The sequence below is a fragment of the Psychroserpens luteus genome (assembly GCF_015319355.1).
Lineage (GTDB): Bacteria > Bacteroidota > Bacteroidia > Flavobacteriales > Flavobacteriaceae > Psychroserpens > Psychroserpens luteus.
In genome coordinates this window covers 57,672-115,342 of sequence record NZ_JADILU010000009.1, presented here as the reverse complement: position 1 = coordinate 115,342, position 57,671 = coordinate 57,672, and the positions used below count along the sequence as shown (strand labels likewise).

The following is a 57,671-nucleotide window of genomic DNA, read 5'->3' as shown; positions in this document are numbered from 1 at the left end:
TATTTGTATTAACAGGCGTTGTTGTACCTGGAATCACTGCAATATTTTCATAAGGATCTGTTGTTCCTGTTTGTTTTATTAAGAAAGCAAAACCATCAGAATAATTACAAGGAAAGTCTCCAAAATATTCTTCAGAGGCTAATATGTAGTTGAATTTTATTTGATTAGTTACAGATATAAAGTCAAACTCAATAGAGGTTGCGTTTACTGTTCCTGTAATACCTAATGCAGCTTCAAGATCTGGATCTGTTCCCCAATTGGGTTGACCTTCATTTAAAATAGCATTGTTTTGTGTATTACCTCCAGAGATAGCATTACCTGTAGATAGCATGATTCCGTTTTCAAAAGGAAAACTAGATCCTGCACGTTCAAAATAAGCAAAACTGTTAAAACCATTAATTTCACCGTTAAACTGTGATTGGATATTAGAAGTTTCTACGCAACCTTGAATAAGGTTATTTTCTATTAGTTCTTGTTCGTTAAACGAGTTATCAATACTAATTTGCTGAGCACTAACGATACAGCAGAATAAACATAATAAACTACTGAGGGATTTTTTGAAAAAGTTCATTTGAAAGCGGTTAAGTTTTGGGTATTATTATTTATCGATTTGGGTTGATAACATTTATAAATACTAATAAAGTGGAAAAATAGCAGTAATCAAGATGAAATACAAAAAAATACGATGAAATACGTTAAACTTTAACATTGTGAAATATTTTTCCTACAGTGATAAGTTTGTAAGCTTGTAATAATTCACATAAATCCATATAAAGTATTAGAATAGGTAGCTATATATGGATTTCCTTTTTTCCAAATGTGCTTCTTAATGTAAATAAATTTGAATTTGGCTAAGTACTCTGGAGATAATTTAATTGTGTAGTTTTCTTTTTGGTCTAAAATTTCTAATTCATAAACATTCTCTATTCTCATCATTTTTGTTAGCGATACAGCAGTACTACTTGTAATTTCTTCTTGACTGATTATAATTTTATTACTTTTTAAAGTAAGATTGTCTTTATCAAAAACGTCTGTAAAAATTAATAGAGAGTATTTTTCTTCTTTAGTATTATGATAATCAATTTTTTAGGACAAAAATCATCTAAAAATAAAGTTTGATGTGTGTTACAAAAGAGAAGTAAAAAAATGTTTTTTTAGTAAACTAATAACTCACATAAACCCAACCCATTAAAGGTTTATAACCTGCATCATTGGGATTTAAAATGTAATAGTAGGTCCCAACAGGAACAATTTTTCCGTGATTGTTTAGGCCTCTATTTACAAGTCCGTGCCATTTTTTATTATTGTGACCTTCAAAGATTAAGGTTCCGTAGCGATTAAATATTTTGAGTTCATGGTTTTCAAAAATATCGTACAAGCCTTGAATATTAAACCAATCGTTAGTGCCATCATCATTGGGAGAAAAACCTTCGGGAACATTAGGCGGACAATTTTCAACAGACACCTCAAATTCATAAATATCATAACAAGGTGCATTATCTACTTTAACATAAATGATTTGTGGATTATTAGAGTTAGAGTAGTTTTCTGGATTTATGATATCATTCTCATTGGCTTCTAAGTCTTCTAAAGATTCATAAAATGAGATTTCACTTAGTATATTTTCTGAAACCAAAAAAATGTCAACCAAATCAAAATTAGCGCTATTAAAACCTTCATTACATCCAATGTAATCAGGTAATATTTGAATAGGAGGTAAGACCAATAATTCTATAATACTTTCAGCAATATTGTTTATTTCAATAATTTCTGGAACGACTCCATTTCCTGTTCCATCATCATCTACAACTAATGTTAAAAGGAAAATATCACCTATTTCATCTGGTAAGGTTAATGTCATCGAGCCAATTTCCGAAGCACCAATAGTAATATCGTTTTGCGTTTGTGATTGTCCAATGAGTATCCCTTCAGCATAAAAAGCAATTGGAGTATTTGCTGGTAATATCTCTGTACTATTGCTATTAAAAACCGTGTAATCAACCACAATAGTTCTATCACCACAATTTATAATATAGTCATCTAGAACTATTGTAGCGTCTGGTAATTGACTATTTAAAACCGTAATAATATTATTGATAATGATTAAATCTGCTCTAAATTGTCCGTTAGCATCAAAGTCACCTGTTGTTAATTTTATAGTAGCACTCGTGTCGCCAATAGTGATGTTATTTTGGATATCATAAACGTCTAAATCACAATTATAATATGTGCTAGAATTTGTAAACGTGTTGGTGCCATTAAATGCATTATCGCCAAAATTTAATGGCGGATTTGAAATCACATTATCATTTATAGATAAGCTTTCTCCATAATTCAGGCTATTATCGCCTTCCCAAGCCAAAAAACCAATTTTTGCACCAACATTATCAATCACATTGAGGTTATCAATTTCAATAATTTTTTCTTGATTATTTCTATTTATGATTTCTAGACCTTGATATAAGTTCACTTGATTTAACGGTAGTGCTGCATCTTCATAAACAATATAAATGCTCCATCCTGCAAAATTTGTACGATTTGTACAGTAAGTGCTATTGTTTGTTAATGCTTCGGTGATATCTAAATCTGATAATTCGTAGGTTGTATTTCCTTCGGAAATTATAAAACTCGTAATATCAGCATAACAAGAAAAGTAGGTCAATGTATTTGAGTTCTCAATGTAATCTACAGTGTAAGTATCATCTGCTTCAACAGAGAGCCCGTTAAGTGTAACATTAGTATCACCACTTCCAGATCCAGCCCAATATAAATAAGCAGCTGTAATAGTCGTAGAAGCAGGTAGGTTTAAATCTGCACTAGACGATTCTAAAGGAAAGCAAAAGCTGAAATCTAAATTATTTTCAAAAGGATTAAGTGTATTACCAATGGCAGTATAATCATAGCGACCATTAAACTGTTGGAATAATTGAATGTCTTGCGCAAATGAGGATGTTGTATAAACAAATAAGAATATGAAAAGTACAAATTTGATAAACCTCATGAGAGCTGATTGATATTTTAAATTTACATAAAATATTTCACACTTGTATATCTAACGTACCAGTGCAAAGTGACTTTTAAAAACGCGACCATCTTGTAAAGTAACAACAAACCAATAATCACTTGCAGGCACTGTATATCCATCAAAAGTACCATCCCAACCAGGACCTAATGGATCAACCTCTGCTAATAATTTACCAAAACGATCAAAAATAAGAATTTGAGAATTAGGTTGAAAATTGCTGGAAATACCTTTGACTTGCCAAGTAGGATTAAAAGTATCTCCATTTGGTGTAAAAAACTTAGGGAAACCAATCACCGAAACTATCTCATCTACAGTACCACAATCATTTTCTATATCACGTACATAAACGGTATGAAATCCAAAGCTCACGTTTTCAAAAATATTACTTTCTTGGTAAGAGCCTTCTGGATCATCTAAAGCAAATTCATATACACCATCTCCTGTCACAAAGACTGAAATAGTATTGTTAGACGTCGCATCTGTTACTTCTATTTCTGTAAATGTTGCAATGTCTGATGCTAACACATTAATCGTTCTATCTTTAAAACAACCATCTGTTGAGGTGACTCGAACAGTATAAGTTCCAGGTTCGTTAACTTCAATCTCAAACACATCTTCACCCGTTGACCACTCGTAATAGTAATTATTTGGAGTATCATCAATTAATCCTCCTGTCAAAATTATGGTCTGCGGAAATGTGTTCAAGCAATAATACACATCTTCTTGAATCACAATATTTGGCAATTCAAAAACAGTAAGTTCAATCTCGCTGATACCAAAACAAGCATTCATGTTTTCTACACGAGCATATATGGTTTGGTTATAAGCGGTTGTGTTTGTAAAGTTATTTCCTAAAGCGTTATCTTCTAGTAAAGCATCGTCATAGGTTTCATAGAAAGTGACTTCTAAGTCAGGCGAAATCCCGAAGAGAATAGCATCTAAAGCACTGGTAAGATTAAAATTGTAGAATCCATCTTCTGTGCCATCATCATCACAAACTTCTATACTTGTATCGTTAGAAGACGTAGAGCTTGCTTGTAAGGTAAGTTCAGCAATATTGGTGCAACCAGTCTCTGTATTGGTCACTAAAGCATAAATAATATGCGGATCGAAATAGTTCTCAAAAGCATCTGCATTAAGCTCATCTTCATCATTTTCTAAATCTGCGAGCGATACATAAAATTGGATTGTTCTATTCGTAACGCCTCCAGTGATATCGTCTGCAATTTGATTGAGATCAAAGTTTGTGAATCCTTCTGGAATGCCATCTTCATCACATTGTATTAAAGTGATGTCAAAAGCGTCTGGAAGTGGAGTAGCTATTAAATTGATAGGTACGTATCCAAAACATTGTGTTGAGATCTCCGCAACACGAGCAAATATTTGTTGTACATCTGGTACAGTATTTTGGAACGTTGATGACAGAGGGTTTGAGTTCATTTCTGCATTTTCCTGACTTAAATGAAAGGTAAAGCTGTAGTCATCAGGATTCAGTCCGTTTAAAATTTCTGGAATTTTTGATGTCAAATCAAATTCGGTAATTCCTGTTGGTAACAATGGATTGTCACAAATTTCAAGATCAGATGGTGGTATGATGCCAATTTCAGTAACATTTAAATCTATTCTGGAAGTCACAAAACACAGAGAAACCGTATTTTGAATTCTTGTATATAGAGATTGCGGATTACTCGTGTTTGTATATGGACTCGTTAGAGGATTAATCCCTAAAACAGCATTTTCTTCTGATTCATGATACGTGATTTCAACATTCATTTGATCTCCAATAAGACCTGCAGTGTTATCTTCTAAATCAAATTGTGTTATGCCATCTCCAAAAGGTGCAATTCTATCACATTCATTAAGTTCTATGACTTCATTGGTTGTCATTTGATTTTCTGGTGGATTTGGAAATTCAGAAGTTCCTGTCCATTCCAAACTAAACGGACTATTACCAACAGGTCTATCAATTAATAAATAGTAAGTTTCTCCAGCTAGAACATTAACTTCACTCACAAAACTGTTTCCATCTACTCCAGGACCTTCAGATACATCTGTTTCAATATCATTCATTCCAGTAAGATTATTACCTTGATTGGCTGCTTGTGGATTCGTAGTCGAGCAACGAATAGCTGTACCCAAATTAGAACAAGAATCAACAGGTCCAAAAAGAGAAAAATCATAATCCTCAATAATTGAAGTGCTATTTGGTGTTAATACAAACCCAAAATTACCAGCTTGTTCAAACGTCAATCTAAACCAAATGGTGTTGTTTTCAATCATTCCGCAAGCATTAGAAAAAACGTCTTGAGTTCCAATACCAGCAACATCTAAGTCAATATTAGAATTTCCGCAGATTTGAATTGCATTTATACAATCGTTGGGTGTTTGTGAGAATGAAAGCGTTGTAGATATTAAAAATAAGAGTAGACTTGAAATTGTTTTATTCATAAAATATTTATCGTTTTAGGGCAAAATGACTTTTAAATATACGACCATCTTCTAAAGTGACAACAAACCAATAATCACTTGCAGGCATGTTAAAACCATTGAAAGTTCCATCCCAACCTCGACCTAATGGATCAACTTCGGCTAATAATTTACCAAAGCGGTCAAAAATAAGAATTTGAGAATTAGGTTGAAAGTTACTAGAGATGCCTTTGACTTGCCAAGTAGGATTATAAGTATCTCCATTTGGTGTAAAAAATTTAGGGAAACCAATCACCGAAACGATTTCGTCAACAGTACCACAATCGTTTTCTATATCACGTACATAAACAGTATGAAATCCAAAGCTCACGTTTTCAAAAATATTACTTTCTTGATAAGAGCCTTCTGGGTCATCTAAAGCATATTCGTAAACACCATCTCCTGTCACAAAGACCGAAATAGTATTGTTAGAAGTCGCATCTGTTACTTCTATTTCTGTGAATGTTGCAATGTCTGAGGCTAACACATTTATTGTTCTATCCTTAAAACAACCATCTGTTGAGGTCACACGAACAGTATAGGTTCCAGGTTCGTTAACTTCAATCTCAAACTCATCTTCTCCTGTTGACCAATCGTAGTAGTAATTATTTGGAGTATCATTTATTAATCCTCCTGTTAATATGATGGTCTGCGGGAATGTGTTCAAGCAATAATACACATCTTCTTGAATGACAATATTTGGCAATTCAAAAACAGTAAGCTCAATCTCACTTATACCAAAACAAGCATTCATGTTTTCCACACGAGCATAAATAGTCTGATTATAAGCGGTTGTGTTTGTAAAGTTATTTCCTAAAGCGTTATCTTCTAATAAAGCATCGTCATAGGTTTCATAGAAGGTGACATCTAGGTCTGGGGAAATTCCGAAGAGAATAGCATCCAAAGCATTAGTAAGATTAAAGTTGTAGAATCCATCTTCTGTGCCATCATCATCACAAGCTTCTATGCTAGTGTTGTTTGAAGACGTTGAACTAGCTTGTAACGTGAGCTCAGCAATGTTGGCGCAACCAGTGTCTGTATTAGTCACTAAAGCATAAATAATATGCGGATCAAAATAATTCTCAAAAGCATCTGCATTGAGTTCGTCTTCATCGTTTTCTAAATCTGAAAGTGATACATAAAATTGGATTGTTCTATTCGTAGCACCTCCAGTTATATCATCAAATGCTTGATTGAGATCAAAGTTTGTAAATCCTTCTGGAATTCCATCTTCATCACATTGTATTAAAGTGGTGTCAATAGCTTCTGGAGCATCATTTACATTCAGTGAAAAAGAGGAAGTTGAGAAACAATCTGTATTTGCATTATTTTCTAGTCGCACAAAAATCTCCTCAGTATACGCTGTTGTGTTTGTATAAGTGTTAGGAAAAGCATTTATATTATCCTCTGCATCTTGCTGTGATGGATGATAAGTTATTGTGTAAAGAGAAGAGTCTTGAGTGCCAAGAATTCCAGCATTTTGTATATCTAAATCTAAGGTTGTTATACCGTCCATACTGTTTTCAGTAAAATCTGTATCACAAACAGTTATATCATTTAGTGTATTTATTACAGGAGTTATAAAAACAGTAAGTGAAAAAGATGTTGTTGCATAGCAATTTGGATTATCATTATTATCTACACGAGCGTAAATAGTTTGAGGGTTTTCTTCGGAAGTAAAATCTCCAGTAATTTCGTTCATGTTATCATCTGCATCTTCTTGAGACGAGTAATAATGAACAGTGTATTGTAATGGGTCTTGTGTGTCAAGTATCTCTGTATCTTGAGTGGTGAAATCAAAAACTGAAATATCTGTCAAATCACAATTTACCATGTTTTGAGGTTGTGTTGCTGTTGGAATATCAAAAACACCAACAACAGCTTCTCCTTCAATAGGACATTCACCATTATTTGGTTCTATAAAAACTTCGTAAAATCCTGGTCCACTAATATCTAATTCAAATGTAGTTTCTGCTAGTACGACGTCATCTTTTGTCCAAGCATAAGTAGCACCTGCAACGTTCTCGGCAATTAAGGTATAACTATCACCTACACACAACTTAAGCTCAGTCGTACTAATACCATTTTGGATAATATCTATTTGCGAGTTAAAAAGTGATTGTATAAATGGAGGTAAGCCAATGCGACTTAAATTTTGAAATCCACCATTAACATCTAACAAAATCCCAGTTTCGTCATAATTAGCTGCAGGACCTGTTAATTCAGGGTTATTGATTATTCCAATAAAATTACCAGATGTATTAGCACTTGAAAAATTCATTTGTGCTCTATAAATACGTTTGTCTAATCCTAATTGAAGTGCTCCAGCACTTAATGTACCAGACTGATGAATTAATGCCATAGAACCTGGAATGTTTGTACTTTCCAAATCCCATTGTAATATGCTGCTGGCTCCGCTGCCTATTACTCCTGCGTTAATTGTGGCGTATACTTTTCTGTTTTCCGAAGAAAACTCAATACCATATGGACTGTCACCTTGATCTGGACTATATAACTCAACAGAGTTTGAAACAATACCAGTATCATTGTCAAAATCTAATAAATACACACCACCACCAGAATTACCACCTTCTGTAGTTGCAAATCCAAAATGAGCAACTGCTAGTTTTGTACCATCTGGAGAGGCTTTGAGATAACCAAGTGAATTTCTACGATATCCAGAAACAGGGACTTCTGGTCCAGCAGTAGAGATCACAGGCGTTGTTTGCACACCATTAATATCAACTTTGAAAGCGTAAAACTTATCTGTAAAATGTGTAATTACCCAAAATGAAGAACAATCATCGGCTTTTACTGCAGTGATTTTTTCTGAACATTTAAAACGTTCTTCCAAAGTATTTGTTGGATCGTAAGTAATTAACGGAACATTCTTTTCTGCATCAACAACATCTCCTAAACCACCATCTAAAGTAATGTCAACCAATGAGTACATCAAACCATTATTGAGACCATCATCTGTTGCTGTAGCTGGAGATGGATTATCGTGATGAGGTTCATCTACAGTAAAAATATAATAGGAGTCAGGATCTTGTGGTTTTGGTACGATTAATCCAGAAGAAGTACTAGATTCATCACCTTTAAGACCTGTGTTTAAGGCTTCACTGGCATTTGCCATGGCGATATGATTAGCGTTCCAAATGGTACGACCATCAGAATAAAAAAGTAGATTCCCACTCGTGTCTGATATCGATGTACAACCTTCTAACGTGCTTAATTGTCCGTCTGTAATTGCAGTAACCGTTCCATTACCAGCATTAAATCGTAATCCTGCGTTTTGTCCAAAATACCAATAAGACGCCTCTTGTTGTGCAAAAGTGAAGGCAACACAAAACACTGTAATTAGTAGTAAGAGGGAGTTCTTTTTCATGTAATAGATGCAATTAACTTAGAAAATCTATAAGTAGAACAATTAAATACGAAAAACTCCTAATTTTTTATTCAGAAATTTTAAGCATTCAAATCTGTTCTTTTTCACAGAAACTAAGATACTAAGATATTACAAATCTCGCTTTTTAAGCAATCTGTACGATAAAAAGATAAATAAAGCAGTCCAAGCCATAACGATTGCGATTTCATACCAATGCACACCAAAGTCATATAAAAAGTCTTGACCGTTTGGTGCTTTTGATATGGCTATACGTTGAAATGGTTGATCTATAAGTTTATACATGGATTTTAACGGAAAGAAATTCTGGATTTTTGTAGCAGTACTTTCGTCTAATTTCCATGCTAAAAGTCCGTAAATAATCCATTCTAATAGAAATAATACAAATAAGAAAGCTAGCGCAAAAGCAGATCGTTTTACCAATACACCTAAAAACAGACACAAACTAAAAAAACCAACTAGTTTTAAAAAATAGGCAAAGAGAAATTCTGTATCTCTAAATATAAGATGTACTTCATCGATACTAGAGTAGAATAAGCCAACGAGTAAACATATAATGAATATTAATAGTGTTGACATTGCAGAAAAGAAGACAATGGTATAAAATTTTGAGAGTATAAATTCCTTTTTGCTTAAGCCATCAATTAAGTTTTGCTTGATGGTTTTATTACTGTATTCATTACCAATCATACTCACCACAACGATAGCAAAGAAGAGTTTAAAATACGATGCAAAAAATGTTGTAATATGCCAAACGATTGGGAAATTGAAAACGCCATAATGTCCTACTTCTAATGTGAAATAATTAAATACATTAAATCGTATAGAAGAGAGCAGGATAATGAAAAACGGTAAAATAAACGATATGAATATGAGAACCTTACTCGCTCTATTGAGCAGTAATTTTTGAAGTTCTAGTTGTAGTAATCTTAACATGGTGGTTGATTTTTTTATTCCGAAGTAAAAAATCTTCAGAATGTTTTTTTGTTGATGATTATGCTTCTGTGTTATCTGTTAATTGCAAGAATTGTTCTTCTAAACTTTCCTTACGCATGACAAGATGTGAAAGGATAATTCCCTTTTCAAACATGAGTTTATTAAATGTTGGTGCATCCATTGGTTCGTTTAAAAATGCAGTGATTAGCTGATCTTCAACTTTTATATTTCCGAAGGAAGCATGATTTTCTAACAGTGTAATAAGCTCATCATGTTTGTCAGCTTTAAGCTCAAAAAAGCCATGACTTGAGATCATCTCGTCCACACGACCAGAATATAATTTCTCGCCTTTACGTAATACAACGACATGAGAACACACTTTTTCAACTTCATCGAGTAGGTGAGAAGCCAATAAAATGGTTGTGCCTTTGCTTGCAATATCTTTGATGATTTTTCTAATTTGATGAATCCCTTGAGGATCGAGACCATTTGTAGGTTCATCAAGAATTAAAATTTCTGGATCATTTAATAAAGCAGATGCTATTGCCAAACGTTGTTTCATACCTAATGAATAGGTCTTAAACTTATGGTCTTTGCGGTCTAAAAGGCCTACGACCTCTAGCTTTTCTTCAATTTTACTTTGAGCTACTCCTTTAATTCTACACACTAACTTTAAGTTTTGCGCAGCAGTCATGTAAGGATAGAAATTTGGTCGCTCAATAATAGCACCTACTTTTTTAAGTGCATCATGAGTTGTTGTGTTGCCATCAAACCAGTGGAAACTGCCTTCGGTTTTATTGACAACGTTTAAAACGATACCAAGTGTTGTTGATTTTCCACTTCCGTTTGGTCCTAGAATTCCGTAGACATTGCCTTTATTGATTGTGAATGATAAATTTTTGACAGCAGTGAGGTAGCCAAATTTTTTGGTAAGATTATTAATGGTTAAAATTGGTTCCAAAATTTGATTGATTTTTTCTACGGAAAAGGATTCCGCAGTGGTTGATTATAAATATGACGAACAAAACAAATTATTGTTACAAACTAATTTTGAAAATAGTAAATTAGAGCTCAATTAAAATTATGGACGATTTAAAAATATCAAAAAAGAAACCTGCTTACCCTATAAGCGATAAACTTTACAGTTATTTAAAGGAGTATAACCGAAACTTTAGACTTCCAATATTTTATGACGATTTGTTGCGATTTCAAGGTGCTATCGTGGTTTATGATGAAAATGATGAAGATACCCTTTGGGTTCGTGTATATTATAATGAGTTTGAACGCGAAGAAATAGATTTAAGTCTCAAACGTGTGTATTCTAACTTAATTTCAGATGGTAATGAAACCATATTTAAGTACTTAAATGTTGATGCTATAGATTTCTGTACATTTGGTAATACCAAACCTTTTAGAATTAAAGTTCGTAATATTCTCAATGATAATTATACGTATTTCTATGTTAAAAAAGCTGATGCTTCTCGTGTTTATGGATTAGAATTAGAGCACATGTTGTCTCCTTATAATCTTAATTTTTTAGTCTACAAAAACACTATTATTGAAGAACATATTGCAGGAATTCCTGGAGATGAGTTTATAAAAACGATGTTACCTGAGTGTAATTCTTCAGAAAAAGCGCAAATAGCAAAAGAGTTTGTAAAGTTTAACGAACGTTGTATGATTAGGCTTTTGGGTGATATGCGTTCATATAATTATGTGATTGTGCCAACTCACGATTTTGATCATGTGGTTTTTAAAATACGAGCGATTGATTTTGATCAACAATGTTACGAAGGAAAGTTGAACATTTACAGACCTCAATTTTTTAAGGAGAATTTTAAAATGGTGGAATTAGTTAGAGAGAAAATTCAAAAAGAATCTATAGATCAATATAAAATTGAAGAACGCTCTATAATTGTTCGTCGTATGATAAGTTTTCAAGACAGAATAGGAGAATTATTGAATTGTATGGAAGAAGATACACTTTCTAATGATGAAAACATTGCGTTACTAAAGGAGCAAATTTATGCATATACTTTAGATTTAGAATTTAGGAAAAGTAAAAATATGGGACATGTTTTAAGAAATGCTCTTGGTTTTGTCAAACGTAATTATGAAGATATTAATATGAATAATTTTTCTTGATGAGGTTTGAGTTATTCAAAAATCATCCTCAAGACCAACAAGAAAATAATGGCATTAACTCCAAATCTAACCCATTTAATATGAGATTTTACAATAATTTGAAGAGTTGAAATAAAAATCAATAATCCGGTAACGATAACTAATTGCGCTAATTCTATCCCAATATTAAATCCTAGAAGCGGTAGTACTATAGATTCTCCATCAAACATCATCATTTTGATGTAATTTGAGAATCCTAGTCCGTGGATTAATCCAAAGACTAACAAAATGATATAAGTGATAACTAATTGTTGTTTAGTTTGCTTATCCTTTAGTAGTACATAAAAGTTGTTTAAGCAACTTAATAGAATGGTAATTGGGATGAGCAATTCTACTGTATCTGCATTTATTCTTACTAATTCCAATCCTGAAAGAAATAAAGTAATGCAATGACCAAGTGTAAATGCAGTGACTAGTCCTACAATTTTTTTCCAGTCTTTAAGGGAGAAAAGAAGACAAAATGAAATAATAAAATAGAAATGATCTAGACCATCAAGGTCTAAAATATGATTGATACCTTCTTTTAAATAAAACCAAAAGTCAGTCATGGACTAAAAAAAACTTAATTCCAATTCTCATCAAAATCGAGATCGCTATAGTCATCGACATCTAGTTCATCATCGTCAAATTCGTCTAAATCATCATCAAAGTTTTCGGCTTCAAATGTTTTCTCAGGAGCTGAGTCTGGTATTTGTCCGTGAACAAACATAAGGTTTGGGTAGTCTGTGCCTTCTGTGACTTCAACAATCTCAGCAAGCTCAACGAGAAAAGTCCACATGTTCATGAAATCATACACATAGATGAGTTTGGTTTGTGTTTTATCAAGTACTGCGTTGAGTGCTGTTTCGCTCATCGTTCTTGTATCACTATGACCTTCACTTACATCAAACATTGAGATTTCTTCACCTTGTTCCCAATCTTCATTACTCACATAAAAGGAAGCCATTTCTAGTCCGTCAAACCCAAAAGATTGGGTAATAGCGTTGTGTAAATCTTCTAGAGAATCGGTTTCTCGAATTTCGATATCTCTAAAAATATCTTCTTTTTCGTCATGGTCAAGGATGACTCTAAATCTGTAAATCATAATGCAAAAATAAACTTTTTTTAGATTATTTACTAAAGCGATGCAAGGTAAATGTCATTGCAGATAGCAATAAAAAAGCACCAATTTGATGTGCCACTCCCAACCATACAGGAACCGCATAAATAATAGTAAGTACTCCAAGAATAAATTGAAGTGTAACACCTACAAGTAAACAATTAATACCTGTAATTTGATATTTGGTTAAGATCAATCGTCTTGCTTTCAGCCAAATCCCAATAATGAAAGCAACAACAATATAAGCTATTATTCTATGCGCAAATTGCACACCACTTCTGCCTTCAATGAAGTTTTTGTATACAGGTTGCTGTTCTATGTACACAGTTTCATGTATAAATTTCCCTTCACTCATCATTGGCCAATGATTATGAATAAAACCAGCATCTAAACCTGCGACAAACGCACCATAAATGATTTGAATAATTAAAACGAGTAAGCTGATTCTAATAAAATTTCTAATGCCTTTTTCTATCTCTTTTTTCTTCGGAAATATTAAATCTAACGCGACCCAAAACGTAGCCGCAAAAGTGATAAACGCTGTAGTTAAATGAGCTGCGAGACGATAATGACTCACATCTGGATTATCTACTAAACCACTTTTAACCATGTACCAACCTAGAAAACCTTGAAAACCACCAAGAATTAGTAGTACAATACTTTTTTTAATCGTTGCTTTTGTAAGTTGTTTTCTAATTAAAAAATATAAAAATGGAATGATAAAGACCATACCAATAAAACGACCAATAACACGATGTAACCATTCCCAAAAGTAAATATCCTTAAAATCTTGTAAATCGAAGTGATTATTGAGTTTTTGATACTCAGGATATTGTTTGTAGAGATCAAAAGCTTCATGCCATTCTACCTCATTCATTGGCGGAATTGTACCAGAAATAAGTTTGTAGCTAGAAATCGATAGTCCAGAATGTGTTAATCTGGTAATACCACCAACAACAACCATTATAAAAATTAAAACACAACCTGTGAGAAGCCAATAGATGATTTTTTTATTATCTTTTTTCATTTTAATTCTTTTTTAAAACACAAACTATTATCCATATTTACATATTGACCATAATTCGGAATGTTTTGATAATTATTCTTTTTATAAAATGCAACAGCTTCTTTTTGACGAATACCAGTTTCAAGAATGCAAGCTTTATAGTTTAATTCTGAAGCCCAAAGTTCTAAAGCCTTTAAAATTTCCGAAGCTAATCCGTTACCACGCATTTTGAGCATGGTGAACATTCGTTTTATTTCTACAGTAGAATCATCAAATTTCTTAAAGGCACCACAGCTAACTGCTTTATGATCCATATATATAATTATGACGTGGTTAAGAGTGTCTATATGGTTATATTGATTATAGAACTCATGTTCATCACCATCAGTCATCCTGAGATAGGCATCTAAATCTTTAACTAGGTTGCTAAAGTCTTTGTTTTTTGAATCTGTTCTAATGATTTTAATCATAACTTAGAATTTGTTTTCAATACTAATTGATAACTATTTGTTTTTTCTAGTTAATGGGATTTTAAATGTGTGATGTTGTTGCTCTCCATTATCGCTATATGTTACTCTAAGATCATAGAATTTATGCTCTTTATAGTAATCTGCTCTAGTTTTTAAAACCAAATACATGTATTCATCATTATTGTTTAAGTTTTTATTTGAAGTAATACTAATACCAACACCAATAACTATAAGGTCTTTAAGATTAATATTTGTGAGTTTTAGTTTTAAAGAAGTTGTAGAGGTACTATCTCCTAATACAATTTCATTATTTGGTATAATTAATTCTATTTTTTTTGTCCCATTTTTATGAATAAAATGTGAGCTTTTACATGAGGCTAAAGTCACTATTGATATAAATAAAATAAGGTTCTTTATATTCAAAATGTATTTTATTTTTTAACTGTTAAGCCTAAGCGTTCGCCTTGCTTTAACATTAATTGATAAGCAGCTTCATATTCATTTGGGATGTCTCCTTCTAAAATTGCTTCTTTAATGACTTCTTTAATTTGACCTATCTCACGAGACGGTTTTAAATCAAAAGTGGTCATGATTTCTTCACCAGAAATTGGTGGTTGAAAATTACGAACATGATCTCGTGCTTCAACTTCATCAATTTTTTGACGCACTACTTTGAAATTATTATGATACTTATTGAACTTTTTAGGATTCTTTGTTGTGATATCTGCTTCACACAATACCATTAAATCTTCTACATAGTCTCCTGCATCAAAAACGAGTCGTCTTACTGCGGAATCTGTCACTAAATCCTGAGCCAACACAATTGGTCGCGAACTCATAAATACCATCTTTTGAACGAATTTCATTTTGTCATTCAATGGCATTTTTAATCTTTTAAATAAATGGTACACCATTTTTGAGCCTTCAAACTCGTGCGCGTGAAACGTCCAACCTACTTTTTTGCTGAATTTCTTTGTTGGTGCTTTTCCAATATCATGTAAAAGAGCAGCCCAACGTAACCAAAGGTTATTTGTGTTTTTGGCAATATTATCAACGACTTCAAGTGTGTGATAAAAATTGTCTTTATGAGTTTGACCTTCAACTTCATCAATGCCTTTTAAAGCTGTAAGCTCAGGCATGATGTGTTTTAAAAGTCCGGTTTTTTCTAAATGTAAAAAACCGATAGATGGTTTGTCACTTTCTAGAATTTTGTTGAGTTCTACAACTATACGTTCTTTAGTGATAATTTTAATACGTTCGTTATTGCGAGAAATCGCTTTTAAAGATTCGTCTTCAATCGTGAAATTGAGTTGTGTTGCAAAACGAATGGCACGCATCATTCTTAAGGGATCATCGCTGTATGTAATGTCTGGATCTAAAGGTGTTCTAATAATCTTACGCTCTAAATCTTTTATGCCATTGAATGGGTCTAGCAAATTTCCGAAGTCATCTTCAGATAAATTTAAAGCCATAGCATTGATCGAAAAATCTCTACGGTTTTGATCGTCTTGCAAGGTCCCGTTTTCTACAACAGGATTTCTACTATTCTCGTTATAGGATTCTTTACGAGCACCAACAAACTCAATATCCATGTCATTGTAGACTAACATCGCTGTTCCGTAGGTTTTAAAAATCTGTACTTTTGGGCGATTTGGTAAGTTTTTTGCGACTTGTTTGGCGAGTGCTATTCCGCTACCAATTGCGACAACATCAATATCTTTGTGTTCTCCACGCTTTAATATCAAATCACGAACAAAACCACCAATAACGTAGCTGTCAACTCCTATGTCTTTTGCAGATTTAGAAATGATTTTGAAGATGTCGTTTTTTAAGGCTTCTTTGTAATTTGTGTTGGACATTTAAATATGTGTATTCGTGGCAATGAGATCTTATTCTCTTATAATCTTTACCATCCCAACATTACTTAATTTAATAATTGTTGATGGTTTAGATTGACTTTTTTCGTTTTGCAAATTTACGACATAGTCCACACCTTTTAAAATCTCGTCACTTATTTCTTTGAATGATTTTGGAGTGGGTTGACCAGAAATATTAGCTGAAGTAGAAACTATAGGGTTTTTTAAATACCTGATTAATTTCTCACAGAACTTGTTCTTAACAATACGTATTGCCAATGTATTATCTTCTGCAATTAAATTCTCGGCAACTCCTGCAGGATCATCATAAATAATAGTTGTAGGTTTTACAGCAATATCTAGAATTGTATATGCCATATTGGGAACATTATCCACATGTCGCTCCAGCATAGAATAATTATTAACTAAGCATATCAATGACTTAGAATCTTTACGTTGCTTTAGCTTATAAATTCTTTTAACAGCTTCGTAATTAGTTGCATCACAACCAATTCCCCAAACGGTATCTGTTGGGTAAAGTATGAGTCCGCCTTGTTTTAGGACCTGTATAGCATTATCAAATTCTTGTTGCATTACTTTTTGAAGTTTTTATAATATTAAGATGACCTTACATGTCATTAAAATAGGTGTGACCAAGGTTGATTTTTGTATTTACGTTATCTAAATTATCAATAGCGGTTGAAAATGCTGTGAATGCTTTTTCAAATTTTAAATTTGGGAGTAGATTTAATAATTCTGCAGGAAAAAGTTTTGGAAGCACAATAATTCGTTCATCATCTTTAAAAACGGTTTCATAATTAGTGAGTTCTCTAGGATGTGGTTTAATGTAAATTAAATCTGTATTTGCTTGATTAACAAAGTTTCTATAGAGATTTAATTTTATAGATTCATTATCAACAACACCATCTTCGTTTAAGGTTTGTGTGATGATGATGCTTTTTGACTTTTCTAACGGAAATAGTCCACCTTCACTGAGGCTGGTCGATGGTAAAAAAGCTAACGACAGTAGACTTAGTTTATCAGTTTCTAAATTTTTTAGTGTTTGTTTCCAATTAAGTTTTTCTGATTTTACTTTTAACTCTAACGGAAGTCCCTCAGGATTAGTTGCAAAAACTTTATTTATTTTTTTGTCAAAGCCATTAACTAATGGGCGATTTACTAAAGCACTAGTGATTTTTTTGAACGTTTTTGGAGCAGTAGTAACATAGGTTTTAAGTCCATCTTCAACCATAAACTTATTATGATTTTTATATTTATATATAAAATAATTTTTTGCCGAATCGGGCGAGCAAATGTAAATATCAAAGCTTGTATCACTTGCTTTAATATTGTTTAAGCTATTATTTTTTTTATCAATAAGCTGAACTATTTTTTTTCGATTTATGGTATAAGTTAGTTTTCCCGCAAGTTCTTTTTGTTTCTTTCTGCCAATCATTAAAATGACATCATCAAACCATGGTGTTCTTTTAAGTCCATCAATTAGTGTTTCGATATCTGGGGTAATTTCAACAATGACAAGCGTATTGTTTTTTAGTTTTCGTTCTTCAATTAATAAGATGGATAAAAGGATATGATAAACGGAAGTAATTACAAAAATTCCTTTAGATTTCATATATGATTGCAGTTTAAAAAACAAAAATATGACTATTTTTGCTTTAAATCAGTGCATTTTATACATGAATATAACTACAACTTTAGTCATGCCAACCTATAATTGGGTTCAAGCTTTAGAATTAGTGCTTTTAAGTTTGAAAAACCAAACTCAATTACCAGATGAAGTGATTATTGCAGATGATGGTTCTACTCAAGAAACACGATTATTAATAGAGAGTTTTAAAAAAGATTTTTCAATACCCATAACGCATGTGTGGCACGAGGATATTGGATCTACCAAAGAAGTTATCTTAAATAAGGCTATTGCAATAGCTCAAGGAAACTACATCATACAGATTGATGGAGATTGCATTATGCACCATAAATTTATTGAAGATCATATATCTGCCATTGAGCAAAGGACTTATCTATTTGGGTCTAGAGTTAATTTAAAGGATTATGTTGTACCTAAAGTATACCAGAAAAAGAAAATAACATTTTCATTTTTCTCAAAAGGTCTAATAAAGCGAGCACGTGGTTTACATATTCCTGTATTAGCAAATCGATTTAAAAGAAAACTTTCTATGTCTAAAAAAATAAGAGGTTGTAACTTCTCTTATTGGAAACAAGACTTTATAGACGTTAATGGATATAATGAAGATATGGTAGGTTGGGGAAGAGATGATACTGAACTTGTTCTCAGAATGATGCATAATAATGTTTACGGAAAACGTTTAAAGTTTAAAGGTATTGTATATCATATTTGGCATAAACAAGCTTCCAAAACAGGATTGAATATAAATGACACGATCCAGGCAAATACTCAGGACAATAAGTTGGTATGGTGCGAAAACGGAATTGATAAATATTTAAGTGAATAGAACCAAGAATATACAGAATAGCTTTAAACAGCATGAAGTGTTTTTAGACGATATCATAACAAATTTTGATACTAAAGGCGAAGACTTCGGTAACCAAGATAGAAATTCCTTAAAGATTTTTAAGATTGAAGATAAAACGCTTAATGTTAAGTCTTTTAGAGTTCCAAATTTAATTAATCAGTTAGCTTATCGCTTCTTTAGAAAAAGTAAAGCGCAACGATCATTTGAATATGCAAACCGACTTCAAAGTTTAGGTATTGGAACTCCGCAACCTATTGCTTACTACGAATATTCAACTCCTTTTTTATTTAATAAAAGCTTTTATATAAGTGAACAGTTAGATTGTGATTTGACATACAGAGAACTTACAACAGATTTTGATTACCCTAATCACGAAGAGATTTTAAGAGCATTCACCAGGTTTACTTACCATCTTCATGAAAAACAAGTGAAGTTTTTGGACCATTCTCCAGGAAATACATTGATAAAAAAAGTTGGTAATGATTATGAATTTTTCTTAGTGGATTTAAATCGAATGGAATTTAAACCATTAGATTTTGAAACACGAATTAAGAACTTTGCAAAATTGACCACACATGAGTCGATGATTAAAATTATGAGTGATGAATATGCCAAATGCTTAGGAGAAAACCCAAATCAAGTGTTTAACCTAATGTGGAAAAACACGAAGAATTTTCAACACAGATATTGGAGAAGACGACGGGTGAAAAATAAACTTTTATTTTGGAGAAGCAAGTAGATTTTCTAATGCTTTGTACCTATAAAACACACTGTACGCATTAAGAGAACAAATGATATAGCCTTCTTTTCCATCCAAGAACCCTAATCTAAATATGTAGTTGACTAAAAACTTATAAGCAGGTTTGATATAGAAATGAAACCAATTTGGTCGTTTGCCTTTTTTTAATAATTCTTGCGCTTTTAACAACCCATAATGTTCTGTTTTTTGTTTATAGCTTTCATAGTCGCTAAACGAATAATGCAATATGTTATGCTTTAAAACTTTAAATTCACCATTAAAATCAAGGAGTTCATGTACTAATCTATCTTCACAATATTTGGTGACACCTTTCTTAAATAATCTAAACACTTGATCGGTTTGCAAACCGCTAAATCGTATTATCTTGTTATTAAATATAAATTTCCTCGGAAATTTGAATGCTTTAATTCCGTTATTATGTTTTACAGTTTCTACAATTTCATTTTGAGACTCTGGAGTTAAACGCTCATCGGCATCAATAAAGAAAATCCATTCACAATTGGCTTGCTCAATAGCGTAATTGCGTTGGTCTGCAAAATTTTTAAATTCACGTAAAATTACTTTTACGTTATTCATTTTAGATAATTTCTCAAATGTTCCATCTGTACTGTAAGAATCAATAACAATAATTTCATCTGCAAAAGTGAGATTACTAATCACTTCTTCAATGTGTTTTATTTCATTGAAGGTAATCATCAAAGCAGATATGTTACTCTTTTTGGTTTTCAAATTTGAAATTAAGAATGTGCGTAAAAATAACTATTTTTGAGCCAATGAAAACTATGGATACCTCTGTAATAATTAGTACTTATAATAAACCAGAATGGTTAGCATTGGTGTTGTATAGTTATAGCATTCAAAGCGTGAGTAACTTTGAAATTATTATTGCAGATGATGGTTCTGATGAGCGAACAAAAAAACTTATTGAACATTTTTCAACTCAAACGAAATTAAAAGTGATCCACGTTTGGCAAGAGGATAATGGTTTTCAAAAAACTAAGATTTTGAATAAAGCTATTGTGGCTTCACATTCAGATTATCTTATTTTTACTGATGGAGATTGTATTGCTCGTGAAGATTTTGTAGAAACGCATCTTAGTTTCCGAAGAAAAAATTGTGCGCTTTCTGGTGGTTATTTTAAATTAGATGAATCTGTGTCTCATAAAATAACCAAAGAGGTTATTAGCAAACAAAATTGTTTTAATAAGGATTGGTTAATTGAACAAGGACAACCAAGAAGTTTTAAATTCAATAAACTAACAAAGTCAAAAAACAAAGCTCAGCTTTTAAATACATTAACACCAACAAAGGCAACATTTGATGGTATGAATGTCTCTTGTTACAAAGCAGATATTTTAGCTGTGAATGGTTTTGACGAACGCATGCAATATGGTGCAGAAGATAGAGAAGTAGGTGAGCGTATGATGAATAATGGGATTAAATTTCTACAAGTTCGCTACAGCACAATTTGTGTGCATTTGTTTCACGAAAGACCTTACAAAAACGAGGAAATTCTAAAAAAGAATAATGCAATTAGAAAAGACACCAAACAAAATAAAGCACAATTTACAGATTTCGGAATTACTAAAAAGTAGACGTTAGAGGTTAACGTTGAACGGTTTGTTTCAAAAAGTCTATTAATTTCTCTTCAAAAAACTCAGGAGAAAATTCTTCATAAAGTTCTAAAGCTTCTTTTTTCATATCCTTTTCAGCTTTGTTCATATAAAGTTCAGCTTTATAATCTTTTAAATGCACAGATACCTGTGTTTTGTCATCTTCAAAAAGACTCCAAGTGTCTTTACTAATCCAAGGCGAAAAAATAGAAAACGTTTTAATATCAAGGGCTTTTGCCATATTAACTGCTCCACCTTCATTGCCAATTAATGCATCACAATACTTTGTGATTGCTAAAAATTCACGTAGATTTTTTCCAAAGACATTAAAGAAGATTTGCTTTTGTGTTTCTGGTTGACAAAGGTTATAAATCACTTTAGCTTGCGCTTCTTGGTTAGGTATATAATTGAATAAAATTTGTCCTTTTGTTTTTAAAGCAATTGTATCAATAACCTTAGCCATAAATTTAAAAGGATAGGTTTTATTTGTGCCACTTCCCAAAACACTTATCATATAAAGCGGTTTGTCAAAGTCTATGTGGTTGTCTTTTAAAAATTGTTTACTAGTAGTGATTTCTGCTTCGTTTAAATATATTTTAGGCTTTGCAGAAGTAACTTCAATGCCAAGTGGTTTTAATAATTGTAATCGGTTTGCAATAGCTAAACTAGATTTGCTATCGGTTTTTTGAAGTCTTTTTATATTATGTGTGTAAATGAAAGTACTGTACGATTTATGATAAGATATTTTGGTTTTAGTACCAGAAAACAGTGTAATGATATTGCTAGATAATTTTGAATAAACATCTATAAGTACATCATATTTTTTGGGCTTCAGTTTTTTAGCAAATTTTAAAAGTTCGAGTTTGCTGTTTTCTTCTTCTTTTGTAAAAAGAATAAAATTATCAATATATGGATTGTTTTCAATTACTGGTAATGTGTGTGAATTTACTAAGTAATCTAACTGTGCATTTGGGTATTTGGCTCGTAAAACCTCAAACAGAATACTGCTTGTAAGTACATCGCCAATCATTTTTTGTTGAATTACTAGAATTTTCATACTTATAAAATATCAAGCATTTAAGGTTGAAAATGTATTATAAAGTTAATTTATTATCAATCATACGTTCATTAAATGATTGAATGTAAGCTTTAATAAAGCGTTCTAAAGTTTTAGCCTTTTCTGTTTCTTCTAATATTAAATTTTTTTCTAATAAAGGGTCTTTCTTAAAGTTATATAAGCCTAAAGATTTTGTACCATTAAAAGCCAAATAGTAATCTCCATCCATTAAATGATAGATATTATCTAAATAGTAAACAACAAAATCTTTATTTGAAGTATAAGATTTACCATAACTAATTGTCTTTTTTGAAATCCCTAAATAGTCCAAAATTGAAGGCAAAATATCAATCTGTTGAAAATTTTTATCGTGAGTTCCTATAAAATTTTCTTCGGAAGGATCAAAAAATAAAATAGGAATTCTAAACTTACCTACATTAGTATTATAAGTTTTAACATTACTAATAGAAGTGTGGTCTGAAGTTATAACAAAAAACGTGTTTTTATACCAATCTTCTTTTTTTGCAACTTCAAAAAAATGTTTTAAAGCATAGTCTGCATATGCAATAGTTTCATGTATATTTGAATTTCCTTTCGGAAATTTATCAGTATATTTTTTTGGTATTATATAAGGATTGTGAGATGAAATCGTAAAAATGGTACTAAAAAAAGGTTGTTCGAAAGTGGTTAATTTGGTGTTGAAAAATTGCAAAAATTCTTCATCAAAAATTCCCCATCTGCCATCAAAAGCTTCTGGGCCATCATATTCATCTTTTCCGTAATAAGTATCAAAACCAGATACTTTAGCATATTGATCAAAATTTTGACTACCATTAAAAGCACCATGAAAAAACGAGGTGTTATAGCCTTCTTCTTTTAAAATTCTAGGTAAACCGTTTACCTTGTTTACAGCATAACTAGAAGTGATGATAGAGTGTTTTAATAAACTAGGAATACTTGTTAAGGTAGAAGGTACAGCGTCTATGGATAGTTTTCCGTTGGCAAAACCGTTTTCAAAATAATAAGATTTGGTGATTAATGAATCTAAAAAAGGAGTCACACCAACGTTTAGGTTTTCTCTACCAAAACTTTCTAATATAATTAATACAACATTTTTTTTATTCGTTTCTTTTCCAGGATTAATACTTATTACAGGGCTGAAAATACTATCTAATTCAGTTTTCGGAAAATATTTAGGACTACTTAAAGTTTCCTTTTTGTTAAAAGTTTTTAAAATACAAAAAGGAGTGTTTAATACTAAAGCCGAATGATTTATAGTTCCATATCCACTAGAATCTATAATGCGAAGTGGTTTTTTTTGAAAACCTCCTCGCCCAAAAACCAATATCAAAACCATTACTCCAAGAAACATAAGAGTTTGCTTAATGTAATCTTTTTTTGAATAGTTAATAGATAAAATAGGCAGTTTTAAGTTAGGCATTGCTTTATAAAAAGCAATAGCAAGTACAATACCAAGGACTAATAAATACCAAAACTCCATTAAAAAAGAACCAATAAGACCTTTAATTTCATGCTCCATGCCTTGAGCGGTTAATAAGCCAAAAGTACTTCGTCTTCCTGTAAATTTATAATATTCAAAATCTACAAAATTGGTAATTATAAATAGAAGGTTAACACTATAAAATAATACTTTGAGTACTTTTTGGTAAATAGTATTGTATTTGAATTTACCTGGAATACAGTGTAATAATGCAAAAAGCATATTAATATATGCAATTGCAGACAAATCAAATCTAAGTCCTCCTAAAAAAGTACCAAAAAAGGGTTTGTTAAACGTGTTAAAATTGAATACAAAAAACAGGAATCTACATAATTGGTAAATTATTACAACTAATAGAATACGTTTTGCAAAGAGTTTTAAACTTTTATAATAGTTTGCCATTTTTAGTTTAATTAAACAGCTACATCATATTCTCTCAAAGCATCATTTAAAGATGTCTTTTTATTAGTGCTTTCTTTACGTTTTCCTATGATTAATGCACAAGGCACATTAAATTCTCCAGCAGCGAATTTCTTAGTATAGCTGCCAGGAATTACTACAGAACGCGCAGGAACTCTACCTTTCATTTCTACTGGTTTGTCACCAGTAACATCAATAATTTTTGTACTCATTGTTAAAACTACATTGGCACCTAAAACAGCTTCTTTTTCTATATGAACTCCTTCTACGACGATACATCGTGAGCCAATAAATGCACCATCTTCAATAATTACTGGAGCAGCTTGTAACGGTTCTAAAACACCACCAATACCAACACCTCCTGAGAGATGCACATTTTTTCCAATTTGCGCACAGCTTCCAACTGTAGCCCAAGTATCAACCATGGTTCCTTCATCAACATAAGCACCAATATTTACATAGCTAGGCATTAAAATAACACCAGAAGAAATATAAGCACCATGACGAGCTACTGCATTTGGTACGACTCTAATTCCTCTCTTTTTATAATCGCGTTTCAATGGGATTTTATCGTGGTATTCAAAAATACCAGCTTCTAATGTTTCCATTTTTTGAATCGGAAAATATAAAACGACTGCTTTTTTTATCCATTCATTGACTTGCCAACCGTCATCTGTTGGTTCTGCAACTCTTAGTGTGCCTTCATCTAATAAATCTATAACGCTTCTAATGCTATCAATTGTGACTTGATTCGTTAATAGAGATCTATCATTCCAAGCGTTTTCTATATTTTTTTGTAGTTGTTCCATTATCTTTTTTATATGCTATTTCTACAAATATAAGCCTATAATTTAGTTGAGTAAATTCAGAATAAATAAAAAAAACAAAAAAATAAAGTGACCTATCAGCAAAAGTGGTGTCTTATTATTGTGAATTATTATTTATCAAGTGTTTTTCCCTAAACTAATACTTGAATTCTTTAATAATTAATAGCTAATTTTTGTAAAGCCCTCCTAATCCCTTAGGAGGGTTTTCTTATAAAAATTAAAATTTTATAAAAATGTGACTTATTAGATGTTTTTGTGTCTAAATAATGAACTAACAGTTTGTTAGTGATTGCCTTATGTAACCTAAGTAATATATCTCAAATCCCATAAAAGTCTTTCTTTGTCCCAGGAAAGGCTTTTTTTATGTTAAATTTTAAATATTTTCTTCGGAAATGTGACTTATTAATAAATGCAGTGTCTTAAAACTATAACATGAATTGTTTAAGGTAGAGGGTAAACAATTTCATGAGTTTAATTGATAGTTGATTATTTTAAAACTCTTCTTTATTTTATAAAGGAGAGTTTTTTTGTTTAACATATCATATTATAGAAGTAACTTTGTAAAATGGCGAGAATTTTAGCACTAGATTACGGGACAAAACGAACTGGAATAGCAGTCACAGATGAGATGCAGATTATTGCTTCTGGTTTGACAACGGTTGCTACCAAAGAGTTGATCGTATTCTTGAAACAGTATATTTCCGAAGAAAAAGTAGAATTATTTGTCGTAGGAGAACCTAAACAGATGAATTATGAAGCGTCTGAAAGTGAGGAGTCTATCGCTAAATTTTTAGTCAAGCTAGATAAAGCCATTCCTCAAATACCTGTTAAACGTGTTGATGAACGTTTTACATCTAAAATGGCATTTCAAACGATGATTGATAGCGGACTTAAGAAAAAGCAACGTAAAGATAAAGCGTTGATTGATGAGATTAGTGCAACGATTATATTGCAGAGTTATTTACAAAATCCGTCTTAAAACCATCTTAAAAATTCTTAAATAATAATAAGAATCGTATTTTTGCACCCGAAAATTACAATAAAATGATATTACCCGTTGTTGCTTATGGTGACGCTGTTTTAAGAAAAAAAGCAGAACCTATTACTAAAGATTATCCAAATCTTGACGCACTTATTGAAAACATGAAAGAGACCATGTATGGTGCTTTTGGTGTTGGATTAGCTGCACCTCAAATAGGATTGCCAATACGTTTATTTCTAGTAGATACAGAGCCTTTTGCAGAAGATGATGAGTACACTAAAGAAGAACAAGAGCAACTTAAAAATTTTCAACGTACATTTATTAATGCTGAAATCTTAGAAGAAGAAGGCGATGAATGGGCTTTTAATGAAGGCTGTTTGAGTATTCCAGATGTGAGAGAAGATGTGTTTAGACAACCTAAAGTAACCATCAAATATCAAGATGAGAATTTTAAAACGCATACCGAAGTTTATGATGGTTTAATTGCAAGAGTGGTTCAGCATGAATATGATCATATTGAAGGTATTTTGTTTACAGATAAACTATCATCACTCAAAAAACGTTTAATAAAAGGGAAATTGGTTAATATTTCCAAAGGAAAAATAAAAGTAGATTACAGAATGCGTTTTCCATTAATGAAGAAAAAACGCTAATACTTAAGATATAATATGACTTTAGATAAAATACTTTCCATTTCTGGAAAACCAGGATTATATAAAATTGTAACACAAACTCGTAATGGTTTTGTTGTAGAATCTTTAATTGATCAAAAAAAATTATCTGTGAATATTCACAGTAATATTAGTGTGTTAAGCGAAATTGCTGTGTACACATTAACAGAAGAGTTACCTCTTAGAGAAGTTTTGAAAAAAATTAGAGATAAGGAAGATTCAAAACAAACCTCTATAAGTCACAAAGATTCTAAAGATAAACTAGAAGAATATTTCTTTGAAGTTTTGCCAGATTACGATGAAGATCGTGTGTATGCAAGTGATATCAAAAAAATTGTGCAATGGTACAATTTACTTCAAAAGCACAATATGCTTGATGCTTTAGAGGAAGATAAAAAAGTTACTGCAGACGAAGAAGAATAACCTCGTTAATAGATTGTTCATATTAATTGTTGCTTAGAATTTCTATCTGAGTGAATCCGTTGTATTTTTGAGTTTTAAATAGAGCATATGTCTGATAAAACGCAACAATTAAAAGCATTTGAGCGCTTACTCATCATCATGGATGAGTTGCGCGAGCAATGTCCTTGGGATAAAAAGCAAACCCTTGAAACCCTACGTCACCTTACTATAGAAGAAGTTTACGAGCTTGGCGATGCTATTCTAGATAATGATCTGGAAGAGGTCAAAAATGAATTAGGTGATGTATTGCTTCACATCGTTTTCTATTCTAAAATTGGTAGTGAGAAAAAAGCCTTTGATATCGCAGATGTTTGTAATAGTATCTGTGATAAACTCATTAATCGTCATCCTCATATCTACGGAAATGTAAAAGTCGAGAACGAAGAGGATGTCAAAAGAAATTGGGAGCAAATAAAACTGAAAGAAGGCAAAGGAAAAAAAAGCGTTCTAGAAGGTGTGCCTAAAAGTTTACCAGCTATGGTAAAAGCAAGCAGAATTCAAGATAAAGTTGCAGGAGTTGGATTTGATTGGGAAGAACCACATCAAGTATTTGAAAAAGTACAAGAAGAATTAGGGGAACTTCAAGAAGAGGTTAATCAGAATAATCAAGATAAAATAGAAGGCGAATTTGGAGATGTACTATTCTCTATGATTAATTATGCACGCTTTTTAAATGTAGATCCAGAAAGTGCTTTGGAGAGAACTAATAAAAAATTCATTAAACGTTTTCAATATTTAGAGCAAAAATCAAAAGATTTAAATAAACCTTTATCTGAGATGACACTAGTAGAAATGGACGTTTATTGGGAGGAAGCAAAAAAAATATAACTTTTTTTCAATCTTCGTAATCCAAACACATAAAACCACACGTATATAAAGCAGATAGAAACTAATTATAGTTTCTTAATCATAAGTAGGTAATCTTAGTGTAGTAGTTAAGCGGACGCATTAAGATTTAAAATTTAGTTTAGTTAGGGGTAAAATCCTGTCTGTGTATTCAGATAGGATTTTATTATTTAGGCTGTTTTCTTTTTTCTTCGAAGATCTTATTTCCATTTAATGTTACATCCAATACTAGGTTTTTGTTCTTCGGAAATTGGCTTGTCTTTTAATAAATTATCAAAAGTATCACGAATATCTTTTCCTGTCAAATCAATACCATTTCCTGGTCTTGAATCATCTAATTGCCCTCTGTAAACCAATTTTAAATCACCATCAAACACATAAAAATCTGGAGTGCATGCTGCTTTATAAGCTTTGGCAATATCTTGAGTTTGGTCATATAGATAAGGAAATATGTAATCGTTATCAATAGCATGTTGTTTCATTAGCTCAGGACCATCTTGCGGATAATTCTCAACATCATTACTAGAAATTGCAATACAATTAATTCCTTTTGATACGTAATCTTTCGCTAATTGAGATAATTGTGCGTTCACATGAATTACAAAAGGGCAGTGATTACAGATAAACATTACCAAAGTAGCATTGAGACCTTTTGCTTCATCTAAAGAAATTAAAGTGTCGTCAACAGTATTTACTAAATTAAAATCGGGAGCTTTTGTTCCTAAAGGAAGCATATTTGAAGTTGTACGTGCCATTTTTTTTATACTTTTAGTTCATGGATAATATAATAACTTTCGAAGACTTCACAAAAGTAGATTTACGAATTGGAACTATAATTGAAGTTAATGATTTTCCTGAAGCGAGAAACCCAGCTTATCAACTCACCATTGACTTTGGTGACTTAGGAATCAAAAAAACTTCAGCTCAAATCACAGCATTATATACTAAAGAACAATTAATCGAGAAGCAAATTGTTGCGGTTGTTAATTTTCCGAAGAAACAAATAGCGAAATTTATGAGTGAATGTTTAGTCTTAGGTGCGGTTGATGGAAAAGATGTTATCCTATTAAATCCTGAAAACAAAGTTAAAAACGGACTAACTGTATCATAATAAATGGAGCAATTAGATAACGTAAAAATAAATTTTGATAGTGAAGGATTGTGGGTACTAAATATCGCATTAGCTGTTGTGATGTTTGGTGTTGCTTTAGGTATTTCCATTAATGATTTTAAGGCTATATTGAAGCAACCAAAATTAGTATTGGTTGGTGTTTTAGCTCAGTTTGTATTATTGCCATTATTAACTTTTCTAATCATTATCATCATTAGACCACAACCTAGTATTGCTTTAGGAATGATGATGGTTGCAGCTTGTCCTGGTGGTAATATCTCAAACTTCATGACACATTTAGCTGGTGGAAATACTGCCTTATCAATTAGTTTGACAGCATTAGGAACTTTTCTAACCATAATCGTAACGCCATTGAATTTTCATTTGTATGCAAGTTTATACGAACCAACAGCACAAATTTTAAAAGGTGTAGAATTGCAACCTTTAGAACTTGTCAAACTCATTGTACTTATTTTAGGGATTCCTTTATGTTTAGGAATGTTCTTAAGATATAGAAACAGTCATCTTGCTATCAAATTATCTAAGCTACTTAAGCCTCTTTCCATTTTGGTTTTTGTTGCTATTGTAATTATTGCATTTTCAAAAAATATAGATATATTTTATAATTATATACATTATGTTTTAATTATTGGGATTTGTCATAATGCTCTGGCAATCCTTCTAGGTTTATTTACAGCTAAGGCATTTGGGTTATCATTTAAAGATCAAAAAACAATAGCTATAGAAACAGGAATCCAAAATTCTGGATTAGGGTTATTACTCATTTTTACATTTTTTAGTGGCTTAGGAGGAATGGCAATAATGGCAGCATTTTGGGGAATATGGCATATTGTTTCCGGATTAATTCTAGCGTTATATTGGAGTCGGAAACCGTCAAAAGTAATTGTAGTTTGAAACAGATATGGTTATACAGTATGAGAGCGTATTTACGCTTAGCTTTGTTTTTTTATTTCAAAAAAATAGAAATCAGAAATGCCAATAATATTCATAAAAATGAAGCGGTTATATTTTTAGGAAACCATCAAAACGCGTTGTTGGATGCCTTGTTAATTGCAACCAAAAATGGTAGGTTTTCTTATTTTTTAACACGAGCAGCTGTTTTTAATAAACCTTTAGTTAGTAAGATTTTAAAAAGTTTACAAATGCTTCCCGTGTATCGAATTAGAGATGGTTGGGGGAATTTGAATAAAAATAATTCGGTGTTTTCTAAAAGTTCAAAGTTACTTAGCGAGAAGAATGCTATTGGGATTTTTCCTGAAGGTAGCCATAGCTTAAACCGAACAGTTAGACCTTTAAGTAAAGGGTTTACTCGTATTATTTTTGAAACTCTAGAACGCTATCCAGATACTAAAATTCAACTCATTCCTGTAGGATTAAATTTTAAGCATGCAGCAAAATTTAGTGATACAGCTTTAATTAATTTTGGCACTTCAATTCAAGTTGGTAGAGAACTTCTGAAAGATAAAAATAAAAGCGTTTTAAAACTTAAAGAGCAAGTGTCTCAGCAATTACGGGAACTTACCATACATATTGAAAGTGAAAATTATGAGTCAACAATTCAAAATCTTGAAGGTTTAAATGTTGACTTTACAAAACCAGAGGAGGTCAACCAATGTATTGCAAGCAACTTTGAAAATTGCAAAAAAACTACACCTAAAACGAGTAATGCTCTAAAACGATTATTTAAGATTTTATTGATTATTAATCTTTTTATACCTTATTTAATCTGGAAGAAAATAGCACAACCGAAAATTAAAGAAATTGAATTCACATCGACCTTTAGATTTGCAATTGTCATATCCTTAGTACCTGTTTTTATTCTATTAGTAATGCTGATTTTAGGATTTGTATTTCAAATCAAATTCGCATTTATGTATCTTATAAGCGTGATTGTTCTAGCTTTACTTTCTGTGAAATTATAGTTCCTCTCTAAAGAAAATAGCATTCATCAATAACTTATTAGTACCATACCAAAAGGCTCTAAAGTTTGTGTTATCTGTAAATAAAACAACGTTTCCTCGTCCTAAATTTTTAACCTTAAAAGGAACTGTTAATGCTAAGCTATCTAAATTCGGTTTAGAAATATAACCGCTAAGTAGTGGGTTTTTTGTGTATTTTATTGGGTTATTATAACTCTGCTTATCTGCTTTCATAAAAAGCGTATTGTTTCTAAACAACGCAATTTTATCAGCTTTATATCCAAAGTTTATAGGATGAGAACGATCTAAATCGGCTTCAAAAATAGCACCTCCAATAAATTGAGCACCTCTATAATCACCTCGTTGCTCAAAAGTGATGTCTTTAGCTTCACGTTCCATTTTTTTGAAATCTACTTTTATAAACTCACTGTTTTTTAACCAATTTAAAGCACTTCTATAACCAATGATTGTTCCGCCTTTTTGGACCCATTCTTTTAATTTTTTGGTTGCACCTCCATCTACACGACCACTTGGTAAAATGATGGTGTTGTAACGATCCAAATCTGCCCAATTTAATGAGTTATTGTCCAATTTTGTTAAACGCATATCGTAACGTTGATCAAATAAATGCCACATTTCTCCAGCGTCATACGGACTAATACCGTCACCAACAATCATAGCGACTTTTGGTTGTTTTAAGGCTCTAAATTGATTACTTCCTAAATCGATGCCTTTTGTTAATCCTGTTTTTACAGCATCAATTTGCACATGACTTTCTTCGGAAATGTTCTGCATAAATTCAAAAAGTTCTGTTGCAGATTTGTTTTGATTTTGAACCGGAATTAAAATCGTACCGTAGTCATAATCTTTTCCATTCATGCTGAATTGTTTCATGCCCACTTTTGCTCGCAGTCCAGAACTTAAAATAGCATTTAAAGCTTTTGGTGTATAATATTCATGCCATTCCATTAAATACGCATAATTGCTTTTTCCAGAAACAATTCCAGTTTTCATTTGCAAATTCTCAACTTTTGCTCCAGCATTTGAAGTTGATATGTTTTCTTCATAATCCAATCCAAAAGCTAAAGGAAACGTCCAAGCAGAGACGTCATAAAACAAGCTATCTTCAAATTGTGTACGTTTTTCAAACATCGCATTTATCATACGCGTATTTTTCTGATTCTTCGGAATAATAAAAGCATGTCCTTTTTTGAAATGCTTTCCATTACTTGTGAAGTCAGCTTTTAATTCATGAAAATCTATATGTTGACGTTTTAAAATTTCGGCTAAATGAAACGTTTTTGCAGCATCTTTTTCATCTCCAAAAACGATGGCTTTTCCGTTTTCTTTCGTCGCTTCTCGTCTCGCATTTTTGTAAAAATCATGTTGGTATTGAAGAATTTTTTCACGCATATTTTTAGCAGCTTCTAAAGTAGAAAGCGCAGCAGTAAGTTGATTTCTAATCGTAAACGGAAACGTCAAAATTCCATTATCACTTTCTTGAATGTGTCCGCGAGAACTAGCTTGTTCGAAAAGAATTCCAATTCCACCGTTAATATCTGGAAAGGTTGATCCTTTTCCGTAGTAAAAATCATCAAAACTTTCTTCGGTATAATACAGCGAGCCAATTTTATCAAAGGCTTTTGCATGAAAATTACCAATATTTTTGGTGAGCTCTTGATTGAGTTTAGGTGTTAGTGGATGCGTTCTAGAGGGAATTCCTGGCTGGAAAAAGAAACTCGCATTCGTTCCCATTTCATGATGGTCTGTGAGAATATTTGGTAACCATTTGTGAAAAGTCGCAATACGAGCTTGCGACTCTGGCAATTGCACTGGCAACCAATCACGATTCATGTCAAACCAGTAATGATTCGTTCGTCCTCCAGGCCAAACTTCGTCATATTCTCTATCGTTAGGGTCTGGATTAAGGTTTTTGCTTTTATTGGTATTTGCCCAATATGCAAAGCGTTGTAAACCATCTGGATTAAGTGATGGGTCAAATAAAATGACTGTATTATCTAATAAGTTTTTGACATCATCATTTTGAGCTGCAGCTAAATAATATGCTGCCAACATTGATGCATTAGATCCACTTGGTTCGTTACCATGAATGGAAAATCCTTGATAGACTACAATTGGCATATTGCTAGTGTTGACGCTATTGTTTTCGGTAGAAGCAATGTGAGCTTGTCTAATAGATTCTAGATTTTTATGATTTTCTGGCGATGTGATTGTAAGTAGGAGTAGAGGTCTGCCTTCAAAAGTTTTACCTCGATTCTCTATAGTTATCCTGTCTGAAGATTTCGCTAGCGCTTGCATATAATACACTAACTTATCATGAGTAATATGCCACTCACCAACTTGATGTCCAATTACAGATTCTGGTGTTGGGATACTTTGATCATATGTAGTATCCTGAGATAGATAATAGGATAAGTCTGGTTGAGATTGTGCATTAAAGTTACAAATGGAAAGTACAAATAGAAGAATGGTTAGTCTCATAAAACGTATTGATTAGTTTATAAAAATAGAAAAACCGCTACTCAATGAATAGCGGTTTGTATAATTTAACAATTGAACGATTTATATATCTTCAAAATTGATGTCTGTGAATTTTTCAGCAGAATCAGAATTATCAATAGATTCTCCACCTTCAGTCACATCATTTGCAACAGAATAGTCTTCTTTTTTGAAATCTTTTTGGTGACGCTCACTAATTACTTCATCTCCTTTTTCTGTGATGATATAATCGGTCATTTCTCTTAAAATCTCATTGAATTCAGTAAAATCCTCTTTGTATAAGTAGATTTTATGCTTCTTATAGTGAAACGATCCGTCATCGTTTGTAAATTTTTTACTTTCAGTAATTGTAAGATAATAATCTTCTGCTTTTGTTGCTCTTACATCAAAAAAGTATGTTCTTCTTCCTGCTCTTAAAACTTTTGAGAAGATTTCCTCTTTCTCCATCATTCCGTGATCACTCATAGCTAATTTTTAATTTTTGAATTGATTGTGCATCAAAAATCTAAAAAAAAAGATTAGTAAGCAACAAATTACTATAATTCTTTTGTGCTTAATTGTTTTAAGTAAAGTTCTTTGTAGTAACCGTCTGTATTTACTAGAGATTCATGTGTTCCTTTTTGAATGATTTTACCATCTTCAAGCACAATAATCTTGTCTGCATCTTTTGCAGAAGACACACGATGACTCACTATAATAGTTGTTTTTCCTTCGGAAATTTTCCGTAAACTTTTAAGAATTTTTTCTTCGGTTTCGGTATCTACAGCAGATAAACAATCATCAAATAACATAATTTCTGGAGCTTTGATAATCGCTCTCGCGATAGAAATACGTTGCTTTTGTCCGCCTGAAAGTGTTACACCACGTTCACCTAATTTGGTTTTATAACCTTTCGTGAATTTCTTTATGTTCTTGTGTACATCAGCATTTTTTGCAGCATTGATGACTTCTTCTTCCGTAGCATCTTCTTTACCAAACATGATATTATTTTCTATAGTATCAGAAAATAGAAAAGCCTCCTGAGGCACATAACCAATATGATCTCTCAAACTTTTAAGGTTTATTTGATTTATTTGTTTGCCATCAATTAATATCTCACCTTCTTGTACATCATAGAGTCTTCCAATTAAATCTAGAATTGTCGATTTACCAGAACCAGTCTTACCTAATATAGCAAGCGTTTCTCCTTTTTTAAGCGTAAAACTCACATTGTCTAAGGCTTTAATATTTGTATCTGGATAGATATAGGTGACGTTTTTAAATTCGATATTTCCATCAATATGAGTTGGAGTAGTGCTTAAGTTTTTAACTTCAGGAACTTCTTGTAAAAACTGGTTGATACGTTTTTGAGAAGCTTCAGCTTGTTGTACCAAATTAGTAACCCAACCCACTGTAGCAACTGGCCAAGTCAACATATTAACGTAGATTAAAAATTCGGCTATTGTCCCAATTTCTTTAATCTCTCCATTGATATATTGCATGCCACCAACGTATGCAACGAGAATATTACTTAATCCAATAAGCAAAATCATGGAAGGGAAAAATAATGCTTGAACCTTAGTTAAATCGATTTGCTTTTGTTTGCTTTCTTCGGAAAGTTTATTAAACTCATCATAGTTTCTTTCTTCTATTCCGTAGGATTTAATAACAGAAATTCCGCTAAAAGATTCTTGAGTATATGCAGAAAGGTGAGATAAATACTCTTGTACGACTCTACTACGATTGTTTATGACCTTACTTAATTTATAAATTATGAAAGACAATAGGGGTAAAGGTAAAACAGTATATAATGTCAATTTAGGAGCAACATTCACCATGTAAATTAAAGCAACTATAAAAAGAGTGACTGTATTAATAGTGTACATAATTGCTGGACCAGCATACATTCTCACCTTACCAACATCTTCACTAATTCTATTCATTAAATCACCTGTTTTATTGGCTTTATAGAAATTAAGGGACAGGTTTTGATATTGTTGATAGATTTCGTTTTTTAAATCATATTCGATAAAACGAGATACATTAATAATGGTTTGACGCATCAAGAATGTGAAAATTCCTGCTATGACAGCAGCTCCAATAAGATAACCAATATTAACAGCAAGTTCTTGTCTAAAAAGTGCTTCACTAATATCACCATTTAATTTTTTGGAAATTGTAGTAATTGCTTTACCAATATATCTTGGTGTGAAAAGAGCAAATATTTTAGCACCAATTGTTATTAATATTCCTAACAGTAATCTATAGCGATACTTTTTAAAATATTTATTTATATGTTTGAGTTCTTTCATTAACTGTTTCAAAATTTAAATATTAACAAATTGACATTTTCAAGGCCTTATTTTTGTTAATACTCTAATATTGGATTATTTTTGCTCGCTATTTTACACATAATTAAAATAATTCTTAATCTACATACAATGACATCAGATGTTTTAAGTACTAAAGAACTTTCAAAAATAGACCCAGTTTTTGGACAGCTATCTTTTGATAATCACGAGCAAATCGTTTTTTGCAACGACAAAGATACTGGTTTAAAAGCAATAATTGGAATTCATAACACAGTTTTGGGACCTGCACTTGGAGGTACAAGAATGTGGAATTATAATAACGAATGGGAAGCGCTAAACGATGTGTTGAGGCTTTCTCGTGGGATGACATTCAAATCGGCAATCACAGGTTTAAATCTTGGTGGAGGAAAAGCAGTTATCATTGGAGATGCTAAAACTCAAAAAACACCAGAACTCATGAGAAAATTTGGTGAGTTTGTACACTCTTTAAGTGGTAGATATATTACTGCGGAAGATGTTGGGATGAATACTGAAGATATGGATATTGTAAGAGAAGTGACACCATATGTTACAGGTATTTCTGAAAGTAAAGGAGGTGCAGGAAACCCGTCACCTATTACAGCTTATGGTGTTTTTATGGGAATGAAAGCTGCTGCTAAATTTAAATACGGAAACGATATTCTTGAAGATAAAAGCGTTTTTGTACAAGGAATTGGACATGTTGGTGAATCTCTTGTTGAGCATTTAACAAATGAAGGTGCTAAAGTTACTATTGCAGATATTAACCGGGAACGATTAGAAGAAGTACGTTCTAAATATGATGTTACGATATATGAAGGACAAGATATTTATAGCGAGCCTATGGATATCTATGCACCTTGTGCTTTAGGAGCAACAATAAATGATGATACGATACATAAATTGCGAGCAAATATTATTGCAGGTGCAGCTAATAACCAACTAGCAGATGAAGTTAGACATGGTAAGTTATTACAAGATAAAAATATTTTATACGCTCCAGATTTTCTAATTAATGCTGGTGGAATTATTAATGTTTATGCAGAATTAGAGAATTACGATCGTCAAGAAATTATTCGTAAAACTGAAAATATTTACAATACAACATTAGAAATATTAGAACGTGCAAAAGTTAATAATGAGGCAACTAATGTTGCAGCTATGAGTATTGCGAAAGAACGTATTGAAACTCGAAAAAGAGAACTTCAAAAATAATAATATTACAAACTAAAATAGTTTGCATCTTTTAAAATTATAGTATTTTTGCAAAGCAAATTTGACAACTGCACTTTAATAGGTCAGTAATCAAATTTGCTTTTATTAATTAATAGCTCTTTGTAACCATGTTAAATAGACGACATATTCGTATAAAAGTAATGCAAACGCTCTACGCTTCAAAAGGAGGAGAAAGCGATAATATTAAAATTAGCGAAAAGTTTCTTCTACAGAGTCTAGATAGCATGTATGATTTATTTATTGCACAATTATCATTATTGATTGAGGTACATAAAAAATCAAAAGACATTTTAGATAAAACACAAAATAAATTATTAGCAACTAAAGAGGAAAAAAATCCCAATGCTAAGTTTATAAATAATGAAGTGTTGACGCTCCTTAGTACTAATGAGAATTTGTTAGAATTAATTGAAGATCAAAAAGAAAACCTTTGGTACTTAGATTTCGAATATATTGATGTCATATTCAAATCGATGCTTAAAAGTGATGTTTATAAAGACTATATGTCTACCAAAATATCAACTTTTAAAGAAGATAAGACTTTTATCATTGATTTATTTACAGAAGTCATTGCTCCAAATGATAAGTTATATGATTATTTTGAAGATAAACGTATTACTTGGTTAGATGATCTTCCGGTAGTTAATACTGCAATATTGAAGATTTTAAAGAAAGTCAAAGCATCTTCCGAAGGAAAGTTCTTTACTCCAAAATTGTATAAAGATATGGAAGACAGAGATTTTGGAGTTGATTTGTTGAAAAAGACGACACTAAATCAGACTAAGTTTAGTGAAGAAATAGGATCTAAAACTAAAAATTGGGATGCAGATCGTATTACAAAAATTGATACAGTATTAATGCAAATGGCAATTTGTGAATTTCAAAGATTCCCGTCGATACCTGTAAAAGTTACGATAAACGAATATTTAGAAATAGCTAAAGAGTATTCTACACCTAAGAGTAGTAATTTTATTAACGGTATTTTAGACAAGATTGTTAAAGAGTATACTAAGGAAGGAAATCTTAATAAAATTGGTAGAGGTTTAATGTAAACCTTATATTTTGTAAGAGATAGAGTGTTAATGTTTTGCTTGAAAATGGACTAAAAATTTTAATTATATGAAATTATTAGTACATTTGGCTTCTCGAATCAAAATCATTTAAAAATTATAGCAATGAAAAAAGCAATTTTAGCGTTAAGCGCATTATGTTTAGTAGCTTTCACATCTTGTAAAGAAGATGCAACAAGCAAAATCAATTCAGAAAACGTAGCAGCTGCTGCAGAAAGAGATGCAACTGCTGGAGATTTTCCAGTGATTTCTTTTACTGAAACTGAACACGATTTTGGAACTATCGTTAATGGTACTCCAGTAGAAACAAAATTCAACTACACTAATACAGGTAAAACACCATTAGTTGTTAGTAATATTAAAAGTACATGTGGATGTACTGTACCTTCAGATTGGAATAGAAACCCATTAGCTCCAGGTGAGTCTGCTGAGTTTACTGTTAAATTTAATGGTAAAGGTTCTAACCAAGTTCAAAAGTCAATTACTTTAACAACAAATACAGAAAAAGGTTCTGAAATTGTTAAGATTAAAGCTTTCGTTCAACCAGATCCTAACGCACCAGCTAAGAAAGCTGGATCAGCTGCGATTAATCCAGTAGGAAAATAATTTATGGGAATAGGAGATATTTTACCTTTTGTAGCCATGTTTGCTGTTGTGTATTTCTTTATGATTGCACCACAGATGAAACGAGCAAAGCAAGAAAAAGCATTTGCAGCAGAGTTAAAAAGAGGTGATAAAGTAGTTACAAAAAGTGGTATGCACGGTAAAATCGTTGATCTTAATGACAAAGACAATACCTGTGTTATCGAAACACTTGCAGGAAAGATTAAGTTTGAACGTTCAGCTCTTTCTATGGAAATAAGCCGAAAATTAAATGCTCCAGTAACTGTAAAATAGATAGAATTTAAATATTCAATATATTAAAAACTCCGAAAGTTCGCTTTCGGAGTTTTTTGTTTTATAGACTATAACCTAATATGAACTAACAACAACTAAATAAAAAACAGCTTCATAGTTTTAACCGTTTTTATACTTATCATGTAAGCCAATACCTTTGATAATCATTGGAGTGATTTTATCTAATCTAGATATTTTGGTTGTATCACGTTTTGCCTCACTAATGTAATCGCAGTATTCTCTTTGTCTTCCTGGAGTTAAAGCTTTAAAACTTGTATTTAATTCTGAATTAGATTTTAGAGCGTTTTTTAATTCCGAAGGAATACTAATCGTTTTAGTTTTGCGAGTAGGTTTAATTTCTCTACCTAACCTTTGATTTTCTGTAGCTTCTTTTACATAACTTAAAACAGCAGCTTCATTGAAGTCTTTTTTAGATTCAAAACGCATTTGACGCATACCTTTAGTTTTGTCTTCTTGAGCGTTATGAAGTAAATTATGTTTGTCTTTTAAAAAGACACCATGATGAAACCAAATACAAAAGTGATTTTTAAAAGCTCCAATGCCTAGTACGTTTTTACCGTTTAAACAGTAGGTTGGCATGCTCCATTTTATTGTTTCTTCTAATGCTGTAGAGTTTATAATTTTCCGAAGTAAAGATAGTTCTTCAGTAAAATGAGAGTTTACTTCTATGTATTCTTCTACGGAATTTACTTTTTTCATTTACCTATAATTTAATCTTAAGCCTTTTCCGCAGTCAACTCAACAATTTTACAAATGACTTCAGTTGCTTTTATCATACTTTCAACTGGTACGTATTCGTATCTTCCGTGGAAATTATGTCCACCAGCAAAAATATTAGGACAAGGTAATCCCATATAACTCAATTGTGATCCATCAGTTCCTCCTCTAATAGGTTTGATTAAAGGTTCAATATCTAGTGCTTTCATTGCTTCTTCAGCAATATCAACAATATGCATAACAGGTACGACCTTTTCTTTCATATTAAAGTATTGGTCTTTAATTTCAATAGTAATGACTTCACGCTCATATTGTTCATTGATCGCATCTGTGAGATTTTGCATCACTTCTTTTCTAGCTTCAAAATGACCCATATCATGATCTCTAATGATGTACTGTAAAACGGTTTCTTCAACTTTACCTTCCATGTTGTGCAGATGGAAAAAACCTTGATAACCATCTGTATGTTCAGGTGTTTCCATGCGAGGTAAAGAATTAATGAACTCAGTAGCGATATACATAGAGTTTACCATTTTTCCTTTAGCATAACCTGGATGTACTATTTTTCCTTTAATGGTCACTTTGGCTCCTGCAGCATTGAAATTCTCATATTCGAGTTCTCCAATTTGACTACCATCCATCGTATAAGCCCAATCTGCTCCAAATTTTTTAACATCAAATTTATGAGCTCCACGACCAATTTCTTCATCTGGTGTAAAACCTACTCTAATCTTTCCATGTTTAATTTCTGGATGATTGATAAGGTATTCCATTGCAGAGATAATTTCTGTTATTCCTGCTTTGTCATCTGCGCCAAGAAGTGTTGTTCCGTCGGTAGTAATTAGAGTTTGACCTTTATAGAGTAATAAATCTTCAAAATAATCTGGTGAGAGCACAATGTTTTCCGAAGCATTTAAAATAATATCCTTTCCATCATAATTTTCTATAATTTGAGGTTTGACATTAGCTCCAGTAAAGTCTGGTGTGGTGTCAAAATGAGAAACAAAACCTATTGTTGGCACTTTGTGATCTACATTGCTTGGTAAAGTTGCCATGATGTAAGAATTGTCATCAATAGTGACATCGCTCATGCCAATGTCCTTTAATTCTAGTACTAGAGCATTTGCTAAGTCCCATTGTTTTGCTGTACTTGGTGTTGTGTCGCTTTCTGGATCTGATTCTGTGTCAACTGTAACGTAGCTTATAAATCGTTTTGTGATGTCTTTTTTTGAAATCATAACGTGTAATTGTTTTCTTTTTAGGGTTTGAATGAATAATAAAAACCATAGGTTAATTTATAAACCTAAAGTTAGCGATTATATTCAAATGTATATTATTTTTGCATTAGAAAAGATTTTCAATGTACAAGCTTCTACTAAGACCACTATTATTTTGTTTTGATCCTGAAAAAGTTCACTACTTCACATTTTCTTTAATTCGGAATGTGTCTAAAATTCCAGGATTTTCAGCTTTGTTTAGAAATCTATATCTCGTTGAAGATAAATCTTTGGAGCGTGAAGTTTTCGGACTAAAATTTAAAAACCCAGTTGGACTAGCTGCAGGTTTTGATAAGAATGCTGTGCTTTATAATGAATTAGCGAATTTTGGTTTTGGGTTTATCGAAATAGGAACAGTAACACCAAAAGGTCAGGTTGGGAACCCTAAAAAGCGTTTATTTAGATTAAAAGACGATAAAGGGATTATTAACCGAATGGGTTTCAATAACGAAGGTTTAGAAATAGCTATTTCTCAACTAAAGAAAAATAAAGGCAAATTAATTATTGGTGGTAACATTGGTAAAAATACAGATACCAAACCTGAAGACTATACCAAAGATTATTTAGAATGTTTTAACGGTTTACACCCTTACGTTGATTATTTTGTACTTAATGTGAGTTGTCCAAATGTTGGGAGTCACGCTAAATTAAATGATAAGGATTATTTATTGGAACTCATTTCTACAGTGCAAAAAGCTAATAAAACGTTTGAAACACAAAAGCCAATTTTATTAAAAATTGCTCCAGATTTGAATGACCAACAACTAGATGAAATCGTCGATATTATTTTTGAAACGAGCCTAGATGGAGTTATTGCGAGTAATACATCAATTGATAGAACGGGTTTAAAAGCGTCTAATGAGCGTCTTACTGAAATAGGCAATGGTGGATTAAGTGGTCAACCTATTAAAGAGAAATCTACGCGAGTTATCAAATATCTTTCAGAAAAAAGTAATAAGTCATTTCCTATAATTGGAGTAGGAGGTATTCATTCTGCAGAAGATGCTTTAGAAAAACTAGAAGCAGGAGCAGATTTAGTGCAAGTCTATACTGGTTTTATTTATGAAGGACCAAGATTGATCAAGAATATCAATAAGGCTTTATTAAAAAAAGCGAATTAAAAGTAAATGCAATTCGCTTGTAAATTATAATATTTCCGAAGCATTAATTCTTAATAAACGGAATTGTACTGGAGTTATTTTCTTTTGTTAATTCAATATAATACACACCATTACTTAATGTGTTTGTTTGGATTCTTAAATCATCAACATGATTAATTTTCTTGCTTCTTATAATTTGTCCTAACATATTATAAACTTTAAAACCGTCTGGTAAATCATTCGTGTTTGCCAATTTAATATTTAAAAGATCTTGTGTCGGGTTTGGATATACAGAAATAGCATTAGCTGAAAAATAGTTATCTATACTCAACACATTGTTTGACAAATAAGTTATTTCTCCATCTCCATAATCTCCTCCTGTAACAATAGGATCACCTTCTAAAGTCTCAAGCGTGTAAGATCCATTTCCAGAAAAACAACAGATTCCATCACCATAGCTATCAATCATTTCAAACGTGTAACATTCATTTGTTGAAATATTAAAAGGCACTATGAACGTTGTGAAATCGTCAATACCTTCAATGTATTCTGGGCTTGTTATTTCTTCTGCAGTATTATTGTTTCTAAAAACCCAAGATGTTTCTGCTGGCCAATCATCTGTAACTAAAGTTAGTATGACTTGAGTGGTATTTGTAGTTTCTCCTCCAACTTTAATATATTCTTGATATACTTTTGTTAAAGATTGTGATCCATTAGAAATAGTTAAAGTAACATCATATCCACCAGCGCCATAATAACTGTGTGAAGGGTTTTGAGTTGTATAATCAATAATATCATCACCATCAATATCCCATTCCCAAGAGGTTGCTCCAATACTGTTATCTATAAAATCAACAGTCATTGAATTACCACAATCTCTAGTGAAATTTGCAGTAAGATCTACATTAAAGCTTGGGCAACCCATTACAGACCTAGATGTTTGGTACACACCATAAATGCGAGCATATTGTCCTTGAGAAAATAACGTACGACATTCTTTTCTAGAATATGACATTAGATTTAATGGTTCTGGTACAAAATCATCACCATTAGCATCTATTGCATTACCAACGTAATTACAAGATGTGTTAACATTTCCATACCCCAATTGTGGATCTGCAGCTGTATCACAAACAAAATCACCATCTGTGTCACAATTAGATCCATCAACTAATTCTGTTGTTAATGTACCGTTGATATTTCCATGTGTGTGTGATAATCCAAAAAAATGTCCCATTTCATGAGGCATAGTACTACCATTGATTGCACAAGAATTGTCCATCATTATAACATCTGGTCCACCAGGAAAAAAAGCATAACCACATAAACCACCACCTTCTTCTGTACTTACAGAGTTGGCAAAATAAATATTAATAACGTTAGGCGTATTATTGGCATTAGTTAGCGCATCTTGCTCATTTATTGAAAAATCATAATATTCTGTACTATCAATATAATTAATGGCATCGCAAATGAAGAACTCAATAAATGCGTTAATATAAAAGGTATTCATGTTATCTATGATATCGTTAATCGTTGATTCAGTAAAACCACCAAAACCCTCATCTGTTCTAATAATGTGTATTTTAACAGGAACAGTACTTACTGCTGTAGAAGAACGTTGTAACGCTTTTTGGTAATATTCTTGCTCAAACTGTCTGACTTGAGGAAGTGAATTTTGAAAATATTTTTCAGATTCTGCGGTAGCAATTGTTCCACATTGTGGTTCATTTTGAGCAGATGTAATAGAAAATGATAAAATAGCGACTATTAGAAATAAAAAGGACTTAATTTGAGTGATGAGTTTCATAACTTAAAGGACATGTGTAGGTTAAGTATCTAAACGTAAATATATAAAAATCCGATGAAACACTTGGTTTATAGATGAAATACATCTTTGTTTTAGTTGATAACTACCTTTTTAGTGGATTGAGAACCGTCTTTTAGAATTAATCTAACTAAGTAGACACCATTATTTAAGTTCGTCAAATCCATTTGTAATTCATCGTTTGAATTCCTATTTTTAAATCTAGCAACCTGTTTTCCTAAAACATCATAAACTAGGGCTTGGTCCAGTGTATTTGAGCTAGACGTTTTGATCGTCATTTCTCCTTTTGAAGGATTAGGATATAAACTAACTTTGGTGATACTTTGAGTATCAACGCTAAGAACTTGATTAAAAGTAATTGTAAGCGTACCTATAGGTTTTGCGTTAAAAGGACCTTCATTGATTAAAACAAAAATTGGCTCAAAACTAGGTGTCGTAACTTGATTTGGTGAAGTATAAAACATACCACTATCTGTACCAGCATCATAAGGAAATAACGGAATAACAATTTCATCAACCCAAGTATTGCCATCTCTAAGATTGATTCCATCTACAGCAATCATCCAATCTGGACTAGGAGCAATCATTGATATTAAACTCAAAAGCGGAAAATCCTCACTTACCTCAATATTTGTAAGCGTAGCAGTTGTTCTTGGAGCAAAAGCATCAAAACTAGTTTGTAAATATTGATCTGCATTACCAGCAGTAATAAGTGCTTGTACTTCATTAGATATTTCATTGTTGTCACCAATTTCGGCAACATTTTTAACACCTAAACTCGCTAAACTCCCCATTTCTAAAAGCTTAGTAGAACTATTATGTGTAGCTCCAACAAGATCAGACCAATGTGCATTATTAGGTAATGCTACAATACTATTTCCATTAACAGGATCGTTTGTTTCTGTATCCCATACACTCGTAAACGAGACAGTATATGAAGCTCTTGATTGTGAGAAAAGTGATGTAGAAACTAAAAGAGCACTAATTAAAGTTAAAGATTTTAAAGTTAAAGTAATTCTTTTCATAGTACATTATAATTAGTGATTAGTAATTAGAGTCGTTGAAACAGTTGTTGTCTTACACAATATTTTAACTATTTTTATAAAAAATAGTTACTTTGAATTACGACCTTCTTATATCTTTCATGATTGCAACTTCGGTATTATCACTATCTCCAGGACCAGATAATATCTATGTCTTAATGCAAAGTATTGTTAATGGTAAAAAATATGGATTAGCAACCGTTGCAGGTTTAATTTCGGGTTGTTTGGTGCACACAACATTAGTTGCTTTTGGCGTATCTGCTATCATTAAAGAAAGCGACACACTATTTTTTATAATAAAACTTCTTGGAGCACTTTATTTATTGTTTTTAGCTTTTAAGGTATATAAATCAAGTTCAGAACTTAGTTTAAATAGTGAGAACGTTCCGAAGAAAAGTTTACTGCAACTCTTCAAACAAGGGTTTATTATGAATGTATTAAATCCTAAAGTATCGATCTTCTTTTTAGCATTTTTCCCAGGTTTTCTATTTAGTGACACTTTAAGTTCTGTTGTTCAATTTTACGTGTTAGGATTATTATTTATGTTAGTCTCAGCAATTATTTTTTCTATAATAGCTATTTTGGCAGGCTCAATTTCAGAATATATAAAACAGCATAAACGCATTGGATTATATCTAAAATGGTTGCAAATTATTGTCTTTGTTGGGATTGCGATATTAATTTTAACTTCGGAAAAATAAAACAAACATTTCCTCATTATTACTATCTTTGAACAAGATGATGAAACCTATTAAAATAATCGAATGTCCTCGTGATGCAATGCAAGGGATTAAAACTTTTATTCCTACGGAAAAGAAAGTACAATACATCCAATCTTTGCTACGAGTAGGTTTTGATACGATAGATTTTGGGAGCTTTGTTTCACCTAAAGCAATACCACAATTGGTAGATACTGCTGAAGTTTTAGCACAACTAGATTTGAGTACTACTACAAGTAAACTTCTAGCAATTATAGCAAATACCAGAGGTGCAGTAGAGGCTTGCAAACATCCAGAGATTGATTATTTGGGATATCCATTTTCAATATCTGAAAACTTCCAAATGCGAAATACGCATAAAACCATTGCACAATCTGTTGTAACACTTTCTGAAATTTTAGAACTAGCAAATAAGCATAATAAAGAAGTCGTCGTCTATATTTCAATGGGATTTGGAAACCCTTATGGAGATCCTTGGGATGTTGATATCGTAGGTGAGTGGACAGAACGATTAAGTAAAATGGGAGTTAAAATCCTTTCATTGAGCGATACTATTGGTAGTTCAAACCCAGAAAATATTGATTATTTATTTTCTAATTTAATTCCGCAATATTCTGAAATTGAGTTTGGTGCACATTTACATACAACACCAACAACTTGGCATGAAAAAGTTGATGCAGCCTTTAAAGCTGGATGTATGCGATTTGATGGTGCTATTCAAGGATTTGGTGGTTGCCCAATGGCAAAAGATGAACTTACAGGTAACATGCCTACCGAAAAATTATTGTCCTATTTTACATCTGAAAAGCATAATAATCTCAATGCGATGAGTTTTGAAAGCTCTTATAATGAAGCAACAAAGATTTTTACAAAATATCATTAAAAGAAAAAGTCCTTGCCATAAGACAAGGACTCTAATAAAAGCAAGCTAACTAATCCAATAACTATTCTTGTATTAAGCTATAAACAAACTCTGGGTAACCACGTTCTCCAGCTTCATTTGTTAATGCTAAAAATTTAAGCTTGTATAAGTTTCCTGAAGTATCATTAACAATGTAAAATACATTGTCTTTTAACGAAGGTAAACTACCAGGTCCTCCACCATTTCTCCAAGAGCTACCAACGCCTCTTTGGTCAATTGTAAAATTTATATCATTTACATCACTAAGTGTAAAATCTTCATAAGAAACCGCATCTGTCTCAGTATCTATCATATAAACAAGCGCATTAGATTTTGAATTATTTAAAACATAATCTGAGTAACCATAAGATCCATAACCTTCAATTTCATTAGTAAATACTGTAAAGTTTAAATCCCATTGTGTTGATTCTGGCTCAACATTTACAATTGATTCTGTATTAAAACTAAAAAATGTAAAGTGGTATCCTGTATTTTTTGTGATCGTAATTTCTTCGTGAGTACTATCATCTAAATCTGCATACTGTAGGATATAATTATTACCATCTTTTAGTATTCTAATTTTTTTCCAACCTCTGCTATCATCAGATACATCTACGCTACCTGTAGAAGGAGTTTCTGTACCAACTTCATCACCTAAGTTAATGAGGTAAACATTATTGTTTTCATCATTATCTGCAATTTGAGCAATTGCAGTATTTGTCAATGAACCATCTGGTGCATCAATAAATTCCATATTGGCATCTTCAAAAGTACCAACAGCAACTTGTGGTTGCAAATCAACAACTTCTTGAGTAGACGATGAAACAGCATCAATATCTGTAGTAGACAGTTGAGCAGTAGCCATATAAATTGAACTATTGATTACAACTCTAAAATCTGAACCAGAATAAAATCCTAAATCCCACGAGTCTCTTTGTACACTTGTAGTAGTATTTGTACTCAAATCAACATACACTTGGTTTTGTTGGTTTGGACCTCCAACTTCTGGTGTAACAGATGCACCCTCAATAGTAATTGTTAATGGTCCTTGAGGACTGTCATCATCACTTGAGCAACTTGAAAAGGTTATAATGCTTAAGCATAAAGCGAGTTTAAATAATTTGTTAATCATAATAATAGTGTTTAAAAATTTAAATTATATAATAGTTTTAAGTAATAAGATCGTCCGTAGCCCAAAAGAAGAGTACTGTTATTAGAAGTATGAACATCACCAACACTACTAGCATTGCTGACATTTACATTTGTGATGTCCAATAAATTTCTACTTCCTATTGTGAGGTCTATTGTGTTATCAAAAAATGATTTTTTTACTGAAGCATCTAACCAGCTATAAGCATCTGTAGTCGCTTTAGTGAAAAGAGAATTACCATCATCGTCTGTACCGTTAGCAATGTAATTTTCTTGTTCTCCATTATATTTAAGGAGCATAGTAAAAGAAGTGTTCCATTTTTTATAGAAATAGGAAGCACTTGTATTAACTTGAAAATTGTAAAGAAAACCATCTTCTCCATTTGTTTCATTTTCATTAATTCTAGCAATACCTTGATATGTAGCGCCTAAATTGAAAGTAAAACCATTTCGTTTAAACGAATTATCTAGAGTGAATCCCATGAGTTTAAAACTGTCAATATTTATGTATTGGTATTGTAAAGGAGTTGTATTTACAATGGCTAAATCAATTTTATCTGAAAGATCTATATAGCTAAATTTTAAGTTATTGATTAATGAGATATCATTAAACCAACTTCGTTTTTTTAGATTGATAAATGCAGAATAACCATTTTCTGGATTAAGATTTTCATTACCTCTTACATCATGATTTGAATCTACGAAGTAGTAATACAATTCTTCAAAATTTGGTACTCTATATGAAGACCCAATATTTGCACGAAGTTCAAATCCCTTTTTTATTAAATATCTAGCACTTAGAGAACCTAAAAGTTTAGAGTCAAATTGAGAATTATGTTCGTATCTAATTCCTGGTCTAAGCGAGAAATTTTTAGAGAGGCTCATTTCCGAAGAACCAAATAAGGCTATGTTATTTTGCGTACTGGTTTTATCGACTTGAGTTACATCACCAGAAGCTTGTGTGTCAAAACCTTCAATATACCTAGCTTCGTAACCCAACTGGAAATTATAAAAATCATTCTTCACAAGGTTTCCAATGGTGCCTTTTGAGAATAATACTTTACTAGATTGATAGGTTTCATCGGTTTCATTACTTCGCTGTTCTGTTAATATGAAGTAGTTAAATTGGTTTAAATCTCGTTTTTGTTGTTGATATGAAAGTGATACGTTATAGTTAGCACCAGAGTTTAAATTGCCATCTATGTTTAGATTATTTAAAAATCTATTGGTCGTGAAAATACGATCTGTAGCAGATGGATTACTGGTTTGGGTTTCGGTATCTATATTTGCTCTTACGGTAGCATCGTAGTAGTTTAATTGCTCGTTAAAGTATTCGAATTTGTAAAATAATCTGAAGTTTTTAGTGCTATACCTCACTAAGGCATTGGTAACAATTTGATGTTTAGGCAACCATTCATAACCTCTTAATCCATCGTTTTGATAATAATCTTGTCCTTGTCGGTTATTAAAAAAACCAGCAAAATCATTTCTGTTAAACCCTATTTTAGCAAACCATTTATCGTTAATGTTATGTGATACATTTATAGATTGGATATGTCTACCTTTATCAAACCAAGCATAATCATCATTAACAGTTTCTTCTTGTAAATAGGTTTGGATTTTCCAATCATTATCAATTGACTTTTTTGTAATAATATTAATTACACCAGATACTGCATTAGCTCCATACTCAACTCCCATAGCGCCTTCAACAATCTCAATACGCTCAACATCATCAAGATTTACTTGAGTTAAATCTATGTTATTACCTAAGCCATTATCACTTACTAAAGGCACATTATCTATTAAGATATTAAAGTATTGTGCATCTAAACCAAAAAAGGAAATAGTTGATTTTCCTGTTTGAGAATTAGGTATGATGTTAAGATTTAGGTTGAAGTTTAATAAATCGGCAAGGTTATTAGCTGCTTGTTGATCTATTTGTTTTCTATTGATAACAATTACATTATGAACCGACTTTTTTATGGACTGCGGATTGTATTGACCAGTAATAACAATTTCTTCTAATTGCTCTGTTTTCGTAGAATCGTTTTCTATCTCATTGGTTTTCTGAGCGTAAGAAAAGCTTACTAAAAAAAGTGAAAAATAAATACAGAAATTATTTTTATTTAGACTCATTCTTGATTAGATTTGCGGCAAATATATATACTTATTTTAATTCAATCTAAATAAGAATAGATAAATTTAAATTTTTTTAAATCATAAAAAATAATCACTTAAAAATGAAACAAATAGCAAGTTTACTAGTCGTAATTTTAACGTTTTCATCAGTAGGAAATGCGCAAAACAAGAAAGAACAAGATAAAGAAGCCATCAAAAGTATGTGTGGTTGCTTTGAAGTTGCATTCAATTTTGCAGAGACATTTTCTTACAGTGAAGACTCATTATATATGCCTTCAAAAACTAAAGTTGATAAAGGTTTAGAGTGGGCTCAGCTGATTCAAGATGATGATAATAAATTATCCATTCAACATTTATTACAAGTTGGAAATCCAGCACAACCGCATATAGTGAAGCATTGGAGACAAGATTGGTTATTTGAAAACACTGATTTTTATATGTTCAATGGAGATAATGCTTGGGATTTTGAAAATAAAGACAATGATGAAGTTGCAGGTCAATGGACACAAAAAGTATATCAAGTAGATGATAGTCCGCGTTATGAAGGTTCTTCAACTTGGGTTCATGTTGACGGAAAAAGTTATTGGGAAAACACAACAACAGCTCCATTACCAAGAAGAGAATATACCAAGCGAAGTGATTACAATATTACACTCAGAGGTAATAGACATGAAATCACTAATTATGGATGGGTACATGATCAAGATAATGATAAAATCATTCGTGAAGATGGTGAAAATGATGTCGTTTTAGCCAAAGAAAAAGGATATAATACTTATGTCAAGGTTGATGATAGTAGATGCCAAGCAGCAGCAAATTGGTGGAAAGAAAACCAAGATAAATGGGCTATTGTTAGAAGTAAATGGGACGACGTTTATGGAAGGAATCAAGATTTATCACTAGAATCTAAAGTAGATAATAAATTACTTTACAAATATTTATTTGCTGAAGACGTGAACGAAGAAAAGCAAATTAGTAATGTCATAGAATCATTCGTAAAAAAATAATATGAAACAGTTTAAAATTTATACAACCGTAATCACACTTTTAATTAGTGTGTATGGTTTTTCTCAAGACAATATATTCTTAAATCGTGACTTTTGGAGTTCTAATCCTTCAATTGAAGATGTTGAGTTAAAAATTAAAGAAGGAAATGATATAGCTCAAGCTAATGGTAATAATTTTGATGCTGTTGTCTATGCTATTCTTCAAGACGCACCTAATGCTACTATTGAATATATTCAATCCAAAAAAGGAAATGAAGTAAACAAACTCACCCATGATGGAAGAACTTATATCTTTTGGGCAGCATACAAAGGCAATGTTGAGTTCATGAAGTATTTACTTAGTAAAGGTGCCAAAACAGATCTTACAGATGATAAAGGGAATACAATTCTAAATTTTGCAGCGTCTTCAGGACAGCAAGATACAAAGGTCTATGATTTGTGTTTGGCAAATGGAGCCAATCTAAAAAAAGATTTGAATCCAGATGGAGCAAATGCTTTATTATTAGTTGCTCCAAGTGATAAAGAGTTTAAACTGATTAATTATTTCCAATCTAAAGGACTAGATATTAATAGTGTTGATAAGACCGGAAATGGTGTCTTTAACTATGTTGCCAGAACAGGAAATATTGAATTGATGAATGCCTTACTCGAAAAAGGAGTCAAAGGCTCTAATCAAGCATTTTTGTTTGCAGCTTATGGAACACGAGGAAAAACCAATGGAGTAGAGGTTTATAAATATTTAGAAAGTTTAGGTTTAAATCCTAATATATTTAATGAAGAAGGTATTTCTCCATTACATGTTATCGCATCTAGAAGTAAAGATATTGAACTAATAAATTATTTATTAGAGAAAGGTTTAGATGTTAGCACTAAAGATTTAAAAGGAAATAGCGCTGTAATGAATGCTGCTTCGAGAAATAGTTTAGATGTCGTTAAAATTTTTGTGTCAAATTTAAAAGCCATTAATGATACCAACAAAAAAGGGCAATCAGCTTTGTCTTTAGCTGTCAATGGGAATTCTTCAGATGTTGTAGAATATTTAATTACTAAAGGACATAAAACGACTATTATAGATGCCGAAGGAAACAATTTAGCCTATTACTTAATTGATTCATATTCCAATAGAACCAAAGAGCAGTTTTCTAAAAAAACAGAATTATTAAAACGTAATAATCTAGACTTAACTGCTGTTCAAAAAAACGGAAATACTTGGTACCACTTAGCAGTAGAAAAAAATAGCATCGATTTACTAAAAATGGCTGTTGACAAAAACATAGATATCAACGCTAAAAATAGTGAAGGGAATACAACCTTAATATTAGCTGCGATGAAAGCTAAAGATGCAGATATTTTAAAGTTTCTTTTAGAACAAGGCGCAGACAAAAGCATCGTAACATATTTTGATGAAACCGCTTATGATTTAGCAAAAGAAAATGAGTTGCTCAAAAAGAATAATATTTCAATTGAATTTTTAAAATAGTATACCCTAGAATATGAAAAATTTACGCTTATTAATTCCCGTTTTTGTTTTGGTTTTAGGCTTCATGTCATTCAAAACATTAACTAGTTCATCAAAGTATAAATGTATGATTCAAATGACGAATTATACAGGTGAAGGCGCATACATCGTAATTTCTTTAATCAATCCAGAAGGTAATTATGAAAAAACATTGTACGTAAAAGGTGATGATGATGAATGGTACAATACTGTTGAGTCTTGGTGGGATTTCTACGGAAAAAAAAGAACAAATATCGATGCTATCACAGGAGCAACCATAAGTGGAGGCGAACGTGCAATTAGCATCATAGAAATTGATGACGATAAATTAGACAAAGGCTACAAACTTAGATTTGAGTCTGCAGTAGAAGATCAAGAATATTACAAAAATGACGTCGAGTTTGAAATCACATCTCAAAATGTAAAAAGTAAAATTGAAGGCAAAGGTTTTATCAGATATATACGCATGATGCCTCAATAAAATAATTAAGAATGACCATTTCTATTTGGAGATTTAGCCATTTTATTTTGGCTTTAATTTCCTTTTTTTTTATAGTTTTAGCTTCGGTTACTGGTATGATTTTGGCTTTGGAGCCAATTTCAAATCAGTTACAACCATATGGAATTAATAGCAAAACACCAGTAGCGACAACTATAAAGCATTTAGCAGATTGTTATGATGAAATCCTGACTATCGAAACCGATGAGAATGATTTTGTTGTAGCGTCTGTTATAACAAACGAAGGAGAAAACGATACCTTTTACATTAATCCTAAAACAGGCGAAAAATTAGGGGATTTAATAGAAAAAGCACCAGTTTTTAGTTTTGCGACCAATTTACATCGTTCATTATTTTTAAAATCTACCGGACGATTTATTGTTGGTTTAGTCTCTTTTTTTTTAATCTTAATGGCTATTTCAGGAATGATTTTAATAGCCAAAAGACAAGGTGGTATTCGTCGCTATTTTTCTAAAGTTATTAATGAAAACTTTGAGCAATATTATCATGTCGTTCTTGGTAGGTGGCTTTTAATTCCTATTTTAATTGTAGCACTAACAGGTGTTTATTTGTCTTTAGAAAAATTTTCATTACTTCCAGAAACTAACATATCTCATGAGTATCCTGAAGTTTTAACTTCGGAAATTGATAAAATTCCAACCTCAGATTTTCAAGTATTTCAGGCTTTAAAAATAGCAGATGTAAAAAGCTTAGAGTTTCCTTTTTCCGAAGATATAGAAGATTATTTCTTTATTAAACTGAAAGATAAAGAGCTTTTGGTCAATCAATATTCTGGAGCAATTGTTAGCGAACAAGAGTATCCATTAACACAATTATTGTCGCAATGGAGTTTGTTTTTACATACAGGTCAAGGTACTATTGTATGGTCTATTGTATTGTTTTTAGTTTGTTTGGTATTGCTGTTTTTTATCTATTCAGGCTTTGCAATGACCTTAAAACGCAGGAAAAATATAGATATTTCTAAAAATAGATTTACTAAAGATTCTTCGGAAATTATCATACTCGTAGGTTCAGAAAGTGGAAATACATTCAGTTTTGCCAACTTATTTTATGAAGCATTAATAGCTCAAGGTAAAACGGTTTTTATTACTGAAATGAATAAATACAGCACCTTTAAGCAAGCCAAGCAAATGCTTGTGTTTACATCAACGTATGGAGAAGGAGATGCTCCAATTAATGCTAATAAATTTGAGAGTTTAGTAGAACATTCAACTCAAAATCATACTATAGATTATGCTGTATTAGGTTTTGGATCCTTACTCTATCCTGAATATTGCAAATATGCCGAAGATGTTGATCATTTATTGAAATCGCATCAAGGTTTTAAGCAGTCATTAGAGCTATTCAAAATCAATAATCAGTCGTTTGAGGCTTTTCAAACTTGGGCAAATCAATGGAGTATTGTTAATGGTTTACCGCTTCAGATTAAGCAACCTGTCGTAAATCTTAATTCAAAAAATACGAGACAATTTAAAGTTGTAAATCGTACAGACTTAAATGTAGATCAAACCTTTATGTTGCAATTAAAACCGACTAAAAAAGTGAAATTCGAATCTGGAGATTTGTTAGCTTTTAGGCTAAATGTAAATGAAGCTGCTCGACAATATTCCGTAGCAAAAATAGGAGATGATATTTTATTGAGTATTAAAAAACATGAGAAGGGTTTATGTTCATCATATTTAAGTACGCTTAATGTTAACGATATCATTTCTGCAACAGTTGAGTATAATCAAGAGTTTCATTTTGCGAAGTCATCAAAAGCAGTCGTTATGATTGCAAACGGAACAGGAATTGCTCCGTTTTTAGGGATGATTGATAATAACTTAGCACAAAAAGAAATTCATTTATTTTTAGGCTTACGTACCAAAGCATCTTTAGAACTCTACTCAAGTGTCATTGATGAAACTTTTAATAAAAATAAACTAAAAGATTGTCATGTCGCATTCTCACAAGAAAACACAGAGAAAGTGTATGTTCAAGATATAATACTCCAACAAGCAGATTTTATTGCAAATCATCTCAAAAATAAAGGTTTGATTATGATTTGTGGTTCAATAGTAATGCAAAATCAAGTTTTAGAACAATTACATGATATCACCAATATGAAACTACAATTGCCTTTAAGTGATTTTGAAGCTAATCAACAAATTAAAACCGATTGTTATTAAATAAAAGACTATGTGTCACAGTGTCAAAGTAATATCAAAAACAAAAAGTGGAGAATTATCTATTTGTGAAACTTGTAAGGTTTATCATCTTGAGTTTAATAATATTTATCTAGAACTTAATACAAAACAGTTTTTACAGTTAAAGAAGTATATCATGTCTGTAGAAATAGCTTATTGGGAGCATAAATATTCTTGTTCTAAAATGAAACGAAAAATACCATTACCATTGCTACAAGAAAATTTGGTTTTGATGTTTAACCGACAAGAAGTTACAGAACTTAAAACCTTATTTAGTTTAAAAAATAACGGTTATAATGAGATTTTGAAACTACAATAAATAGATTACATGCTGATCGTTAACTAACTATAAGTTTATTTAAATTTAATCTAAATAAACTTTGATTTATTGAAATTGTATTTTATTTTTGCACTCGAATTACAATAGTTATTTGTATCAAGTCTAAATAAAAACAATTTAATTAAAGAAATATGAAAAAATTAGCGCTTAGTTTATGTGCTTTTGCAAGTTTATTAACATCATGTTCAAGTGACGATGATAATACTACAAGTCAACAACAAATCGTAACTCCAGTGTCTTATAGTTTCGAAAGAAATGGAGAATCATCTGTAAGTTTTAGTGGTCAAACAACTAGAATCGCAATGGCTGGAGAGTTAATATCTGCTTTAAAGGTTGAAACAAATACAGAGGCACAGTTAGATGGTATGTTTGCTCATGTTGAGGGTAACGCAGATTTTTCTGATGCAGATTTAAACGCTTCAGATAAAAGTATTCGTTCTAAAGTAGCTGCTTCTAAAGATTACTTTTCTGCTAATGCAACGCTTTCTGCTACAATTAAGTCTGATTTTGATTTATGGATAGAAGATCAAGCAACTAATGTTTTTCCAAATTGGTCTACAATAGCATCTGCAGGAAATGCAGGACAATTACAACAAGCTGGTGGTGGAAGCTTACGCTATATCAATGCCAAGGGTTTTGAATTAAACCAATTAGTAGCAAAAGGATTAATAGGTGGTTTAATGACAGATCAAATTTTAAACAACTATTTGAGTCCTGCTGTTTTAGACGAAGCATCTAACATAGAAAATAATGATAATGATGTTGTAGAAGAGGGTAAGTCTTACACTACAATGGAGCACAAATGGGATGAAGCTTTTGGTTATCTTTATGGAGCAGAAGCTGATGCTTCAATGCCTGTTCTTGGTGCAGATTCATTTCTTAACGAATATATAGAAAGATTAGAGTCTGATGAAGATTTCGCTGGGATTGCACAAACCGTTTTCAATGCTTTTAAATTAGGTCGTGCTGCAATTGTTGCAAAAAATTACACTGTAAGAGATGCTCAAGCTGAAATTATTAAAGAAAACATTTCAAAAATACCAGCTGTTAGAGCTGTGCATTATTTGCAAGCAGGTAAAGTAAAACTAGCTGAGAATGATATGGCTAGTGCATTTCACCAATTGTCAGAAGGTTTTGGATTTATTTACAGCCTACAATTTACAAGACAACCAAACTCATCAACTCCATATTTCACAAATGCAGAAGTGATGGCTTATATAAATGAATTATCTCAAGGTAACGGGTTTTGGGACGTTACACCAGAAACTTTAGATACAATCTCAGAAGAAATTGCAGCACGTTTTAACTTCACAGTTGAAGCAGCAAACTAATATCTTGCTTAGTCTCAAAAGCAAATGCGCTCATTAGGTTGAACGCATTTGCTTGTTTATCTTTGCAAACCGAAAAAACACAAAAAATGATTAAGAAAGTAGTTCTAAGTTTATTTGCAATTGCGATGTTAATTGCTTGTAGTAAGTCTAATGATTCAGGAGGAACAACAGATGATTTTAATCGTCAAGCGATGTTAACCAACTGGGCAGATAATATTATTATTCCAGCGTTTCAAGATTTGAGTGGAGATTTAGCGACATTAACTTCTGCTAAAGATTCATTTGTAGCAACACCAAATCAAACAACTTTAGATGCACTAAGGTTATCTTGGTTAGAGGCGTATAAAACATGGCAATATGTTGAAATGTTTAATATTGATAAAGCAGAACAGACCAATTACTTGTTTCAAATGAATACTTACCCAACTAATGTTACAGATATTCAAAACAATATTACTACGGGAATTTACGATTTTGGAATAGTTAATAATAATGACGCAGTTGGTTTTCCTGCTGTAGATTACATGTTATATGGTATAGCTGATAATGATACCGAAATTTTAAATGCTTATACAACAGCATCAAATTTTGAAGCTAACACAACATACTTGTCAGATTTGATTGATCAAATGCAATCATTAACAACGATAGTTTTAGAGGATTGGACGTTAAACTATAGAGATGAATTTGTAAACAGTACATCTAA

At 31.7% G+C, this 57,671-nt stretch carries 54 protein-coding genes (2 of these 54 cut by a window edge); 25 read left to right on the top strand and 29 right to left on the bottom strand.

The annotated features are described in order from the left end of the window. From IM744_RS18745 to IM744_RS18715, 7 genes are all read right to left on the bottom strand, one after another. Positions 1-571, bottom strand: the 5' portion of a protein-coding gene (locus tag IM744_RS18745) for a T9SS type B sorting domain-containing protein (RefSeq protein ID WP_194509710.1). It extends 4,271 nt beyond the left edge of the window; 571 of the gene's 4,842 nt are visible here — the first part of the coding sequence; its start codon is at positions 569-571; its stop codon lies off the left edge, out of view. 185 nt (positions 572-756) lie between these two features. Further along, entirely contained in the window at positions 757-936 is a 180-nt protein-coding gene (locus IM744_RS18740) for a hypothetical protein (protein WP_194509709.1), read from the bottom strand. A 226-nt stretch (positions 937-1,162) separates the two neighbouring features. Beyond that, positions 1,163-3,001, bottom strand: coding sequence for a T9SS type B sorting domain-containing protein (locus IM744_RS18735; protein ID WP_194509708.1), 1,839 nt, complete (start codon positions 2,999-3,001; stop codon positions 1,163-1,165). A gap of 51 nt (positions 3,002-3,052) precedes the next feature. Continuing rightward, a complete protein-coding gene (locus tag IM744_RS18730; RefSeq protein ID WP_194509707.1) occupies positions 3,053-5,473 on the bottom strand; it encodes a T9SS type B sorting domain-containing protein in 2,421 nt (806 codons plus the stop codon). 7 nt (positions 5,474-5,480) lie between these two features. Further along, complete coding sequence (locus tag IM744_RS18725; RefSeq protein WP_194509706.1) at positions 5,481-8,879, bottom strand: T9SS type B sorting domain-containing protein; 3,399 nt, start codon at positions 8,877-8,879, stop codon at positions 5,481-5,483. A gap of 129 nt (positions 8,880-9,008) precedes the next feature. After that, entirely contained in the window at positions 9,009-9,833 is an 825-nt protein-coding gene (locus IM744_RS18720) for an ABC transporter permease (RefSeq protein ID WP_194509705.1), read from the bottom strand. 58 nt (positions 9,834-9,891) lie between these two features. Next, positions 9,892-10,794 (bottom strand): ABC transporter ATP-binding protein, encoded by a 903-nt coding sequence (locus tag IM744_RS18715; RefSeq protein WP_194509704.1) that lies wholly within the window; start codon positions 10,792-10,794, stop codon positions 9,892-9,894. A 122-nt stretch (positions 10,795-10,916) separates the two neighbouring features. Between IM744_RS18715 and IM744_RS18710 the strand changes: the two genes are divergently transcribed. After that, entirely contained in the window at positions 10,917-11,978 is a 1,062-nt protein-coding gene (locus tag IM744_RS18710; RefSeq protein ID WP_194509703.1) for a hypothetical protein, read from the top strand. 11 nt (positions 11,979-11,989) lie between these two features. Here IM744_RS18710 and IM744_RS18705 read toward each other — a convergent pair whose 3' ends face one another. The 8 genes from IM744_RS18705 to IM744_RS18670 are packed head-to-tail and all read right to left on the bottom strand — an operon-like array spanning position 11,990 to position 18,081. Further along, positions 11,990-12,565 carry a HupE/UreJ family protein gene (locus IM744_RS18705; protein ID WP_194509702.1) on the bottom strand — a complete coding sequence of 192 codons (576 nt, stop codon included), beginning with the start codon at positions 12,563-12,565 and terminating at the stop codon, positions 11,990-11,992. 14 nt (positions 12,566-12,579) lie between these two features. Continuing rightward, positions 12,580-13,101 carry an IS1096 element passenger TnpR family protein gene (locus IM744_RS18700; RefSeq protein ID WP_194509701.1) on the bottom strand — a complete coding sequence of 174 codons (522 nt, stop codon included), beginning with the start codon at positions 13,099-13,101 and terminating at the stop codon, positions 12,580-12,582. A 25-nt stretch (positions 13,102-13,126) separates the two neighbouring features. Further along, positions 13,127-14,143: a COX15/CtaA family protein gene (locus IM744_RS18695; RefSeq protein WP_194509700.1), complete on the bottom strand. Its 1,017-nt coding sequence runs from the start codon at positions 14,141-14,143 to the stop codon at positions 13,127-13,129. After that, entirely contained in the window at positions 14,140-14,592 is a 453-nt protein-coding gene (locus IM744_RS18690) for a GNAT family N-acetyltransferase (protein ID WP_194509699.1), read from the bottom strand. Before IM744_RS18690 ends, IM744_RS18695 begins: the two co-directional genes overlap by 4 nt. A 33-nt stretch (positions 14,593-14,625) precedes the next feature. Beyond that, on the bottom strand, positions 14,626-15,015 hold the full coding sequence (locus IM744_RS18685) for a hypothetical protein (RefSeq protein WP_194509698.1): 390 nt from the start codon (positions 15,013-15,015) through the stop codon (positions 14,626-14,628). 8 nt (positions 15,016-15,023) lie between these two features. Further along, on the bottom strand, positions 15,024-16,451 hold the full coding sequence (locus IM744_RS18680) for a CCA tRNA nucleotidyltransferase (protein WP_194509697.1): 1,428 nt from the start codon (positions 16,449-16,451) through the stop codon (positions 15,024-15,026). A gap of 30 nt (positions 16,452-16,481) precedes the next feature. Further along, positions 16,482-17,042: an L-threonylcarbamoyladenylate synthase gene (locus tag IM744_RS18675; RefSeq protein ID WP_194509696.1), complete on the bottom strand. Its 561-nt coding sequence runs from the start codon at positions 17,040-17,042 to the stop codon at positions 16,482-16,484. A 34-nt stretch (positions 17,043-17,076) separates the two neighbouring features. Beyond that, positions 17,077-18,081, bottom strand: coding sequence for a glycosyltransferase family 52 (locus IM744_RS18670; protein WP_194509695.1), 1,005 nt, complete (start codon positions 18,079-18,081; stop codon positions 17,077-17,079). 64 nt (positions 18,082-18,145) lie between these two features. Between IM744_RS18670 and IM744_RS18665 the strand changes: the two genes are divergently transcribed. Continuing rightward, a complete protein-coding gene (locus tag IM744_RS18665) occupies positions 18,146-18,943 on the top strand; it encodes a glycosyltransferase family 2 protein (RefSeq protein ID WP_194509694.1) in 798 nt (265 codons plus the stop codon). After that, positions 18,936-19,703: a lipopolysaccharide kinase InaA family protein gene (locus tag IM744_RS18660; protein ID WP_317175406.1), complete on the top strand. Its 768-nt coding sequence runs from the start codon at positions 18,936-18,938 to the stop codon at positions 19,701-19,703. Before IM744_RS18665 ends, IM744_RS18660 begins: the two co-directional genes overlap by 8 nt. Here IM744_RS18660 and IM744_RS18655 read toward each other — a convergent pair. Then, complete coding sequence (locus tag IM744_RS18655) at positions 19,683-20,453, bottom strand: glycosyltransferase family 2 protein (RefSeq protein WP_241738371.1); 771 nt, start codon at positions 20,451-20,453, stop codon at positions 19,683-19,685. The genes IM744_RS18660 and IM744_RS18655 overlap by 21 nt on opposite strands. Positions 20,454-20,467: 14 nt before the next feature. On the opposite strand from IM744_RS18655, the gene IM744_RS18650 reads away from it, so the two are divergent. Then, positions 20,468-21,319 carry a glycosyltransferase family 2 protein gene (locus IM744_RS18650; RefSeq protein ID WP_241738370.1) on the top strand — a complete coding sequence of 284 codons (852 nt, stop codon included), beginning with the start codon at positions 20,468-20,470 and terminating at the stop codon, positions 21,317-21,319. Positions 21,320-21,329: 10 nt separating this feature from the next. On the opposite strand, the gene IM744_RS18645 is transcribed toward IM744_RS18650, so the two are convergent. The 3 genes from IM744_RS18645 to IM744_RS18635 are packed head-to-tail and all read right to left on the bottom strand — an operon-like array spanning position 21,330 to position 25,124. Continuing rightward, on the bottom strand, positions 21,330-22,394 hold the full coding sequence (locus IM744_RS18645) for a glycosyltransferase family 9 protein (protein WP_194509693.1): 1,065 nt from the start codon (positions 22,392-22,394) through the stop codon (positions 21,330-21,332). Between the two features lie 37 nt (positions 22,395-22,431). Next, positions 22,432-24,297: an LTA synthase family protein gene (locus IM744_RS18640; RefSeq protein WP_194509692.1), complete on the bottom strand. Its 1,866-nt coding sequence runs from the start codon at positions 24,295-24,297 to the stop codon at positions 22,432-22,434. An 11-nt stretch (positions 24,298-24,308) separates the two neighbouring features. Next, the gene (locus IM744_RS18635) at positions 24,309-25,124 is read right to left on the bottom strand and encodes a 2,3,4,5-tetrahydropyridine-2,6-dicarboxylate N-succinyltransferase (protein ID WP_194509691.1); all 816 of its coding nucleotides are present in this window, start codon (positions 25,122-25,124) and stop codon (positions 24,309-24,311) included. 583 nt (positions 25,125-25,707) lie between these two features. Here IM744_RS18635 and ruvX point away from each other — a divergent pair. The 4 genes from ruvX to mazG all read left to right on the top strand — a co-directional run bounded on the left by ruvX (position 25,708) and on the right by mazG (position 28,085). Further along, a complete protein-coding gene (ruvX, locus tag IM744_RS18630; RefSeq protein WP_194509690.1) occupies positions 25,708-26,121 on the top strand; it encodes a Holliday junction resolvase RuvX in 414 nt (137 codons plus the stop codon). A gap of 65 nt (positions 26,122-26,186) precedes the next feature. Then, entirely contained in the window at positions 26,187-26,777 is a 591-nt protein-coding gene (gene def / locus IM744_RS18625; protein ID WP_194509689.1) for a peptide deformylase, read from the top strand. 15 nt (positions 26,778-26,792) lie between these two features. Beyond that, entirely contained in the window at positions 26,793-27,218 is a 426-nt protein-coding gene (locus IM744_RS18620; RefSeq protein WP_194509688.1) for a DUF5606 family protein, read from the top strand. A gap of 87 nt (positions 27,219-27,305) precedes the next feature. Further along, positions 27,306-28,085, top strand: a complete 780-nt coding sequence (mazG, locus tag IM744_RS18615) for a nucleoside triphosphate pyrophosphohydrolase (protein ID WP_194509687.1) — start codon at positions 27,306-27,308, stop codon at positions 28,083-28,085. 218 nt (positions 28,086-28,303) lie between these two features. On the opposite strand, the gene IM744_RS18610 is transcribed toward mazG, so the two are convergent. Next, the gene (locus IM744_RS18610) at positions 28,304-28,858 is read right to left on the bottom strand and encodes a thioredoxin family protein (protein ID WP_194509686.1); all 555 of its coding nucleotides are present in this window, start codon (positions 28,856-28,858) and stop codon (positions 28,304-28,306) included. A 20-nt stretch (positions 28,859-28,878) separates the two neighbouring features. Between IM744_RS18610 and IM744_RS18605 the strand changes: the two genes are divergently transcribed. From IM744_RS18605 to IM744_RS18595, 3 genes are read left to right on the top strand one after another with little or no spacing between them, the layout of a single operon-like run. After that, complete coding sequence (locus tag IM744_RS18605) at positions 28,879-29,214, top strand: tRNA-binding protein (RefSeq protein ID WP_194509685.1); 336 nt, start codon at positions 28,879-28,881, stop codon at positions 29,212-29,214. Between the two features lie 3 nt (positions 29,215-29,217). After that, on the top strand, positions 29,218-30,129 hold the full coding sequence (locus IM744_RS18600) for a bile acid:sodium symporter family protein (RefSeq protein ID WP_194509684.1): 912 nt from the start codon (positions 29,218-29,220) through the stop codon (positions 30,127-30,129). Beyond that, positions 30,126-31,157: a lysophospholipid acyltransferase family protein gene (locus tag IM744_RS18595; RefSeq protein WP_241738369.1), complete on the top strand. Its 1,032-nt coding sequence runs from the start codon at positions 30,126-30,128 to the stop codon at positions 31,155-31,157. The genes IM744_RS18600 and IM744_RS18595 overlap by 4 nt, the downstream gene beginning before the upstream one ends. Here the strand turns inward: IM744_RS18595 and IM744_RS18590 are convergent. The 3 genes from IM744_RS18590 to IM744_RS18580 form a co-directional block, all read right to left on the bottom strand. Next, a complete protein-coding gene (locus IM744_RS18590) occupies positions 31,152-33,656 on the bottom strand; it encodes a M14 family metallopeptidase (protein WP_194509683.1) in 2,505 nt (834 codons plus the stop codon). The genes IM744_RS18595 and IM744_RS18590 overlap by 6 nt on opposite strands. A gap of 81 nt (positions 33,657-33,737) precedes the next feature. After that, entirely contained in the window at positions 33,738-34,139 is a 402-nt protein-coding gene (locus tag IM744_RS18585; RefSeq protein WP_194509682.1) for a PUR family DNA/RNA-binding protein, read from the bottom strand. Positions 34,140-34,210: 71 nt separating this feature from the next. Beyond that, the gene (locus IM744_RS18580; RefSeq protein ID WP_194509681.1) at positions 34,211-35,965 is read right to left on the bottom strand and encodes an ABC transporter ATP-binding protein; all 1,755 of its coding nucleotides are present in this window, start codon (positions 35,963-35,965) and stop codon (positions 34,211-34,213) included. A 129-nt stretch (positions 35,966-36,094) separates the two neighbouring features. On the opposite strand from IM744_RS18580, the gene IM744_RS18575 reads away from it, so the two are divergent. The 4 genes from IM744_RS18575 (at position 36,095) to yajC (ending at position 39,186) form a co-directional block, all read left to right on the top strand. Next, positions 36,095-37,198, top strand: coding sequence for a Glu/Leu/Phe/Val family dehydrogenase (locus tag IM744_RS18575; protein ID WP_194509680.1), 1,104 nt, complete (start codon positions 36,095-36,097; stop codon positions 37,196-37,198). 161 nt (positions 37,199-37,359) lie between these two features. Beyond that, a complete protein-coding gene (gene nusB / locus IM744_RS18570; protein WP_194509679.1) occupies positions 37,360-38,271 on the top strand; it encodes a transcription antitermination factor NusB in 912 nt (303 codons plus the stop codon). A 123-nt stretch (positions 38,272-38,394) separates the two neighbouring features. After that, on the top strand, positions 38,395-38,895 hold the full coding sequence (locus IM744_RS18565; RefSeq protein WP_194509678.1) for a DUF1573 domain-containing protein: 501 nt from the start codon (positions 38,395-38,397) through the stop codon (positions 38,893-38,895). A 3-nt stretch (positions 38,896-38,898) separates the two neighbouring features. Beyond that, entirely contained in the window at positions 38,899-39,186 is a 288-nt protein-coding gene (gene yajC / locus IM744_RS18560) for a preprotein translocase subunit YajC (protein WP_194509677.1), read from the top strand. Positions 39,187-39,306: 120 nt separating this feature from the next. Here yajC and IM744_RS18555 read toward each other — a convergent pair whose 3' ends face one another. Together IM744_RS18555 and pepT are read right to left on the bottom strand one after the other, a co-directional pair. Beyond that, positions 39,307-39,906 carry a YdeI/OmpD-associated family protein gene (locus IM744_RS18555; protein ID WP_194509676.1) on the bottom strand — a complete coding sequence of 200 codons (600 nt, stop codon included), beginning with the start codon at positions 39,904-39,906 and terminating at the stop codon, positions 39,307-39,309. Positions 39,907-39,923: 17 nt separating this feature from the next. Beyond that, positions 39,924-41,162, bottom strand: a complete 1,239-nt coding sequence (pepT, locus tag IM744_RS18550; RefSeq protein WP_194509675.1) for a peptidase T — start codon at positions 41,160-41,162, stop codon at positions 39,924-39,926. Positions 41,163-41,284: 122 nt separating this feature from the next. Between pepT and IM744_RS18545 the strand changes: the two genes are divergently transcribed. Further along, positions 41,285-42,322, top strand: coding sequence for a quinone-dependent dihydroorotate dehydrogenase (locus IM744_RS18545; RefSeq protein WP_194509674.1), 1,038 nt, complete (start codon positions 41,285-41,287; stop codon positions 42,320-42,322). Positions 42,323-42,365: 43 nt separating this feature from the next. On the opposite strand, the gene IM744_RS18540 is transcribed toward IM744_RS18545, so the two are convergent. After that, positions 42,366-44,111, bottom strand: a complete 1,746-nt coding sequence (locus IM744_RS18540) for a zinc-dependent metalloprotease (protein ID WP_194509673.1) — start codon at positions 44,109-44,111, stop codon at positions 42,366-42,368. Between the two features lie 92 nt (positions 44,112-44,203). Then, positions 44,204-45,154, bottom strand: a complete 951-nt coding sequence (locus IM744_RS18535; protein WP_194509672.1) for a T9SS type A sorting domain-containing protein — start codon at positions 45,152-45,154, stop codon at positions 44,204-44,206. A 92-nt stretch (positions 45,155-45,246) separates the two neighbouring features. Between IM744_RS18535 and IM744_RS18530 the strand changes: the two genes are divergently transcribed. Next, entirely contained in the window at positions 45,247-45,873 is a 627-nt protein-coding gene (locus IM744_RS18530) for a LysE family translocator (protein WP_194509671.1), read from the top strand. A 37-nt stretch (positions 45,874-45,910) separates the two neighbouring features. Beyond that, positions 45,911-46,774, top strand: a complete 864-nt coding sequence (locus IM744_RS18525; protein ID WP_194509670.1) for a hydroxymethylglutaryl-CoA lyase — start codon at positions 45,911-45,913, stop codon at positions 46,772-46,774. A 61-nt stretch (positions 46,775-46,835) separates the two neighbouring features. Here the strand turns inward: IM744_RS18525 and IM744_RS18520 are convergent, their stop codons facing one another. Then, the gene (locus tag IM744_RS18520; RefSeq protein ID WP_194509669.1) at positions 46,836-47,924 is read right to left on the bottom strand and encodes an HmuY family protein; all 1,089 of its coding nucleotides are present in this window, start codon (positions 47,922-47,924) and stop codon (positions 46,836-46,838) included. A gap of 11 nt (positions 47,925-47,935) precedes the next feature. Beyond that, entirely contained in the window at positions 47,936-50,080 is a 2,145-nt protein-coding gene (locus tag IM744_RS18515) for a TonB-dependent receptor plug domain-containing protein (protein ID WP_194509668.1), read from the bottom strand. Positions 50,081-50,184: 104 nt separating this feature from the next. Between IM744_RS18515 and IM744_RS18510 the strand changes: the two genes are divergently transcribed. The 7 genes from IM744_RS18510 to IM744_RS18480 all read left to right on the top strand — a co-directional run. Then, positions 50,185-51,090 carry a DUF6607 family protein gene (locus IM744_RS18510; RefSeq protein WP_194509667.1) on the top strand — a complete coding sequence of 302 codons (906 nt, stop codon included), beginning with the start codon at positions 50,185-50,187 and terminating at the stop codon, positions 51,088-51,090. A 1-nt stretch (position 51,091) separates the two neighbouring features. Beyond that, positions 51,092-52,570 (top strand): ankyrin repeat domain-containing protein, encoded by a 1,479-nt coding sequence (locus IM744_RS18505; protein ID WP_194509666.1) that lies wholly within the window; start codon positions 51,092-51,094, stop codon positions 52,568-52,570. Between the two features lie 13 nt (positions 52,571-52,583). After that, complete coding sequence (locus IM744_RS18500; protein ID WP_194509665.1) at positions 52,584-53,069, top strand: DUF2271 domain-containing protein; 486 nt, start codon at positions 52,584-52,586, stop codon at positions 53,067-53,069. Positions 53,070-53,080: 11 nt separating this feature from the next. Next, positions 53,081-55,276, top strand: a complete 2,196-nt coding sequence (locus IM744_RS18495; protein ID WP_194509664.1) for a PepSY domain-containing protein — start codon at positions 53,081-53,083, stop codon at positions 55,274-55,276. Between the two features lie 10 nt (positions 55,277-55,286). Beyond that, entirely contained in the window at positions 55,287-55,613 is a 327-nt protein-coding gene (locus IM744_RS18490) for a DUF6686 family protein (RefSeq protein WP_194509663.1), read from the top strand. 152 nt (positions 55,614-55,765) lie between these two features. Continuing rightward, on the top strand, positions 55,766-56,965 hold the full coding sequence (locus tag IM744_RS18485; protein ID WP_194509662.1) for a DUF4856 domain-containing protein: 1,200 nt from the start codon (positions 55,766-55,768) through the stop codon (positions 56,963-56,965). A gap of 86 nt (positions 56,966-57,051) precedes the next feature. After that, positions 57,052-57,671, top strand: the 5' portion of a protein-coding gene (locus tag IM744_RS18480; protein ID WP_194509661.1) for an imelysin family protein. Its footprint extends 493 nt past the window's final position; 620 of the gene's 1,113 nt are visible here — the first part of the coding sequence; its start codon is at positions 57,052-57,054; its stop codon lies beyond the right edge, outside the window.

What these genes read in the sequence shown, in the direction of transcription:
- IM744_RS18510 (WP_194509667.1), top strand. Translation starts at nt 50,185, where the DNA reads ATGAAACAAATAGCAAGTTTACTAGTCGTAATTTTAACGTTTTCATCA.
- IM744_RS18675 (WP_194509696.1), bottom strand. Translation starts at nt 17,042, where the DNA reads ATGCAACAAGAATTTGATAATGCTATACAGGTCCTAAAACAAGGCGGA.
- IM744_RS18565 (WP_194509678.1), top strand. Translation starts at nt 38,395, where the DNA reads ATGAAAAAAGCAATTTTAGCGTTAAGCGCATTATGTTTAGTAGCTTTC.
- pepT (WP_194509675.1), bottom strand. Translation starts at nt 41,162, where the DNA reads ATGATTTCAAAAAAAGACATCACAAAACGATTTATAAGCTACGTTACA.
- IM744_RS18705 (WP_194509702.1), bottom strand. Translation starts at nt 12,565, where the DNA reads ATGACTGACTTTTGGTTTTATTTAAAAGAAGGTATCAATCATATTTTA.
- IM744_RS18670 (WP_194509695.1), bottom strand. Translation starts at nt 18,081, where the DNA reads ATGAAATCTAAAGGAATTTTTGTAATTACTTCCGTTTATCATATCCTT.
- IM744_RS18515 (WP_194509668.1), bottom strand. Translation starts at nt 50,080, where the DNA reads ATGAGTCTAAATAAAAATAATTTCTGTATTTATTTTTCACTTTTTTTA.
- IM744_RS18650 (WP_241738370.1), top strand. Translation starts at nt 20,468, where the DNA reads ATGTGCGTAAAAATAACTATTTTTGAGCCAATGAAAACTATGGATACC.
- IM744_RS18700 (WP_194509701.1), bottom strand. Translation starts at nt 13,101, where the DNA reads ATGATTTACAGATTTAGAGTCATCCTTGACCATGACGAAAAAGAAGAT.
- mazG (WP_194509687.1), top strand. Translation starts at nt 27,306, where the DNA reads ATGTCTGATAAAACGCAACAATTAAAAGCATTTGAGCGCTTACTCATC.
- IM744_RS18490 (WP_194509663.1), top strand. Translation starts at nt 55,287, where the DNA reads ATGTGTCACAGTGTCAAAGTAATATCAAAAACAAAAAGTGGAGAATTA.
- IM744_RS18575 (WP_194509680.1), top strand. Translation starts at nt 36,095, where the DNA reads ATGACATCAGATGTTTTAAGTACTAAAGAACTTTCAAAAATAGACCCA.
- IM744_RS18735 (WP_194509708.1), bottom strand. Translation starts at nt 3,001, where the DNA reads ATGAGGTTTATCAAATTTGTACTTTTCATATTCTTATTTGTTTATACA.
- IM744_RS18710 (WP_194509703.1), top strand. Translation starts at nt 10,917, where the DNA reads ATGGACGATTTAAAAATATCAAAAAAGAAACCTGCTTACCCTATAAGC.
- IM744_RS18720 (WP_194509705.1), bottom strand. Translation starts at nt 9,833, where the DNA reads ATGTTAAGATTACTACAACTAGAACTTCAAAAATTACTGCTCAATAGA.
- IM744_RS18505 (WP_194509666.1), top strand. Translation starts at nt 51,092, where the DNA reads ATGAAACAGTTTAAAATTTATACAACCGTAATCACACTTTTAATTAGT.
- IM744_RS18605 (WP_194509685.1), top strand. Translation starts at nt 28,879, where the DNA reads ATGGATAATATAATAACTTTCGAAGACTTCACAAAAGTAGATTTACGA.
- IM744_RS18500 (WP_194509665.1), top strand. Translation starts at nt 52,584, where the DNA reads ATGAAAAATTTACGCTTATTAATTCCCGTTTTTGTTTTGGTTTTAGGC.
- IM744_RS18725 (WP_194509706.1), bottom strand. Translation starts at nt 8,879, where the DNA reads ATGAAAAAGAACTCCCTCTTACTACTAATTACAGTGTTTTGTGTTGCC.
- IM744_RS18495 (WP_194509664.1), top strand. Translation starts at nt 53,081, where the DNA reads ATGACCATTTCTATTTGGAGATTTAGCCATTTTATTTTGGCTTTAATT.
- IM744_RS18600 (WP_194509684.1), top strand. Translation starts at nt 29,218, where the DNA reads ATGGAGCAATTAGATAACGTAAAAATAAATTTTGATAGTGAAGGATTG.
- ruvX (WP_194509690.1), top strand. Translation starts at nt 25,708, where the DNA reads ATGGCGAGAATTTTAGCACTAGATTACGGGACAAAACGAACTGGAATA.
- IM744_RS18520 (WP_194509669.1), bottom strand. Translation starts at nt 47,924, where the DNA reads ATGATTAACAAATTATTTAAACTCGCTTTATGCTTAAGCATTATAACC.
- IM744_RS18730 (WP_194509707.1), bottom strand. Translation starts at nt 5,473, where the DNA reads ATGAATAAAACAATTTCAAGTCTACTCTTATTTTTAATATCTACAACG.
- yajC (WP_194509677.1), top strand. Translation starts at nt 38,899, where the DNA reads ATGGGAATAGGAGATATTTTACCTTTTGTAGCCATGTTTGCTGTTGTG.
- IM744_RS18645 (WP_194509693.1), bottom strand. Translation starts at nt 22,394, where the DNA reads ATGAAAATTCTAGTAATTCAACAAAAAATGATTGGCGATGTACTTACA.
- IM744_RS18610 (WP_194509686.1), bottom strand. Translation starts at nt 28,858, where the DNA reads ATGGCACGTACAACTTCAAATATGCTTCCTTTAGGAACAAAAGCTCCC.
- def (WP_194509689.1), top strand. Translation starts at nt 26,187, where the DNA reads ATGATATTACCCGTTGTTGCTTATGGTGACGCTGTTTTAAGAAAAAAA.
- IM744_RS18535 (WP_194509672.1), bottom strand. Translation starts at nt 45,154, where the DNA reads ATGAAAAGAATTACTTTAACTTTAAAATCTTTAACTTTAATTAGTGCT.
- IM744_RS18525 (WP_194509670.1), top strand. Translation starts at nt 45,911, where the DNA reads ATGATGAAACCTATTAAAATAATCGAATGTCCTCGTGATGCAATGCAA.
- IM744_RS18680 (WP_194509697.1), bottom strand. Translation starts at nt 16,451, where the DNA reads ATGTCCAACACAAATTACAAAGAAGCCTTAAAAAACGACATCTTCAAA.
- IM744_RS18580 (WP_194509681.1), bottom strand. Translation starts at nt 35,965, where the DNA reads ATGAAAGAACTCAAACATATAAATAAATATTTTAAAAAGTATCGCTAT.
- IM744_RS18620 (WP_194509688.1), top strand. Translation starts at nt 26,793, where the DNA reads ATGACTTTAGATAAAATACTTTCCATTTCTGGAAAACCAGGATTATAT.
- IM744_RS18545 (WP_194509674.1), top strand. Translation starts at nt 41,285, where the DNA reads ATGTACAAGCTTCTACTAAGACCACTATTATTTTGTTTTGATCCTGAA.
- IM744_RS18665 (WP_194509694.1), top strand. Translation starts at nt 18,146, where the DNA reads ATGAATATAACTACAACTTTAGTCATGCCAACCTATAATTGGGTTCAA.
- IM744_RS18640 (WP_194509692.1), bottom strand. Translation starts at nt 24,297, where the DNA reads ATGGCAAACTATTATAAAAGTTTAAAACTCTTTGCAAAACGTATTCTA.
- IM744_RS18690 (WP_194509699.1), bottom strand. Translation starts at nt 14,592, where the DNA reads ATGATTAAAATCATTAGAACAGATTCAAAAAACAAAGACTTTAGCAAC.
- IM744_RS18695 (WP_194509700.1), bottom strand. Translation starts at nt 14,143, where the DNA reads ATGAAAAAAGATAATAAAAAAATCATCTATTGGCTTCTCACAGGTTGT.
- nusB (WP_194509679.1), top strand. Translation starts at nt 37,360, where the DNA reads ATGCAAACGCTCTACGCTTCAAAAGGAGGAGAAAGCGATAATATTAAA.
- IM744_RS18585 (WP_194509682.1), bottom strand. Translation starts at nt 34,139, where the DNA reads ATGAGTGATCACGGAATGATGGAGAAAGAGGAAATCTTCTCAAAAGTT.
- IM744_RS18485 (WP_194509662.1), top strand. Translation starts at nt 55,766, where the DNA reads ATGAAAAAATTAGCGCTTAGTTTATGTGCTTTTGCAAGTTTATTAACA.
- IM744_RS18635 (WP_194509691.1), bottom strand. Translation starts at nt 25,124, where the DNA reads ATGGAACAACTACAAAAAAATATAGAAAACGCTTGGAATGATAGATCT.
- IM744_RS18590 (WP_194509683.1), bottom strand. Translation starts at nt 33,656, where the DNA reads ATGAGACTAACCATTCTTCTATTTGTACTTTCCATTTGTAACTTTAAT.
- IM744_RS18740 (WP_194509709.1), bottom strand. Translation starts at nt 936, where the DNA reads ATGATGAGAATAGAGAATGTTTATGAATTAGAAATTTTAGACCAAAAA.
- IM744_RS18555 (WP_194509676.1), bottom strand. Translation starts at nt 39,906, where the DNA reads ATGAAAAAAGTAAATTCCGTAGAAGAATACATAGAAGTAAACTCTCAT.
- IM744_RS18540 (WP_194509673.1), bottom strand. Translation starts at nt 44,111, where the DNA reads ATGAAACTCATCACTCAAATTAAGTCCTTTTTATTTCTAATAGTCGCT.